We start from the raw sequence: 44295 nt of genomic DNA, 5'->3' as shown, positions 1-44295 counted from the left end.
CCGTTTGTCAACCCCCTGTCGACGTTGCTTGCCTTCCCTGAAGCCCTGCCGAGGCTAGCGACACTAAGCAAGCGTTCAGCGCTCTATAATACCCCGCATAAATCAGCCTGATCCAGGCATACCTGATGCCAATTTACCCATATGCCTTTTTTCGGCATCAGCAGGAAAATTACTTTAACTATAATGTTTTTATACATCAGCTTTATGTCTATGATATAAAAACAATCAGCATAAACTTCTCAAAGGAGATTCCATGCCTACTATCCACTCTGAACTCAGGGCCGAACTGGATCAGGTTTTAAAGCAATTATTGTCTGAACAGCAAGCGCTGAGCGATCGCTTGCTTGAGCAAAAAGACTTTCCACTATGGGCGCAACATTTTGATGCGCCAGTGGATCGCGAGCAGTTAGCAGCGTTTGTTAAACTAGTGGTTTATGCCAATGACGAAATGAAGCCTGGTGATACGCTGAATTATATTGGTATGTGTGGGACCGATTTAGCCACAATGGATCAGATTGAGCGAGTCAATCAACTGCGGCACACTTTGCAGCGGGTATTAATGCGCATGGACAAGATTCTGGTCAATCAGGATGAGATAAAAATTCCGCTGTCAAAATTTGCGCTGGAACGTATGGGTTATGCCCGTTTTAGCCGTCGCCAGGCGAGCCGGAAATTTTTCTATTTTCCGCATGGGCTTGAATCCATTTCCTTTACCTGGTTTCGTTCTCGCATGGTATCAAGGCTCAGCGTATCCGATGCGCAACATCTGCTGGAAAAGAAAATTAACGGTGGCGGCGACGCTGCCTATATAGCCGGGTTGAAAATGCAACTGAGGCTGCTTGCCACGATTCCTTTCGATGAACCATTGGCGCAGGTATCGCCGCCGTCCAATCATCCGCGCGCCAACATTGCCTGGTTCGACGAAGACGGTATTTTGCGCCGCAAAGTATGTATGGCGGTCGGGCCGATCTTTTTTTTGGCTAACAAACAATCAGCCCTGCCCCGCTTTCGGGCCTTATCGGAAAATCCCGAAAACAAGCCATTGCGTCTTAAACGTATTGATGTCGAAATAGAGGATGAGATCTTTCTACCATCGATCAAAGTGCATCGGTACTTGCCTGAACTTCGTAAGAAAAAGAAGAACGAACAACAAGACGATTGACCCCAAAGCGACAATTGCAATACAGATGAACTGTAGGTAGAGTTCTCACTCTTACATTTGACTGATTGAGTTGCCTCAGGAGCTATGCAATATGAACATTTATCCGAAACTCCGCATGTTCGGCCTGGGCCTGGCGATCGAACTGTTTTGCCTGCCGGCGCCAGCGGCCGACCTTGATCGCGCTGCCATCGAACAGCTGCTTGCTACAGCGAACAAAACGCATCCTGCCGACCTGCGCAGAAAAGATCTGACCGACCTGGACTTGTCGGGACTGGACTTCCAGAACGCCGACCTGTGGGGCGCCGATCTGCGCAGAAGCAACCTGAGTAACAGTAATTTATCGGGCTTGAATCTGGATTTGACGGTCATGTCCAAGATCAACCTTTCCGGTGCCGATCTGTCCAATGCCAGTATTTTCGGCGTGCATATGGGCGGCGCCAATCTGAGCCATGCAAACCTGACGGGTAGCCGATTTATTGCCAATCTCGACAGAGCAAATCTCAGCCATGCCAATCTGTCGAATGTTGACTGGGGCGTGGATATGAAAAATCAGCCGATGGGTTTGATGCGAGTCAGCCTGAACAATGCCAATTTATCAGGCGCCAATCTGACCAATGCCAACCTGAATAAGGCACTGATGCGCATGGCCAATCTTTCCGGAGCCAATCTGAAAGGAGCGATTTTGTATGATGCCGACCTCTCCAAGGCGAATTTTTCCGGAGCCGATTTAACAGGCGCAGATTTGTCTGGTGCACACTTGAAGGATGCCGACTTTACAAATAGCACATTGACGGGCACCAAATTTACCGGCGTTAAAGATAAAGCAACGTTTCGCGGCCTGGACTCCAGCAAAGGCATCGAATCCGCTGTATTCGATTAATGCCATCTCCAGAGCCTATTAAAATTAGCTGCCGAGCCATTACCAAGAACATGAAACGATCTGGTAGACAGTCAATGGGCTCGGCCAGCCGATCTGATAAACAGCGAACTAATGGATAACAATTTTTTCGGCTTTACGCTCTTCGCTCTTGCCAATTGTCAGTAAATCCCATACCAACACCCCCAACCCGGCCGTTGTTACCCAACCAAAAATCATACGCCACTTCATGGCCCACTGAAACGAGGGCTGGTTCTGCGCGGCAAAATAGCCGGACCAGGTCGAGCCTTCCACGGCCCGCTCGATAAACGACTGCTCGTAACCGGCGATCAGCAGCGCGACAGTCATGCCTACCACGCCGGCATTCAGCAAGCCCAAGGCCCATTTCCAGCGCCACGCATTAGGCGTGCCCGCTGCCATCCAGACACCGCCGCGCCAGTGCTGAATCGCCAGATAAAAGAAGGCGATGTTGATCGTGGCGTAAGCGCCGAAGAACGACAGATGACCATGCGATGCAGACCACTGCGTACCATGCGTATATAAGTTGATTTGCGGCAAAGTATGCATAAAGCCCCATACGCCGGCGCCGAAAAAATTACCGAAGGCATGGGCGATGACCCAGGCCAACGCCGGATGGTTGACGGTTTTGAACGCGTGCACGCCAGAATCGTAAATGGCATGCACCACCATCGCGACCAGTGGAATCGGCTCCAGCGCTGAGAAGAAACCGCCTACCGACAGCCAGTATTCGGGCATGCCGATCCAGAAGTAATGATGCCCTAATCCCAAAATGCCGGAACCAAACATCAATGCGACTTCGATATACAGCCAGGTCTGCACGATCTTGCGTCTGGCACCCAGCAGTTTTATCAGCGACCAGGCCATGATCACGCCAACCAGCACTTCCCAGGTCGCCTCAACCCATAAATGAATCACCCACCACCACCAGTACTGATCATGCGTGATGTTGGTCATGTAAAACATGCCGGCCAGGTAAAGCCCGACCAGGGCAATCAGGTCCAGCGTTAAAACCCCGGCGATACCGGACCATTTGCCCTTGCTGAACGTCGCCACCACGTTGTAGGAAAAGACCAGCATCACTGCTGTAATGCCGAGATCAGCCCAGCGCGGCGCTTCGATATACTCGCGGCCCTCATTGATGAGCCAGAGACTGGAATCCTTGCCCGGCCCGGTCTGAACAAACAAATAAACCAGCACCACCAGCGTAACCGCGCCGGTCAACACCCAGAAGGCGATATTCGCCCATTTCAAGCCAACAATATCGGTGCCGCTTTCGTCTTCGATCAGCCAATAGATAGAGCCAATAAAACCATACAGCATCCAGACAATCATGGCGTTGATATGCACCATGCGATTGACATTGAAATCCAGAATGCCATACAGAAAGCCCGGATAGATAAACTGTAAGGCCGAAAGCAATCCGAATAAAATTTGGGCGACAAATAAAATAATCGCCACACAGAAATATTTAACGGCCAGTTGTTGCCCGGCAGTCAGATTATTAATGTCCAGGTTTACCCAGGCTTTGAAATCTTTTAGTAAATTGCGCGCCTTATCCAGTACCGAAGCCGGCTTAGGAAGAATGTCGTCTAATTTGGTTGTGCTCATGATCACTCCTCCTCTGCTTCAATGGTTTTAAAGTTATACGGAAAGCCATTGGTATCAATGCTGGACATCCACTTTAAAAACGCGACAAGGCCTTTCGCTTCCTGCTCGGTGATGCCCAGATTGGGCATTTTGCGATTGCTGCCGAAAGTACGGGCATTGTTCTCGGGGTCCATCAGAAACTTAACCATCAAATCCTCGCGCAAGTCTTTCGAAAGCCAACCCTGATCCAGCCAGGCTTTAGTCAAGTCGGGCGCAAAATAAGCGCCATTGCCCAGAATGGTGTGGCAATTCATGCAGTTTCTGGTCTGCGCGTTTTTTTTGCCGAGATCGACCAGTTCCGCAGCTTCCTGTTCAGTCAGTTGCTTGCCGAATAAAAACTCATCTTCACCGATAACCGGCACTGATTTATTGAGTTCCTTATTGAACTGATAGTCAATTTTTTTATTGATGATGGCATAAGCCGGCACCCGCTTGCCGCCTGCCTCCGTCTGGCTCAACGAGTCCATCGTCAATATGATCAAAATCACAAACGATACGCCAGTAACCCAGATGGCCATTTTCTTCCAAAATGATTCCGAAGCCCACAGCGGTGTTTCGTTCATTACTCGTCCTCCCGTACTTTATTGACAATCATCATGATGCCCATGCGTTTTAACGCACAAATGCCAGATGCCGATCGGTGCAAAGAAATAGCCGATCACCATCGCTACGGAGATAATCAGCCAATACCCTTGGAATTGCGCGGCCTGGGTCAGTTCAAGCACTGACACAAACAGCACCGTATAGGACGCTAACGCAGCAATTTTGATGCCCGCATGCGCATTGATTCTGGACCACGCGAACAACAACGCATAAGAGGCCCCGGCCAGAATGATCAGTGCCGAGGAAAAGAATGTGATAAAGAAGTCTTTTAAAGCAACAGGTTCAATCATAGCCGATTAAAGCGAGATCAATGATTAACAAACCCCACCGGACTAGATACTGGTGGAGGTAACGTCGCATGCAGCGCCTACTGGTTGGTTAGGCAGGCGCCCTTTTATATCTTGCCTGAAGGCGATTAAAGTCGCCCCACAGGTGGGTTAAAACAGCTTTTCCTTTTTTAGAAAGCCTGCGCCGTAAAATCGGCTCTCATTGAAGACCCGTTTAATCAAGCGATGTGGAAGCGACGTGAAACGCATCCGCATAAATATCCTGCAAACTCGCACCATTAAGATAAGCCTGTCTTTTGGTCTGGTTAACCATTTCGGGATGGCCGCATAGATAAACGCGCCAGCCTTTCAAATTAGGCAATTGGCTTAAAGCGACATCATTGGCACGCCCTACCGCCACACCTGCTGGCGAATCGCCGCGCGACACGCAAGGCGTATAATGAAAATTTGAGTATTGCCGCTCCAGTTCCAGCATTTCTTCAATCCAGTAAAGTCCATCCATCTCGCGGCTGCCGTGAAATAAATAAATATCTCCGGTATGCCCCTGCTGCAGCGCCTCGGCTATAATACCGGCTAACGGGGCAAGTCCGCTGCCCGTGCCGATCAGCAGCATGTTTTGTTCGGGCTTGTTTGGCAGATAATAGCAAAGCCCTTGCGGGTCCGAGACTGCAATCTTATCGCCGACCAGCAGTTCCTGATGAACCCACTCACTGAAACGTCCGCCCGCCAGTCGGCGGATATGAAATGTCAACTTTTTGTCATGCGCACGGCTATTTGCGATTGAGTAGCTGCGCGTCAGGCCGTCGGCTCTTTTGAGATTGACAAATTGGCCTGCATGATAATCCAGCGGATCCTTGCATTCGACTGCCAATAACAGTGTTTCTTGGTTCAGCGGTTTTTTATCGATCACCATGCCTTCGGTAAAAAACGCCGGCTGTTGGCTTAGGGTAATGGCCATGTCTTGTTCCGGATAGCATAAACAGGCCAGAAAATGCTTCTGCTTGCGCAACACATCTTTCAGACCGCTCTGCGAAGCTGCAGGCGGTTCAACGTCCAGGCTGCGCGCCATGCAACTCTGGCAGGCGCCTTGCCGGCAACTGTTCGGAATATCGATATTATCGCGTAATAAGGCATCAAGAACGGTTTCACCTTCGTAACAAATACTGACTTGATCGCCTAACGATATTTTTTTCATGGTCACTACCCAAGCTGTCTTTAATTATTTACCCAGAACGTCATTGCGCGTGCTTTCCGCAATAGCGGCAACTTGCGCGATTAATTCCTGTGGAACATTCAGTTCCTGTAAAGTTCCACTTAGATGTTCCATAACAGCATCAAAATGGGAGTTATCCAGCCCCATCTTGACCAATCTGGCGTGGGCATTGCGCATATCGGTGCCGTTGTAATTGTTGGGTCCGCCAAAAGCCATTGTCAAAAAAGCTTTTTGCTTTGCGGCCTGTTGTTCCATATCAGTATTGTCAAAAAAACGGTTGATTCGATGATCGCTCAAAACCTTGCGATAAAAAATATCGACCGCCGCATTAACTGCCGCTTCGCCACCAAGTTGTTCATAAAGTGTAGGGGTTGGAGTAGCTGTAGCTGTTTCACTCATCTCTTGGTACCTTTAAAAATTATTATTAAAAACCTAGGAGCATTGGTGCTCGAAAATTAGTTTAGTATCGATACAGAACTTTTGCAATATTTATATGACAAAAGGCGCTTGTATACACTACAATTTTACAAGCCTTATCGATTTTTTCCCTAATTTTATTATGGTTTTTCATTTCATTTTATCGTCTTAAACATTAACGAAATGGCAACAAGAAATTTATATGACTGACGGAACGAGCTCTCGACAAGATCAGATATTGAAACTGCTGCTGAACTCAAGGCAAGGCATGAGCCTTGACGAAATCGCCGCTGCATTGAATATCTCAAGAAATGCCGTTAAACAGCATATCGTCGGTCTTGAAAACAGCGATCTCATCAAAAAAGACGCATTCAAGATCACCGGTGGGCGGCCGTCACGCAATTATGTGCTGACTGAAAAAGGCATCAACCGGTTTCCCAAACAATATGCCTGGTTCTGTAACTTAATACTGTCGGAACTCAAAGCAGAGATGGGTGAAGACGCTTTCAGACGCTACATGGCAAGGCTCGGCGCTAAATTCGCCCAAACGCTTATGCCGCAATTCAACGGCAAAGAGCCTGCCGAGCGAATCACCGCACTTATCGAGATAATGCAGACGTTAGGCTATCATGCGATAGAAGACCAGAACAATTCCTCCTCTACCATACAAGCGTTCAATTGCGTTTACCACGATCTGGCTCAGCAATATCCGGAATTGTGCGAATTTGATCGCGCATTGATATCTGCCCTGCTGGACCGCCCGATTGAACAAACAAAGTGCATGACATGTAACGATTGCTCCTGCCAGTTTCTTATCAAATAAATGACCGGTTTAAGCAGGCTGGAAGAGATGCCTGAATACTCCTTACCGCCCATGCAGATCCGCTTTATCTCTTGTTAGTCGACATTAAGCCCTTCTTCCTGCAGCGCTCTTTTTACCGCAGGCCTATCGGCGATTCTTTTTTTATATTGCACCAGCGAGGGCCAGCGTGAAATGTCGATCGACATCAATTTTGCCCATCGCAGCACGACAAATAAATATGCATCTGCGATTGTGAAATCATTGCCCATGAGATAGGGCTGCGCAGAGACATTGTCTGCGACCCATTTAAACCGGGATGACAGCGTTTCCCGAAACAGATTTTTTGCCTGATCAGGCATATTGGCATTGAAGAGCGGTGAAAAAGTCTTGTGCAGTTCAGTGGAAATAAAATTCAGCCATTGTTGCAGATTGTAACGCTCGAATGTACCGGCTGCGGGCGCCAGTTTTTTAGCGGGCACCCTATCGGCAAGATATTGAATAATGGCAGGCCCTTCAGTCAGTTTGTTGCCATCGTCCAGTACCAGAACCGGCACATAGCCATTAGGACTGACGCTGCGAAAATCTTCGCCGGTTTCTGTCAGTTTTTCCTGCAAATCAACTTTAATGAGCTCAAACGGCAGGTCAGCCTCGCATAAGACAATATGAGGCGAGAGCGAACAGGCGCCGGGACTGTAATAGAGTTTCATCGTCGATCTCCTGAGAAAATTAGCCAAAAAATCTATCTGAACGCGGCATCGGTTTGGCTTTCAATGCCGAGTTTCACAGAATCCAAAACTTTAAAATTGGATACTTTCTTCCTGAGACTTGTTCAAAAAAAACTGGTCAAATTTATGACTTACAATTCGGGAATTGTTTATGACTTACACTGCGCTATGCCTGAACTGCATCAGCCAAACCGTTTTGTTGCTGCTGGCCGCCAATGGCGCGCCGGTTTTAGCCCGCCATTGGCTGAAAGACCGTTTCAACCTGCCGGTGGATATGGGGTTAAAACTAGGCGATGGCCGCGCTTTGTTTGGCAGCAGCAAAACCTGGCGCGGCATTATTGCTTCGGTCATTCTCACTTCTCTTGTAGCGATGGTGTTGGGAATGTCTGCGCTTGTGGGCGCTGTGTTCAGCCTGACAGCCATGTCGGGCGATCTGTTGGCCAGCTTTATAAAGCGCCGGCAGGGCCATGCCGAAAGCAGCCGCGTCCGCTGCATCGATACGATCCCTGAATCAATCATGCCTGCGCTGGTGCTGCATGAGCAATTGGGCCTGAGTGTTACAGATATTTTAGCCGTTGCCTTTACTTTTTTTCTGCTCGACGTTTTTCTATCGCCTGTTCTGTATCGGTTTCATATTAAAAACCGTCCTTATTGAGTTATCGCGCAAGGCCGGTTTTACTTGGCTGTTTTTGCATGAAAGAAGCAGAAAGAGCTTAATGGCAAGGTGGTTTCGCGAAAGCAAAACCGCCTTTTATGGGTGTAATTAGATTTCGTCAATCCTCTATCGTAACCTAGCCGATGGAGAACTGCCGATTAATCTGGTTCAAGACATCAGGGTTAAGGCTTGTGATCAAGGAGTAATTTACAGGCAGGAAAAACAGCACTGTTATTGAATTGGGTCAATGTCCAGCACCGCCTTCGCCATTGGTCGTCATGACGTCTTCGGCATGCCCAGCCGAGCCGGCCATATAGGCAATGAGCGCTTCCACATCGGCATCGCTCAGCCTCAGATTCGGCATAGGAACCTCATTATACTTATCAAACAATTGCATCGCGACGGAGTCTTTTTCTGCCAGCATCTGATCTGGTTCTTTTAACCAGCGTGCAAGCCAGGCGTGTTCCCGCTTCTCGGTTACCCCTGACAATCCCGGCCCCAATCCGCCTTCAGCGCCCAGGCTATGACAGGAGTCGCAACGCGAACGATAGAGATCTTCGCCCCGGCTAAGTTCTGGCAAACGCGGCGCCTTGTCATAACGCATCGCCCCTGGGTTCGTTCTATACGCATGTTGTTGCAGCGAATAGCCGAGCAACCTAACCAGAGTCTTAGGCTCATCAAAAGGCGACCGCTTGATCCACTTTCCGGTGACTTCATTTCCGACAATGAGGCTAATGGAGTGGTTACTGGTTACCTGACCTGACTCATCTTTGTTATAAAGCCCCAACTTCTTGCGCAAAAGCGTGATATCTGCCTTGTTTCCGGTCAAGAATGTCCAGCCCGGCCCTACCCTGAACTTTTGCGAATATTCCTTAAGCACCGCCGGCGTATCGTGTTCAGGATCTATACTGATGGAATAGAAGAAAACGTCGCGGCCTGCGCGATCTCCCAGTTCCTTTTGGACCTGGCGCAGGCTGGCTGTCTCTGCCGGGCAGGAGTCCGAGCAATGCGTAAAAATGAAATTGATCGCTACCACCTTATCCTTGATGAGATCGTCATAGAAACGAACTGTTTTTCCATCCTGCGTCACCAGAGAAATATTGGGAAAGTAGTCCGCTCCCCAGCGGGAACCGGCAGAAACGGCCCAAGCCGGGCCGCATCCAAACATCAGGACGATGGAGACTAACAGAGAGATAATAATCATATTCCTATCTTTCATGCTATGCCTTATGGTTGTTATTACATTTAGTCAGTCCTCCATCGCAACCTCGCCGATGGAGGACTGCCGATTGGTTTGATTCAAGATGTCAAAAACCGGGCAATCATCTTCTGGGCAAATTGACCGTAATCGTAAAGTTTTGGGTAGCCGACAATCCGCCCTGGTCTGTTACCCGCACTGATACAGATTGAGGACCTCGCTGCAAGACCCTCCAGGTAATCTGACCTGTTGAAGGATTAATGCTCATGCCCGCAGGGCCAGAGACCAAGGAGAACGTCAGTGTATCGCCCGGCGCATCTGTCGCCGTAACCCTGTAACTATAAGTTTGACCGAGGTTCGCCGTAGTCATGGGTGTTGAGGTAATCACCGGCGCAGTGTTTGCAACGGGAGCAGGCTCGACTGTCGCGTTAAAGCTTGCGGTGGTCGACGCTTGACCATCAGAAACCTGCACGGTTACCGAATGAGATCCTTCCTGCCCATTTGCCGGCGTCCAGGCGATCACCCCTGACGCACTGTTAATGCTCATGCCGGCCGGTGCAGCCGTCAATGAGAAAGTAAGAGCGTCACCTTCGGCGTCGCTCGCCTGCACCGGCAAGCTGAATGCCTGTCCTACGGTTGCAGTCTGATTTGCAATCGCATTGATCGTCGGCGCAGTGTTTGAGCCGCTTCCGGTGTTATCTGATGCACTAATACCGGTTTTAAAAGTCGGCACGTCTGTAGTGTTAGTGGGATCATATTCAACCCCCTCCCATCCTGTAACAGGCGTAGGCAAGGCTAAGGTCTGGCCCGGATGCTGGATATCCCACCGCAACAGCATGGCCTTATCCTCATGCTGGGTGTTGTGGCAGTGCTCCATGTAAGTGCCTGCGAACTCCCGGAATCGAATGGCCACATCCACAGTATCGGAACTGTCCGGCGCATCACCTATGCGATAAACGTCCTTGCGCGCCCACTTTTCCCATACGGGTGGAGGATTACCGTCTCGTTTGAGAATCTGCCCCTCCTCGAAATGAATGTGGACCGGATGGCTCCAGCTACCGCCTCCGTTCTTGATGTGCCAAATCTCGGCAGTGTCCTTGTCCGGGGCCGCCGATAAACGATGAGGGTCCATGGTAACCCCCTTACCGCCGTCGGTCTTAATGGTCCAGGGTTTGTCGTCAGTACCGCTGCTGCGCCCGAAATCGAATTCCCTGTGAATCGCGTTCTGGAGTTCCGTCGTCGTAAACGTCGGCAGCGGGATCATCTTCTTTTTGCCTTCGACGTAATCGGCCGGATTCATGCTGAGGTCAGCCTGACCCACTGGCATGCTTTTCACGCGGAATTCAAGGAACTTGCCAACGCCCGGGTCGCCATTGATGCCATCGGCTTTATACCGCCCACTCAAAACATTGCCGAGCGGTATTGCTTGCCTCGGGCCTCTGCCGCCTTCATGCTCCAGCAGATTGACGAAGTAGAGCTTGTCGCCTTCCTTGAAGTTTTTGAAGTCAATAACGATGTCGTAACGCTCGGCAATACCTTGTACAGGCAGATCGGCTGACTGGGCATTGGGGAACGGCACCGCATGTTCCATGAGGTTGCCATCGTTGGCGATCATGTGAAACGGCACGCGTTGGCCTTGCGCGTTCACCAGGGCGATCTTGAAATACCGCGATACGCTGCCGTTCAGGATGCGGAAGCGATAACGGCGCGCGCGCACTTCGATATACGGCTTCCACTGCCAATTGACGGTGATCTGGTCGCCGACAAAGCCGTCCGTGTTGAAAATATTAAAATAAAGTTGGCCGTTTTTGTCCCAGGCCTTGTCAGCGACCATCAGATTGACGTCATAGTCGCGGTTTCCCCAATCGAGGGCCTTGCCGCTGGGCAAGCAAAGATTTACGTTTTTCGGATTGGCGTAGTGACAGCCATAGCCGGGCTTCGCGCCGCCCGTTACTTCCAGCACGCTGGCGGGCTCTCGGCCGCGATCAACAGCACTGTAATAGTTCATCATCGCGGCATTGCCTTTATAAACATTCGGCGCGGTGAAGTCGAGCATGTGGTCATGAAACCAATGGGTACTCATTGTTTCCCGCCAATCGCCGGGAATTTTAGTAATGCCGCCATTGCCATCCGGGGTGCCGGCTGCCGGATCGCTGGCAAAGGGATTAATACTGTCGTGCCCGGCAAGAATCATGGGCCAATGATAGTCGTAGAATTCGCCAGGATAGAAATAAGCGGCAGTATAACCATCGCTCTCAGCCGGGTTGTGGCCGTTATGCTCATGCGTACTGATAGTCTGGTTGCCAAAACCGAAGTTTGCCCCGGCATCCAGCGGCAGTGCGTTGTAATGGCGGAACAGAACAGGTTGGCCATAGCGCGCCATAAGAAGTTTTGGCGGAAAGGTTCCGTCGAAGGTCCAAAGCGCTTTCGGATTCTGGACAGGCATTTTCGGATGAATTCTGGCTTCGATTCCTTTCGTGGTTCCGTTAAGATGATAAAGTCCTCCGCTGCCGAACTCCCCTTTGCTGTACCCATGCAGCTGATATTGATCGCGCAGTCCCTGGTTCGTGCGCGCCCCGGTCTGCGCGCTCTGGAAGTAAACCTTTGGAAAGAACTCATCCCACCGCTGATGGGCAAAGAACTCTCCTGATGGCCGCCCTTCCAGAACGGTCTGATTGAACGTGCCAACGCAATCCTTGACCTTATCCTCCCAGGCATTAGGCAGCAAATCATTCGCTTCCATAGTGGGAAGAGGGTGAAGAGGTTCTTTCAGGAAGTCGTCGAGTTCCTTGCCGTCCGGCATACTTTGGCAGTCTGAAGTTGCAGGCAGAGAACTGGTGCTTGAAGATTGGCCGGCCGGCATCGGCTGCAGGCCGAACTCCTCAAACATCAGCAGTGGCGCACTGAATGCCGTGGCGCCAAACAATGGGCTGGGCGATGCAATCCCATCCGCCACGCCCGTCGGAATATCGAAATCTTTTGCATAAGCTGCCCCGACTGTCATACTGAGAAGACAAACCAATTGTGTAGCTCTATCGAAATACAGCTTCAAATTACCGGCATTATCTTTTTCATTAATAACGCAATAATGGTTAATAGCTTTCCTGGACATGACACATGAATAACGAGTCAAAATCTTCTCGCGTTTATTGAAGTTCACTGCATTGATAATCTTCTTACACACAATAACCTCCGTTTAGTTCTTATAGTTGTACTGGAAAGTTAGCTTAAATAAGCGCTTGCCCAGCCTCCTCATTGGTCATGCTGCTGGTGATGGATTAGCGTCCGCATTCGGACCGATATCATTTTTTAAATGTAATAAGCCACCTCGTTACAGGAGCCAGTGTTAAAACTTTCAGATCGATGAAAATCCGTAGGAATGTCATGATCGGTGCTCCTCTTCCGATCCTTGTCGATTAACCGCTTGAGTTAAGCGCCATGTTATTTTTCGCTGTTAATGTAGAGCCGATCCTATTTGTACCTCTGCGAAAACTCCTTGCGCGCTTCGTCGCCCAGCATCTTATAAGCATCTTTTATGCTGTCTTGAGCACTCAGCAGCAAAAGGTCCTTCCCTTTAATCAACTTTTCTTTTTTATCGTTTGTCGGGGCGCTGGCAATTGCGTCAATTTTCTCTTGAGCAGATGCCAGATCCTGTTTTGCCGAGGCAATCTTTTTGCCATAGGCTGAAAGCAATTCCTCATGAATCTTGGCATTTTTCCCCGAGGCTTTAAGGGCGTCTATGCGTTTTTGAATTCCCAAAGAAGCTGCATCGGCATCCGATACAAGCTGGTTTTCCTTTGCTGCAAGAAACTGCTTTTCTGCACGCGCAACCGTGTGCCTGCTCTTTATCCATTCAGCCTTTATTTTATCGGCGACGTTTTTGATATCCTGCTTTGTTGCGCTCTTATTAATCTCTGATTTGAATGCATCAAACGCGATAATTTCGGCATCAAGCTCAGAGATCAGGGTTTTTCTTTCTGAATCGCTCAGCGTAGTCATGTTGTCTACCCTGGTTCTGAAAGGGCCCAGTTGCTTCAGGCGATTGTTGACTTGAGTTAAAAGATAATTTTTCCCTCTGCCAACCATGGCCTCCACATTGTCGAGACCGCCTTTTTCTTCAGCGAAAGACTTTCCTACCGTGAAGCTGTCTCTTTTTGCGGATTGCTGACCTTCCGCAGCCTGGTTTCCTTCCTGTCCTGTCAGTGTTTTTGCAATTTGCATGCTTTTATCGAGGACATTGTCTACGGATGAGGAGGCAAAGATTGCTGAAACAAAAATAGTGATTACAAGTAATGCTGTTGCGAAATATTTCATAAAAATGCCTTAAATTTCTAAATCAAGATCGAATATCGTCGATGCTTCTTGAGCTGACGGCGTCCTGTTTCGCCCTTTTTTCAGGATGGTGGCTGTGGGAGCGGCTTTGGAACCGTCCCACAGGCATCCGTGCAGCGAACTACGATTTTAATAGTGCGTTTTCTGAGTTATCGCCCCCTGCCCGTTAAGGTGCCGGTTGGGTTATTGCTGGCGTTGCTCACTATTGATAACGTTCCTGTAAACAGCTGGGCGGCAGTCGGCCTGAAGGTGGCGATAAGCGTGCAGGAACTGCCCGGAAGAACGCGTGTGGCACAGGTGTTCAGACTGCTGATCCCGAACGGCGCAGTCGCGCTCGCCGAGGTGATGAAGAGCGGGGCGGTGCCCGTGTTTCTCACCAGAACAGGCGCGTTGACAGTAGTACCCACCGGTACAGCCAGGCCAGCAAAGAAGCTCGTGTCGGCGACAGTAGCAGTCGTGGGCGGGATTATGCCGGTGCCGCTTGCCGTAACGCTGGAGGGTGACCCTGCCGCATTGTGCACGATATTGATAGTGACTGTCTTGCTACCGGCCGTAGTAGGCCTGAACCGCACACTGATAGTGCAGGAATTGCCCGATGTCACAGTCGTACAGCCGTTAGTTAACAAGAATTGTGTCGTATTACCAGTCATTGAAACATTGGATACGATGAGATCTTGCCCTCCGGTGTTGGAGACAGTGATGGTTCGAGCTGCCGAGGTAGTCCCGGTGGCTTGGTTCGGGAAAGTCAGCGAGGTAGATGATAGTGCGGCGATAGGGCCTGCTGGAAGGCCTGTGCCACTCACCGTGATGCTGGATGATGATCCCGCTGCGTTATGGGCAATGGAGACAGTAGCTGTCTTATTGCCGGCTGCAGTGGGCGCGAACTGCACATCGACTGTACAGGAATTGTTGGGCGCGACAGTCGCACAATTGTTGTTAGTCAACAAGAACTGTGACGCATCGGCGCCCGCCAATGCGACTCCCGATACGATGAGGCTAGAAAGCCCAGTGTTGGTGACAGTGATGGTCTGAGCCGCCGATGTAGTACCGGCAACCTGATCAGGGAAACCCAACACCGGTGAAGCAGGCGACACTTCGGCTACCGGAGCGGTTAGTTCCGCTATGGAGACTGGAGCGGCGCGGACATCACAGGTATTTCTAAGAGCGCCGAGAACATCACAGAAGCTGAGCTGCTCGATATTCCACAGAATATCGGTACCGTCATTGACGCCACCGCCACCACCGCCAGCGGCAGTATTATCACGTACACTCACGCTGCCATCGGCATTAGCGGTGATAGTGTAATTAACTGCCGGCCCTGAGAATAACGCCGTGTCGCAGTTGAGCGGTGTTGCAGCGCCGCAGTCAGGTGCGGGAACGGCCGGAGTCAGGATCTCACGAACGGCCACAATTTGGCCTGGATCGACAAGACCGGCGAATACCGCTTGTTGCAAGGTCATATTGGTAGTGCCAGAGCCAAAGCTTCCTGTAACGGCCTTGTTCTCCATGAGATTAGTGCTGCCAATCTCAACGCCCGTGCCGTCCGGGTTAGCACGAATACTGAGCCGGACGTTCAGGTAACGGTCGCCATCGAGAATGTCATTGGCGCCGCGCCCTTCGAGCTGGTCACTGCCGTCTCCGCCAAGGAGGATATTGCCCTCACCCCAGACGAAGTCACCGGTTAACAGACAAAAGTTGGTTACGGAATTGGCAATGACCGAAGCCAATGGCGTAGCCGTGCCCGCAGTCAGAGGCGGAACTAAGGCATCAAGACCGGCAATGCGGTCCAGACCGGCCTGGTCTAGCGCATCGCAGCCAATGAAGCCGCCACCACCAACCTGGCTAGGGATAATGTCATCGCCGCGCAGGGTATCGTTAAACTTCCAGCCGGACAACGCTTCAACTTCATTGTACCGGTCGCGAGTTTCGTTTACGGGTGGAGTGTTGAGAATCAGCAGAGCCAAATCAGCATTTTGAGGCTGTGGATCGCCCACACCAATCACCCAGTCATAGCCAGCGGCTCCGGCATTCTTCTCGACGCCGGGACCCGCCACGCCAATGTCGTCGCCGCCTTCCATGTCATAGTCGTCATCGCCGCCCTGACCGATCAGGATGTCATGGCCGGGCAGGTTGTGGTCATCGAAAAACAGAGTGGAACTGTCGCCGATCAGGAGGTCAGGCTGGTCGCCGCCCTCTTCCCAGTCGTCGCCGCTGTCACCGAAGACGGCATCTGTACTCTGTCCAGCAATAGAGAAGTCATCACCTGGGCCAGCAAAAGTTTCATTGATATTGCCACCGCCGTTGGTGAAGTCCTTGCCATCGCCGCTCATAATGATGTCGTCGCCGATACCGCCGTCGATGGCATCATTGCCAGGACCGCCTTTGAGGACGTCAGCACCGCCGAAGTCAGTGATGATGTCATTGCCTTCGCCGCCAAGAGCAACGTCGTCTCCGCCGCCGCCTTCGATTCTGTCATTGCCAAGGCCGCCCCAGAAAGTGTCGTTGTCGTTGCCGCCGTAGAAGTCATCGGCAAAATCAGTGCCGTTGTAAACACTTTGGCCGTTGATACCCGCCGGATCGACACTGTTGATTGAGCGATATCGTATCGTGCCGTCAGGCTCTCGCAGCAACAGAAGATTTTCGTTACATTCCGAAGCCGGATCATCATTGACCGAACCTGGGCCGGTAATAGCACTGCCTGCAGCCGCAGGGAAAGTAAGGTTGCCGCGCTCAAACTTGCAGTCGGCTGTCGCGAACGGATCAGCCTTCAGGGTGTGGGCTGGCGTATTGCGCATTATCAACTCGGCGAATGAATTGCCCTCGAGCTGGGTCCGAAGGTTCATACCCGGCGTGCGAGCCAGATAATAGAACCGGTCGCCGTTCTGGAGATCGGTGAGCTGTTTCTCGAACACATAGTTGAAAGTAGGACCCAGCAGGCCGCCAAACAGGTTAGTGTTTTCGGCAAGACCGCCCACCCAGAGGTCGATATCATCAACCCCGGTTTTGGATACGCCATTCGCATCATTCACCCAGGAACCCGTACTGAACATGAAGTCAGCGCTGTCATCGGGAGGGAAGATGTTGTCGGCGCTTTCATCTACACGTGTATTAGGATCGTCAACCAGGACGCCATCCGGTCCGGGCAGAACTGTACCGTTGACGATCTGGTCAGCGGCATTACGTTTACCGTCTAAAGTCGTTGCAGCAACAATGGTTGGATGTTTACCATACGCGGCAACAAAGTTGAGTAACGACGCATGGTGCTTAAGCACCTGGTCGAAATCAATCCAGTTTGCATAAGGCGCCAACTGACCATCGTTTGTTGTCGCGAAAATTTGCTTGCGAACGTTGTTCAGAGAAGGAATACCTTCACTGCGGGCGCGCGCCATGTTGATGCTGGGCAAATCGAGAGGCAGGCCCAGCAGGTGGCTGCGCATCGTTTCAGAAACGAATTCGTCTATCTCGTTACCGGTCTGATCCGATAAGCCCATGAGAATGGCGCCGGCCGCTTCCCTGGAGTTGATTCTGACGCCGTTGCCGCCGTCATTGTAGACTGCCGGGTTAAGGAATCCGTCGAACAGTGGTATGTCATTGTGCAACGGCGCACCAAGCGCCACAGATTCAGACGAATTTAAGCGCGGAATCGTATCGGTCAGCATTGAGTGGCCGAAACGGTAGACTGCATGGGCAAATTCAGCCGTGATGGCCGGGTTGAGGTCCGTCTGGTTGAAGGCAAAAGGCTCGAAAGGGTTGATGGCAGGCTGGACCTTGCGCGCAAACTCCTCGAACACCAGATGCTGATATTCCATCTCAGTGACGAAACGGGCGGCCTGGAACAGGCGCTCTTCATAGGTAAAGGTCTTATCTGGTCCCGGAGTGAGATTGACGTTCTTGAAATCCGCCAACAGCTCGGCGTTCTCGGGCCGGGTCAGCACGCCATCAGTCGGATTGCTGTAGTAATCGACCAGGCGATTGTGCTCGGAGTGGAAGACCTGATGGACCGCAGTCAGCGCAATATTCTCGTTGCAGCGCCCATCGCCGCAGATGAAGTGCAGATCCAGCAGTTCATCATCATACTCGCCGGTCGCGACCGGATCGAGGCTGCCGCCCGCCGTATCATCGGCATCAGGCGTCTTGGGAGCAGTGACAGTTCCCGGATCTGCGCTATGTGCGATGTCGTTCAGAAATGCCGTTTTGATACGTTCCACGTTAGACGGAGCGGCAACCGGAGCGCTCAGGTTGCCCTCGACGAGGCCGGTAGCCGTCACGTACTGAGGAAGACCGTTCGGGCCGGGCAGGAAGTTGCCGTACTGATCGGCCGCTATCATTGGGATGTCGCTGACGTCCGCATCGACAAGCTGAAGACCAAGCTTAGTTGCCGCCTGCTCCTTGATCATCGCCCAAGTGGGCAAACCGCCATCGGCTTGCTCGAAGAACCTGCCGGTCGCAACTGGCTTGCCCTCAGCATTGAGAACATACTCGCGGGTGAAGACCTGGTGCGACGAATGTGAAGTGTAGGTCTGGCTTTGATCTACGAACGGGGTGTCAGTGTTCGGGGCATTACGAAAGCCGTCAGGACCTTGTATGATAGTGCCGCGGGTCATGACCATGAATCGCTGTTGAGCCGGAAGATCATCGGCATTGCCGAAAATGTGGTCCGGCCCGGCGACCAGCGGGTCGTCCTCCTTCAATGGAACGAAAACCTGTCCATTGCCTCCGTTAGTGATCTTATCGAGACCATGGTCGAAAAATTGGCCAAAGATTGTAAACAACGAGTTGAATGGCGGCGAAAGACCGACATCAGTGGTAACGTTCGGGATGAACAGGGTTTGATGCGCAGGCACACATCCTGCGGGGAGCCCGTCGGTACCACCCGGCGTTGTCGGTTCCGTCGTGCATGGGAAAACCCCTTCATTGCCCTGGGTTCTAATGGGAAAACCAGCCACATTGACGGCAGCCGGATTGGTTGAAGTTTGGTCAACGATCAGGTTGCTGATCACGCGGGGCGAGGAGTCGAAAACAGAACCGCTGGTCTGGTTGTAGTTTGTGTTGATCCCGGCTCCCGGGAAACCTAGCGGGATCTTATCCGCAGGCTTATTGAAATTCGGTGTGGTCAGGCGCGGGAACGGCTGGTCTGCGGCGCCGAATTTCTCTTGGCCGGCTTGTAGGTTGTTGCAAGTCCCGTCTACCGTTCGCAGTCCGAGGGAAAGGAGCGGGCTGCCGATCTGGTTAGGGCCGTTGCCGAGAAGCGCTCCGCAGGGGCCTGTTGCTGGTGTGGTATTCGTTGAGTGATATTCAGAGATCTTAATCTGTTGAAGGATATAGGCTAGATCGGAAGCAGTGACAGTGAAGCCCGAACCGACCTGTGCGGGATTTACTGCGGCAAACGATGGAGCTACGCCGATATTCGGCATGGCCATGAGCAGCGATATCAATGCGGCTAAAGGTCTCTTGCCTTTTGGAGCAAACCTGGGTCGAGTTCTAATTAACATTTTTCATTCCCCATATTGATGGATGGACTTGCCATCTGGAGGAACCCTTTGGCGTCAGGCCAGGCCTTCGAAGGGGGGCCGCATATGTTCTCGCTGGCCAGAAGCCGCCTGGCAACAGCATCACAATTACGCTAAATACAGATGTCATAACTACATACTCCTTACTCAAGATTATTTTCAGGTTCAAACATCCTTCTGCTTTAGCTGAAGGATGTTCTATTCTTGACTACGGCAGTAGGTTATATTTAGTGTCAATCCTATACACTACAGTCAACACTGTATTTCAATGTAAGGAAATCCTGTATTTATGAGCTAGGGTATGAGCAAGGATGTAATCCGAACGAGATATCTTTTGGATGCACTGGTTTTGCGGAAATAAATAGGGAGACTTCCGCCCGGCAAAAAAACAAATATAGGGATTGGGAAATGTATTTACGCAAGCTGAACTATGCAAGACCTGAACAGCAGGTGTTCCATAAAGTTCGTGAAAAGCAGGCGCAACATGGAGAGTTGCTTGATGAGATTATCAGCTGATGTTGCGCATAGACCGTTTTTATCCTGCCTGCCGCGCTTTTCATTCAACTCGCAGCACATCGTTGCCTGAATAGTGATGCACGCATGTAGGTGCAAATTTACTTGTGCCCCTTGCGGGTATTCGCACTACAGAAACCGGTACACGGGCGTTTGTCCCGGGTCGAATACACTCTAAAAGGCACAAGTGAATTCGATCCTACAGTTGCTCCAATTTTGTTAAACCCATCGCAATTCGGCTGATGCGTAACATCAATTATCAGACCGGGCAATCGGTATTGGAAAAGTCAATAATCCAAGCTCCAGGAAAAAAATTCGCCACGATGTAATCAGTTAGATTTACCCATTGACTGACTTCGTCCAAAACAGCTGAATCGGAGGTAATTGCAATTTGACCGGAACGGATGATGAATTGATCAGGATTGTCCATTAAAGCAGCCTGCCAGTTCTGGCCCTGAGCTTCAGCGATTTCGCGCACCATGACCGCCAAGCGGCCGCTATTGGAAACAGGTCTGTCGAAAACCCATAGGATGTTTTCCGGCCCGAAAATCTCAAGCGCCTGACCGATAAGCACTATGACATTGCCGGTTTCATGGACCTGCCGGTAAGTGCCGTGGATGCTGGCTATATCGCGGATGCAGCCATCCCGGCAGCGCAGCGCTACGCCGCCGGCCATGATTGTTTCGATTGTAATGACCAGATTGAGCCCATCGATAACCAGTTGCCGCTCTTTGATGGCCTCAATCGGCAGGCATTTCGCTGCTCTCATCGCCCTGCTTTCATCCGAGCAGGCTGCTCTGGAAATAGCCAGGCGTTGGCGTTTAGGCAACTGGTAATGGTCGCCTACCAGCTTGATGGCGGAATGCCGAGCATAGCCGCGATTGAGTAGCCAGTCAAGGTCATAGGCGGCCTTGCGCAAGTGCAGCAAATTCTCATCGTTGAATAACTCTTTATCGCCGAGGTGCGCGCTTCGATGCCTTTGTCCATGCGTATTCATATTTTGCTGCCTGGCCCATTAAGATTATATTCCCGGCCTTGACTCCATGTGCTCCTGCCTGCCGGCGATCAGCATGCGCGCCAGTCTGCGCAAACCTTCCGAGGAAATCTCCAGGCCGAAAGGCGCGCCGAGATTCTCAAGCTCATACATGACGTCGGTCGCGGCTATGAATGTCAGATATTGCATGCCTTGTATACCGGGCACTTCCTTGGCGACGGTTTTCAGGACAGGCGCCAGACGCTCCCAAGTGTCGGTAAAGAATACGCGGACAGGATCGGCGCCGTTCGCGCTCTGCCCTTTCAAGCCGGCCTGGAAGGCGGCTCGCGAATCCAGCAGAATTTGCATCAAGGTTTCGCGCACCTCCTGCGACTGGGTGTCATCGGACGCCTTTTTAATGGCTGATGACAAAAACTCATCCCATTGCTGCCAGGTGGCCGCCCATTGCTGTTGCTCCGCTTCGCTGAAGGCCGGAGCCGGACCTTGCTTGGACGCGGCCATTTGAGCCGGCGCATCGAAGGCGAGATTAACGTTAATGCCGTTATCTTGCGCCTGAACGTTGTTGAATCTCAGCGTATTCACTATCTCCTGAAATTGCGCGGCGTTCTCTCTTGGCAAAAACTTGGCCAAGGTTTGCTGAATATCGACACGGGATTCATTCAGATCCACTTTCACGGCAGCAAGTCTGGGTTCGACGACGCGGGTGATCAGATCCTGCAATTTATCGATAGTCAATTGACGGCCTTGACTATCGTAAGCGTTGGCGCGAGTCACAGGAAAGGTCACGACAGACTGCTCGGCATTCAGGGTCGGCTGCTGAAAAGTCTCCAATACCCCCGCCCAGTCCAGCATGGGTACGCATTGACCGCCAAACCCGGTCCCGAACCGGGCCTGGACTTCATTTAATAGCCGGACCTGACCGTTTTGTCCGCTGACCTGTGGATTGGAAAACTTTAAATAACTGCATCCCTGCTTGTCGTTCCAGAGCTGGGCGCTGTGGCCAGCACCTTTGTAGAGCTGTGTAACCAGCGCTTTCTCAATCATGCTGTAATCAATCTGCAGCGGAACGGTGATTTGATTCGCCCAGCCGCTGTTTGAAAAAAGCGCGGAGAGGCTGAGCATCGTTATTGGAAAATATTTTTTCATGCGTTTTCTCCGAAAAATCAATGGACGGCCATCGAGCCGCCCTACTACGCTTGTAGCTTTATTTCGTTTTCTTGGTCTCTTCTTCCTGCTTGGCCGTAACATCGGCTGTTACAGGCTCAGAAATATCCTCCTCAATGGCAGGATGCTTGGGGCGGGTAAATTGGCGGCCTATGAACAAATCATTACCGACCACCAGCACGTCACGCAGCCAATCGGCGGAAGCCTGGCAGCCAGCCGAATAAGGCGGCTCCTTGCAGAGATCCACTTTCCCGTCGTGTGCAAGGTTGAAATGCAGGCCAGGCAATGGCCGCACCCGCATATCCGGCATGGAGTCGGTATAATCCATGATGGTCGGCTCGTTGAAATTCAGCAGGTTCAGTACGAACTTGGGCACCTGATAAAGCGGCATGCTGCCGAATTTAACCGGCCCGCGTTTGCCGTCGATGATCAGCATCGGCGTGCTGACATAAAACCTGAACATATCGGGCGTAAAGTCGCTGCGGTTGGATGCCAGCACGCCTGAATCGACATAGCCGGCAAAATTCTCGCCCAGAAAAGGCAAGTGATCGCCAAACAATACAATAATGCCGTCCGGATCGCGTTTGCGCATTTCGTCAATAAAACCCATCATTTCCCTGGACTTGTAATAGACTGTATTACCATAACTCGATACTTCCTCTACAGGAGAAGGCGATGACACTTTATCGGGCCTGTTTTCGCTTAAAGGATAATTCCAGTGCCCGAAATAGGTCACGATATAATCCAGAATCGGTTGCTTCGCATCCAGAGACGGCTGGATTTTCTCCATAACCTGGCGGTACAGCGAAACGTCGGACAGAAATTCGCGGTTCATGTCATCCAGCACGAAATCCTGTATCGAATAGTAAGTCTGGAAACCGATGCGCCGATAAGCATTTACACGATTCCAGAAGACGGGCACATTAGGATGGGATGCTATTGTCTTGTAACCGTTTTCGGCAAGAATATGCGGCAGACAAGGCACATCGTTCAGCAACTGGCGCTCGAATTTGACGTTATCCTTAACAACCGGAAACCCGCACAGGACTTCAAATTCCGAATTGGCGGTAAAGCCGCCGAATACCGGCGATAGCGCATGTGAATAGCCCGCGCTTTTCCAAAGCTTGCGAAATTCCGGCGACAGCGGATTCTGCTTGTATTTCGCTTTCTTCAGTTCATTCGGGTCCCAGAAAGACTCCAGCAGGACGAGATGTACATTGCGCGGCGTAAACGACTGAGCATCGGCGACTTTTTTCGGCGCAGCCATCCGCAGTTTTTCAGCCGCTTCCTGAGCCCTGTCCAGATCAGGCACCACATCGGCCTCGACAATACGGCGCGCGCTCTCCTGAATGGTATAAACCGTCGCGCCGTGCCAGACATAATTGGAACGCTGATCCCATACTGAATTGCCAAAGAATTTATCGAGAGGATCGACAATCAACTTGGGCTCATAGGTCATGGTGATGCCGAACAGAAATACAACGAAACTGGCGACATAAGAGGTCCAATGCCGCATGGTAAAGTTGTACAACAGCAACCCAGCGATGGCGGCCAATGGCACCGCCGCGGCAAAGAACCGCCAGCCTTCGAGGATCAGCAACAGGGAGCGTAACGCATGTATATCGTCCGGCATGATCGGGCCGCCGAAAAAAGATATCTTTATAGCATTGCCGACATAGAGTATGCCCATCACCAGGGCCTGGATCACCAGGAAGATCCATAGGCGTCTTGAAAAAGCGAAGAGGATGTAACCGATAATGACTTGCAGCAGATAATCGTAAGGTATGGCTTTAAAGTGGAACTCTACGTCGAATTTAAAGACGCTGATCAGATAATACAGCGCATAAAACACCGTCGTGGAAATAACGGGTAAAAATTTTAATAACATAATGATTAAAAAAGTGGGATTTCTGGAAACAGTCAAATAGATTGCTGATTGGTCTCAGCTTATTATAACCATCCTTACTGCACGCTGAATCATCTTCATCTAATTTTCATTATTGCCGGCTTCTCTTTATCCGTCATAGAATGCCCGTTTCTTATACTTTTAATTTTGGGGGTTTCAATGTCAGATACAATTTGGTTCAGAACCGGTGAAGCAACGGTATTTTCCAGCGAAGGTCAAGGCACGGACGCGATGCCTGAGATCCTGATTGGCGATGTTAAAGGGCCGGCAGGCCAGGCGTTTGCCAATCTGATGGGACAGACCGAAGGCCATACGCGCATGTTCGCCATTCGCGCCTGCAATCAGCAGGTGCGCCCTGCCACTATCATGGTGCCTAAAGTCACTATCAAATCCAGCGCTTATGTAAATCTGTTCGGCGGCCCTGTGCAGTCCGCCGTGGCTGACGCAGTGCTGGACAGCGTGATTGAAGGCGTTATTCCGGCTGATAAAGCCAATGATTTGTGCATTATCGCGATGCTCTGGATCGCCCCTGAATGCGCGGCGGACCCGGATGTGGATCGCAAGGATTTATACCGCACCAACTATGAAGCCATGAAGTTGGCTATTTCGCGCGCCATGAGCAATTCGCCCAGCATTGAGGAATTAATTGCCAACCGCAATAAAATTGTTCACGAGATGTACGATCCTGAAACTGGCGAGTCTCAGTGGTAATTTTGGATTGATGGACTTGGCCCCCATTCTGCTGTGCGGGATGGGAGTCATCTTTATCCGCCAAGCAGAATCGATTCCATACCCTCGAATTCGACAGTGGGATGATGCTTGAGAATTTTTTGCTTAATATCCGCTAGGCAGGATCGGTTCTATACCCTCAAATTCGGCAGTCGGATGATGCTTGAGAACTTTTTGCTTAATATCCTCTATCCGTTCGCGGGGGATATCGATTAGAACGAGCAATTCACCCTTTTCAATGGCATCTTCAAACTGTTTCAGCTTGGTATTTCCGACATTCATCCCCATCAGGCCGCCTCCCAGCGAACCAATGGTTGCGCCAGCCATGATGGCGCCCAGTATGGCGCCTCCGGCGATCACAAATCCGGAGAAAGCCAAACCCGCCAGACCGGCTAATAATCCACCGGTGCCGCCCAAGAGAGCGCCTCGTTCCAAAGCCGGAATAAAATCCGTTTTCTGCAATAGGGAGGCTTCAGGCATATCCTCTAGCGGCGTATCCCGTTTGGCGAGTACATGGATATGCCGTTCTTCTATACCTTCAGCACGCAGTTCGTCGACAATTTTATGGGTCGTTTCAATATCAGGAACTAAAAAGTATATTGTTCTCATGATGTTTCCAACTCAAGTCAGATTAAACAATCCGGATTTCTGCTTTAACGACAATAGAACTGGAACTAAAATCCGTTATTTTATTATGATGAAAAGACGATTTTTATCAATTAGTGCGACTACTTAAGCTATCTGTATGCATTCACTGGAAAATTCTCCCGCCGAAAATGCAAAATACGGCAATGTGTCACTCAAGCTGCTTGTAGGTTCATGTTATACTTAGCAGTTAATGTCTCAGCTTGATCGCCAATTTACCCGCTTAAAACAGTTGGACCATGAGTAGAATTGAACTTGATGCCTGCGCCGAATGCGATTTGTTATTGAATCCGGCCCAGCCAGCCATGGGCGACAAAGCGCAATGCCCCCGTTGCGGTTACTTGCTCCAGCGCCCGCGCAAACAAAGCATCGAGCGCACCTTCGCACTGTCGATCGCCGGACTGATACTGATTTTTCCGGCCAATCTATTGCCGCTGGTCGGCATAAAAGTGCTGGGCAACACGCGAGACGGTACGTTATGGTCCGGCGTGGCAACGCTATACCAGGAAGACATGTGGGCTGTCGCCATACTGGTGTTCTTATCCAGCATACTGTTCCCTTTGGTTAATATTGTGCTGTCTCTGCTGGTGAGCGGCCATCTTTATTTCCAGAAACCGAACCAGCTTCTGCCGCGCTGGATGCGATGGCTGCAACACATTGAAGAATGGGCCATGCTGGAGGTTTACACGCTGGGCATTATTGTTGCCTGCGTCAAGCTGGCATCGATGGCTGAGCTCAGATTCGGCTTCGGCCTGTATGCATTTGTCACTTTATTGATCGTTAACGCCATGCTGGCCAGCAGCCTGGATCAATACCTGTTCTGGCGCCGTATAGAACAGCTGCGCCCTAAGCATTCTCCATGAAAAAAGAAGTAAGCGCACTGGCGCAAGGCCTTATCCGCTGCCATGACTGCGGCTGTTTGACAAATATCTCGGCGGCTGGCCGGCCTTCGCATTGCCGGCTTTGCGGCAGCTCTCTGCATGCGCGCCTGCCGAACAGCATGCAGCGCACCTGGGCGCTGTTGATCAGCGCATTTCTGCTTTACATTCCGGCCAATCTTTACCCGATCATGACCGTTACCCAATTGACTGCCGGCGAACCGCACACGATTATCGGCGGCATTATCGAACTGATCAAAGGCGGCATGATGCCCATCGCCATGCTGGTCCTGGTCGCCAGCATTCTGGTGCCGCTGCTGAAACTGCTCGGCATCGCCTTACTGCTGCTGTGCACGCATTACCGCTGGCAGGTCGACGCCCATAAATGGACGGTCATGTATCGTATTATCGCCTTTGTCGGCCGCTGGTCCATGCTCGATATTTTCATGATTTCCATCCTCGTTTCTTTGGTCGATATGGGCGGCATTGCCCGTGTTATTGCAGGGCCTGCGGCCACGGCATTTGCGGCCGTCGTGGTGCTTACGATGCTTGCGGCCAAAAGTTTCGATCCACGCCTCATCTGGGACAACCAACATTAAGTATGAACAGCTTTAACGATTCTTACGACGCCACAGACGTAGCGCTCAACAAAAAATCCGAATTACCGCTGGTATGGTTCCTGCCGGTTATCGCGTTGTTGGTCAGCGGCTGGCTGATCTATAAATCGCACATGGAAAAAGGGCCGGTTATCACGATCACTTTCCCTACGGCGGAAGGACTGGAAGTCGATAAAACCAAAATACGCTATCTTGATGTCGAGGTCGGCAAAGTAACGGCCATTTCGATCAATGATGACAACAAAACCATTCGCGTGACGGCGCAGATGAACAGCACGGCCGCCGGCTATCTGAAGGAAAACACCAGCTTCTGGGTGGTAAGGCCTCAGGTCGGCCTGGGCGGCATCTCGGGATTGGGCACTTTGCTGTCAGGGCCTTATATAGGCATGAAGCCCGGCAATGGCCGCAGACAGGAGCATTTTACCGGGCTCACCACGCCGCCCTTGCTGAAAACCCATGTCGACGGCAAACAATTCATACTGGAAACCAGCAATCTGGGCTCGATGCGCCCCGGCACGCCGATTAATTTTCACGGCATTATCGTCGGCGAAGTGCTCAGCCATGAGCTGTCCGCCGAGGCCAATGCCATACGCTTAACCGTATTCATCAATTCCCCTTACGATCAGTTTGTCAGAAAAAACACGCGTTTCTGGATAGACAGCGGTGTCGACTTATCGGCCGGCGCCGACGGCTTTAAAGTCAGAACCGGACCTTTGATCTCCCTGTTGAGCGGCGGCATCGCTTTCCGGGCATCGGCTCAGGATAAGACCACTGACATCCAGCCTGAAAACACGCTGTTTCAGCTGTATGATACCTATGAGCAATCAACCCAGACTGTCTACAAAAACACGCTGAAATATGTCATGTATTTCAAGGGCTCGCTGCGCGGTCTGACGGAAGGCGCGCCGGTGCAGTTGCGCGGCATCCCGATCGGCAAGGTCACCGGCATCAATCTGGAAGTCGACAAAAAAACCATGGAAATACGCGTGCCGGTCATCGTGGAGCTGGAACCCGAACGCATCAAGGAAGTGAACAGTCAGCCAGGGGTCAGCGACGAGGACATGATGGCAAGACTGATCAAAAAAGGCTTGCGCGCGCAATTGCAAACGGGCAGCCTGCTGACTGGCCAACTTCTTGTCGACCTGGATTTTTATCCGGACAGCAAAATTGCCCTGAGCGACAACACGACACCTCATCCCCAGTTTCCAACAACGGCCAGTTCCATGGATCAGTTTACACAATCGGCCAATATCATCATGAATAAAGTGGCCAAATTACCGCTGGACAAATTGACCCAGGACATCGACACGACGCTGATATCGCTGCAGGGCACATCGAAAGCGGCAACCGACATGCTCAAGTCGGCTAAAGGCACGCTAGGCAACGCTGACCATACCATTACCTCAGCCCAGCAGGTGTTAAACACCTTTGAACCCGGCTCCACGGCGCGGTACGAACTGGAACAACTGCTTCGCGAGCTTTCTCAGGCGGCCAGTTCGGTCAGGCAGCTGTCCGATTTTCTGGAACAGCATCCGGATTCATTAATTCGCGGCAAGAAAGAGGAATAAATGCCCATGAAAATTTCACACTGGCTATTGATCGGCAGTCTGTTGTTGCTGTCGGCCTGTGCCTCGACGCCACCGACCCGTTTTTATGTACTGGAACCCTTCAGCAAGCCGCCTGCATCAGCGACAGACATGGAAAAACAACGCCTGATCGGCGTAGGCCCCGTCTCTATTCCGGCGCTGATCGAACGTCAAAAGATAGTGACCCGAAAGGCGGACAACAATATAGAAATCGCCGAATTTCACCAATGGGCTTCGCCGTTAAAAGAAAATATCACTCAGGTATTGACGCGCGACCTTGCGCTGCTGATGCCTGACGATGTTGTCCGGTCCTATCCTTGGGGCGCATTCGGCTCAGTGGATTACCGCATTATCGTGGATGTCGTCCGGTTCGACACGCATCCCGGCCGTTCCGCCAATCTGGAAGCCGGCTGGGCCATCATGAATGAGAAAAATCACCAAATACTGACTCACGGCCATTCCAGAATTGAACAGCCGCTTTCCGATACATCATATACGGGCACCGTCAATGCGTTGAGCGCTCTGCTCGGTGAATTCAGCCGGGAATTATCGCTGACGCTGGCCAAGATAAAATAGATCACCTTCACCCCCAGGCATGCTCCTTAAGACGGCCTGATGTATCGGAGCGATATTTCCAATAGGTTTTGCAGGAATCGGATGCGTCGTTTTCTTATATAAGGCCTGTATGCGTCTGACATAATTCCGGGTTTCTTCATAAGGCGGCACGCCCTGATAGCGCTCTACCGCCTCTTCGCCCGCGTTATAAGCGGCCAGCACCAGTTCGACATTGCCTGAGAAATGATGGATCAGCCAGCTCAAATAAGCCGTGCCGCCGGTAATATTCTGAACCGGATTCCATACATCCCTAACGCCAAAGCGTTCAGCAGTAGCCGGAATCAGTTGCATCAGTCCCTGCGCGTTTTTACTGGACAGAGCCTTTTGATTGAACGCCGATTCAGTCTGGATGACGGCCAGTACCAGATTGGGATCGATGCCATAGACAGGCGCAATTTTATTAACCCAGGACTCGACAAATTTTCGGCCGGGACTGTCAATAAAAGCCGAAGATGTGAATTTTGGCTCTGGGTTACAGACTGAATCATGAAAGGCTTCAGCATCCTGATAGTCTTTTACCATGCGCCGGGAATAGGCATCGCCCATATCTGCGGCCCTGCGGTAATACTTGAAGGCTTTCCTGCAATCCTGTTGAACGCCGCGACCTTGTTCGTAAGAGACCGCCAGTTTACGAATACTTGCCGACATCCGATCAGCTTCGGCCGCATGCCCCCATACAGAAGGAAAGGTTAAAAGTCCGACGATCAATACCTTGTTCCTGCTCATACCACTCTCCACACTCTGTTGCACGAGATTGATCTGGGGCATATGGCATGCCAGACCGGTGTGTCTTGCTTTTTATAGTGATGTTATTTCTATAATTATTGTTAAGTTAATGATTAATATATTTTTTTAATAATTCATACAGCAAAATTTATTTGCCCCATTTCTGCCTAAGCTTTGGCCTGTTCAAAGCCAGCCATTGGATGGCGAGGATGGGAATGGCGGATTCAATCAGGCGGTCTTCCAGCATCTGATAGACTTCATCAAAATGCACGGCGCGCACCATGATGTCCTCGTGCTCATGATCCAGACCATGAATGCCGCCGACATGAGTGCTGTCGACCTTGCCGCAGAACAGGGTAATCCATTCGGAAGAGCCGCCGGGAGTGGTATAAAATCCATTAATCAACATTAATTCCTGAATTTCACAGCCCGCTTCTTCCATTGACTCGCGATAAGCGACTTCCTCAGCCGTTTCGCCTTCTTCTATGGCGCCGGCGACAATCTCCAGCATCCAGGCTTTCTCGGGCTGCAAAATTCCCCCCACTCTAAATTGCTCGATCAGCACGACTTTATCGGCATCGGGATCATATAACAAAACGGCTACGCAATTGCCGCGCATAAACAGCTCGCGATCAATCTCGTCGCTCCAGCCGCCGGCGAACAGGGAATGTCTCAAACGGTACGTTTCCAGCCGGAAAAAGCCCTGGTAGCCGACTTTCCTGTCGATAATCTCAAACTGTTTTTTCATTATTTTTTGTATTCCACTCTGTAAATAACGCCCAGTTTATCGTCGCTGATCAGTATACTGCCGTCCGGCATTTCCAGCACATCCACCGGACGCCCCAGCACCTTGCCCTGTTTAATCAACCAGCCACTGACAAAGGGCTGTTCTGTAACAGGCTTGCCCTGGCTGAATTTTATCAGGGCAACGCGATAGCCTACTGGCGCGCTGCGGTTCCAGGAACCATGCTCGGCGACAAACAATTGATTTTTATACTCGGCCGGAAACTGTTTGCCCTGATAAAAACGCATGCCTATCGCAGCCATATGCGCTTTGATTTTCCAGACTGGTTTGGTGAATTCCTGACATTTTCTATCGCCGGCAAACTCGGGATCCGGTATATCATCGCCATGACAATAGGGAAAGCCGAAATGCTCGCCTTTGACAGACCATTTGTTGAGCTCATCGGGCGGTATGTCATCGCCCATGTAGTCGCGGCCATTATCTGTAAAGTACAGCGTTTTCTTGACCGGCTCCCAATCGAAGCCGACAGTATTCCTGATGCCGCGAGCGATAATTTCAGCTCCGCTGCCATCAGGATTCAGCCGTCCCAAAGAGGCATACATTTCTTCTCGAGGGTTACAGATATTGCAGGGGGCGCCGACCGCCGTGTAGAGCTTGTTGTCCGGCCCAAAGCGCAGGTATTTCCAGCCATGATGCTGATCCGAGGGCAGTTTATCGTAGATGGTGACCGGTCTGGGCGGATTGTCCAGATGCTGACTGATATTGTCGAAGCGGATAATGCGATTGACTTCAGCTACATAAAGCGCGCCATTTTTATAGGCTACGCCGTTGGGCATGTTCAACTCCCTGTCGATGACGTAACGTTTATCGGCGACGCCGTCGCGATTGCTATCCTGCACAGCATAAACATAACCTTGCTGCATTGTGCCGACAAAAACGGTTCCGTTGTCGCCTAACGCCAGAGAGCGGGCATTGGGAACATCATCGGCAAAAATAGAGATACGAAAACCGGGCGGCACTTGCAGTTGTTTGACGACATCCTGATAACGTCCTGATTGTGGAAATACCAGGCCGGCATTAAACAGAAGCAAGCCGAACAACATTATTCTCTTAAAAAACATGATGATGCCCTCCATTATTAAATTAATATTTATATTTTCATTCCCCAACTCTATTGAATTAATTTATTCCGTCCCTATATCATTGGCAACCTCTCAATCTTCAAGGACTTTTTATCATGAAGCGTATTCTTCTTTTTCTGGCTACCAATATCGCGGTAATGCTGGTCATCAGCATTATCTTTAACCTTTTAGGCCTGGGCGGCGCTCTGCATGCGCGCGGCGTAAATCTGGATCTTAACTCCTTGCTGATCATTTCGGCAGTTTTCGGCATGACAGGTTCAATAATTTCTCTGCTCATGTCCAAGTGGACCGCCAAAAGCGCCATGGGCGTTCATGTGATTGAATATCCGCAAAACCAGACTGAACAATGGCTGGTCAACACCGTTGCCAAACAGGCCAAGCAAGCAGGCATCGGCATGCCCGAAGTCGGCATCTTTCAGGCTCATGAACCGAATGCATTCGCTACGGGCGCGAACAGAAACAGCGCGCTGGTCGCTGTCAGCACCGGCCTGCTGCAAAACATGAACGCCGACGAGGTCGAAGCGGTTGTCGGCCACGAAATCAGCCATGTCGCTAACGGCGATATGGTCACGATGGCGTTGATGCAGGGTGTGGTCAACACGTTTGTTTACTTTTTCGCCACCGTGATCGGTCATGTCGTCGATCGCACGATCTTCCGGAACGAGGAAGGCGAAGGCTACGGCCCGGCTTATTATATCGTGCAGATGGTCGCGCAAATTGCGCTGGGCTTTCTGGCCACCATGCTGGTCATGTGGTTCTCGCGCTACAGAGAATTCCGGGCCGATGCGGGCGGCGCCAACCTGGCCGGCCGTCAAAAAATGATCAGCGCGTTACGGGCTTTGCAACGCGGAGAACAGGAAGACCTGCCTGGCCAACTGGCTGCTTTCGGCATTAACGGCGGAGGCGTGCAAAAATTGTTCATGAGCCATCCTCCGTTGGAAGAGCGTATTGCAGCGCTGCAAAATCAACGCTGATTTTATTCACCCAAGCCGGACAGTACGCTGTCCGGCTTTCTTATAAGTCTTGCCAAATATTTCTATCATAATCAATGAATGCTTAACTTCCGGCTATGGCATAGTTTTGGAAATCCGGTCGGCTTTCTTTAGCAAAGCAGGGATTCTGTATTCACCATGCATGGATTTAATGTGATCCTTCGCCTCAGATAACGGTATTCCAACGCTGGTGATATAAAGAGGCTTTTTACTCGCTCCTCTGTAGAGTTCACATTCCTGAGCAATATCATTAAACGGTCTTTTAGCGACGCCCACCACGCTGATTTTTCCTTGTAATGCGTCATACAGATGCTTACCCAAACCCGGCCTTGATCTACCGTCCAGATAGACAAATCCATCGATGACGATTAAATTAGGAACGAGCTCATGCTCTTCAATAAGTTTCAGTATGCACGGCAGCTCTCTGCGGTAAAACTGCCCCGATATATAGTCTTCGATATCGTCGAGCCTGCTTCTGAACACGCTTTTTTCAATTGCATCCTGCCAGTTTTCAAAGGCAACGCCCGCGATAAACGCGCTCCTGTCCCGATAGTCAACATCTACCGCTAATAGCATCGGTAAAATTAATCACTGCCGGCCTCCAGCGCTGACAACTCGGTCATTGTATTGACATTAGTGAATATGCCGGGCGTATCGCTGAAATCCGCTTTCACCCTATTCAGCTGCTCCAGCCACAGGCCGATCTTACGCTCGCCGCTGGACAAATAAGCTTCCAGGCTGGATTTCAGCGTGATCCTGATTGCCATAAAAACCGGATGCAGGCGCTCGCCGTCAAAGGCGACGGCAACATCGGCATCCTGTTCGGCGCGCGCAGCCAGCAGTTTTCGCAGGTGTTCGGCCTTCACCAAAGGCGAATCGCAGGGCATGACGAGCAGCACGTCCGCATCGGCATGAATCATGGCTGTCAACACGCCGGCCAAAGGCCCGTCGAAAGTATCGGTCTGATCAGCCACGACCGGCAAGCCAAATTGCCGGTAGCGCTCGCGGTTGCGATTGGCATTGATGATGAGCTGATCGACGACAGGCGTCATGGCGGCGATGGCATAACTGATCATCGGCCTGCCTTTGAAATTGATCAGGCCCTTGTCCTGATTGTTCATGCGCCTGGCCAGGCCGCCAGCGAGAATCACGCCTGTGACTTTTGTTTGACTGTTCATGATGCTAAGCTTATTAATCCTTGAATCAGGTGACCTACAGATGTTTCAACGATCCGTTATTTTCAGTTGCCTGCTGATCTTGGCAGGATGCGCGTCGCAGCCGGCCGGCGAATTCATACCGTATTATCAGGTGGAAACAACCAAACCCTATGATGATGTCCTGGCTGAACTGGAAAGCGCCATCGCCGAAAACAATTTCAGGATAACCGGGCACAGCCGCATCGGTAAAGTCATTCGCGACCGAGGCACCAAGGATTTTCCCGACTATGACACGATACAGTTCTGCAATTTGACGCATGCGAAAACCCTGCTGTTGATGTCGCCGCATTCAGTCAGACACATGCCCTGCAATGTGGTCATGTATAATTACCAGGGCAAAACCATCGTATCAACGCATTTATTGCCGACTGACACTGAAAATCCGGAATTGAACGAATTCTCCGTTAAAATGAACGCGCTGTTAAAACAAATTGTCGATTTTGCCGTTGAACAATAGGCCGATAGCACACTATGACCAATACAGCCTTTAAGCAAGCCAGCTACCAGGACATCCTTGATTTGCCGGAGAATATCGTCGGTGAAATTATCAATGGCCACCTGGAAACGCATCCAAGGCCCACGCCCAAGCATGCTTTGGCTTCTTCATCGCTGGGTGATGAATTAGTCTCGCCGTTTCAAAAAGGCAAAGGCGGGCCTGGCGGCTGGTGGATCATGGATGAACCGGAATGCCATCTGGGACCGCATGTTCTTGTGCCGGATCTTGCCGGCAGCGCCGGCAAATCATGCCGGCGCTGCCGGAAACGGCATGGTTTGAGACAGCTCCTGACTGGGTTTGTGAAATACTGTCGCCGTCAACCGCACGCGTCGACCGGATTGTTAAAATGCCGATTTACGCGGAACTGGGGGTCGGCTACCTCTGGCTGATCGATCCGGTTCTGCAAACGTTGGAGGCATATGAATTACGTGACCGGCATTGGCTGCTGACCGGTTCTTATGCCGACGACGATCCAATAGCCATCGCTCCTTTTACAGAGCATACTTTTTCACTTTCTGACTTATGGGAATAAGAAACTATCAATGAAAAACATCAACTCAATTTTAAGCGCCGCCTTATTGACCGTTCTTGCAAGCTGCACCGCTACATCGGAAAAACCAGCAGAGCAGGCAGCGGCCGAGCCCGCGCCTTTCGTTAGCGATTATCCTACCCGTGATCGCGTCGAATACGTCCTGAACTGCGTTGCCAAACACGGCGGGCTGACTTACATCACTCAATACGCCTGCGGCTGTAAAATCGACAAAATTGCCGAGAAGCTGAAATTCGAGGAATACGAGGCCGCGCAAACCGTTTCCTATTTGCGCAAGATGCCCGGCGAAGGCGGCGGTGTTTTCCGCGATCCCAAGAGAGCCAAAGATCTGCGTGAGCGGCTTAAAGAAGCCGAGGAATATGCGGAAAAAAGCTGTTTTGTAAAATAATCCGGGCAAATTACCTGATCAACGCTTGAAACCACGAAGGGCACGAAGTTTTTTACAGTTCCTTCGTGACCTTCGCGGTTAATCAGCGATCTATCGACAGCTCAAGATCAGGGATTGAGCGTATAAGTTTCACTATAGCTGTTGCCGGCCGTACAGGCATCGCGGCTGGTCGGGCTCTCGCATGAGGTATCGGAAACCTCGGCCTTCAACACGCCGGCTTTGTCCGGAACAAAGTAAAACCTGAAATTAGGGTCGGCGCTGATTGCGATATCGGTTTTGGCGGTCAGGATCGGCTTGTCGTTAAATGAAACGCGCACTTCCTTGACGAAGTGGGATTTCTTCACGAACCGTGTAACCTGATCCATTTGCATGCCGGTAATGTTCGGATGACTGATCAGCAGTTGAGCGAGGTTCGGCTCGCCGATTTTAACGCCTTCATCGAGCCTGAATTTCATCTTGCCCAGGCGCTGCATGGCGGCATCGAGATCGGCGCCTATTGGGGCGGAGCAGCCTCCGCTGGCTTTAACGAACTTCTTGGTCATGACCAGCTTGCCGTCATTCATTTCAGCGATAGCGCTGATATTGCTGTAAGTATTGACCCGAACCCGCATCGCCAGATCGGCCTTGCCGCTTTCCGGGGCAAATTCGAACTCGCCGACATACGGAAACGGGTTTTTATCGACCAGCACCAGGACTTTTTTAATGTAGCTGTCTTTAGTTTGAGGTATCTTGCTGACAATCTTGATAGGCACCAGCGCCGGATCTTCTGCCCGGTAAGGCGCCTCGATTTCGATGATGTCATTGGATTCCTCGATCGATTTGCCGGCAAAATACTGATTCTTTATCTTGCTGGTCCATTCAGTCTCGTCGCCTTCCGCCAAAGCCAGCGCCGGCATCAGCAGCAAAGCAAGAAGCCAGGATCTTGTTTTCTGTTTTTTCATACTATAAAACTCCAATCGCTAAATAAAACACCGGCAAGATTCTTGCCGATATCGTAAAAATCAATTTTCCCATTCCAGCTCGGCAAAAGCGGTCGTGACGTTTTTGCGGTGGAATTGATCGAACAACTGCCATTGCCCTTTCGCTGAATAGCCGACTGTTTCCACGGCCTCTTCCAGATACTTGCCCTGCTTGATCATGGCCCTGATTTCCGTCAGCAGCATTTCCAGATAGTCTTTTTCAGGCTGCATGCTTTTCGGCCAATCCTTGACTATCGGCCCATGCCCCGGAATCACCGTCTTGTAAGGATGACTTTCCAGTATTTCAAGCTCGGCCAACCATCCTTTCAGGCTGCCGTCTATCACGGGCAAATGCTCTATAAACAGCAAATCCGATATCCATAAGGTGTCGGTCTGTTCGTCATAGACGGTCAGATCATTATCGGTATGCGCCGCAGAATGGGCTGTCAGCTTTAATGTGCGTCCGCCCAGATCGATATCCAGGTGATCTTTGACGGCTATATCAGGCGGAATAATATCGTCGGCAGTCAGCTTGACATCGAGTTGGTCGGCTGCCTTATCGATATAGTAAGCGCCGCGTGTCGCCATGGCCCGGGCCAGTTTTTCATGACCTACGAACTTGACCCCGGCTTCTTTAAAGGCCTTGTTGCCATAGATATGGTCCGGGTGGACATGTGTGTTGATAACGTAGCAAACCGGCTTGGAAGTCGCGTGTTTGATCGCCAGTTTCAAGGATTCGCCCTGCTGCGGATTGCCGCCCGTATCAATAACCGCTACACAGTGTTCGCCGACAATAAAACCGATGTTGGCGATAGCGCCATGATTTTTAGTATCGGGCAATTCATGCACACCCCTATGCGTATAAATGCCGGGAGCAACTTCCGTTACCGACAGGACCTGTGCAGCTGTTGCATAGGCACTACCTGCCGACAGAATTAAAGCAAACAAAAATCTCATATTATCCTCTGGTAAAAACCTGAAACTTATTCATTTAAGGCACAATTCCAAAAATGCCTTAGTCACCCTGGACTGAATGATCTGCTTGGGCGCAACAATATTCAAATGCCAGAACAGGCCGTCCGGCGGATTGATGCGCCGCGCCACTAGGCCTTTGGCCTCATGGCGCAGCGCCTGCGAAGAGGCGAAACCGATGCCCAACCCTGCCCTGACCGACTCTTTGATGCCGGAAACGCCGGTCACTTCGATACTGACGGGCGCTGCGATGCCGGCTGCGGCCAAAGCCCGCTCGACCACATGCCGGGCTCCCGAACCGGGTTCGCGCCAAATCACCGGATGCTGGGTAAAAACCTCCAAAGGCACGCTTTCCGGATACTCCTGCGCTACGCTGTGATCTTCCGGCAAAACCAGCACGATTTCATCATCCTGCCACGGTACAACCTCGTAATTGCCTGGCAATTCATCCTCGTCCACCGGCCCTTCAATAAAGCCCAGATCAAGGTCGCCCAGGTTGCGGATGATTTCTGCCGTATCCCAGGTCTTCATAAATACCTGTACCCCCGGATACAGCTTCTGCAGTTGCACAACATGCTGAGGCAGATAAAAGCTGGCGATCGTAGTGGTGGAGCCCAAACGCAGAAAACCGGTATTGATCTGTTGCAGACAACGCACATAGTCGATAGCCTGATTGAAATCGGCATCCATTTTCTGGGCATATTCCAGCAAGCCTTTACCGGCCGGAGTCAATTCGATCTGATGGCCTTTGCGCTCGTAAAGCGCCTCACCGACCTCGCTCTGCAGCAACTTTAGCTGTCCCGAGACGGCCGGCTGCCCCAAATGCAGATGCTGCGCGGCCAGCGTGATGCTCTTGAAACGGGCAACGACGGCGAAAGTAAGTAAATGGTTGGGATTCAATGCAATTTCCTGAAATTTTATCCAAGTATTTTATAGTTTTTATTGAGCTGTAGCTTTAATAAAAGCTTCAAATATTAGCTCTTTATAATATCACCGTTTGTGATGTTTATTTTAAAAAAAGATGATTTGATATAGATATTACATCTGCAATTCAAGTTCTGCTCCGCTAAAGTCTAGCCAGGCGGCACCATCGAAATGCAGAAGAAGGAAAAGGAGAAAACGTGGTTAATAATTGCGCCAATATTAATGTCCATTACGAAAAATGGACCCGTTCTTGATGCAGTCTAGAGCATCATCAAGACTCTCGAAAACGCCCCAACACATGAACTGCTCACCAGCGCCGGTATTTAAGTAATGAACCGAAAATCCATGTTCAGTGCGAATGATAAAAGGTGATTTGGGAGTCAACACATTAGGTAAAAAGAGCGGATTAATCAGGTATCCATCAACAAAATCTTCAGCCCAATACTCAGTATCATCGTCAAGTTTAAACTTAGTCATGATTACCCCCAGGCCTTAACCTTAGTCATAATCATGATGACCATTTGGTCCCAGAATTGTTAATCTGTAGCTGACTGACTTAAATTTTTATTTTCCCGCACCGTCCCGGAAGTTACCGTTGGTTAAAGCAGTGTAAAACCGTGCTAAGCCTTGGGCCTAATTGTGCTTGAAAGGCATATTTTTAGCGTAGCCCAGGGCATCTTCAAAATTATCAAATATACCCAAACAGATGATGCATCCCCTAATTAAATAATGCACTGAAAATTTATGACTGATATGACGCATGATGAAAGGCGATTTTGGTATCGGTCTTTCCTCCAACAAGAGCGGATCAATTAGATACCCATCGATAAAATCTTCTGCCAAATACTCAGTACCGTCATCAAGCGTAAATTTAGAATAGCCATCGACAAAATCCTTCGCCAAACACTCAGTACCATCGTCAAGTTTAAATGTCCTCATGATGTTCTCCCAGTGTTAATACTTAGGTCTTAATACTTAGGCATCATAGACTACTTAATGTTTCGATTGTTAATCTGAAACTGGCAAAAAATTTTCTGACTTAAGTTTTGGCATTAATACTTGAGTGGGTAGCCAGCCAATACTAGCAAAGGGATACGTTTTTTATTTAACAGCCTTCCATCAGTTTGAAATATTCTCTCTCGGAAAAAATATCCCGATTATTCTCAACGCTATCCAGATACACCCTGCCCTCCAGATGATCATACTCATGCTGAAAAATCCGGGCAACAAAGCCATCCAGCTTTAATTCCACGAAATTCCCCTGCTGATCAGTATAACGGATCAGGATCTCCCGATACCTCGGCACCAAGGCGCGGATGCCCGGAATGCTTAAACAGCCTTCCCAGTCCTTTTCTTTATGATCCGACAAGGGTTCAAATGCCGGATTGATCATGACTGTTGGCTCCATCTGCGGCGCATGGGGATAGCGAGGCGTAGGCCGCGATGCCACGATAATGATCCGTCTTGACTCGCCGATCTGGGGCGCGGCAATGCCGACGCCCTGCGTACCCGCCAATGTGCTCTGCATATCGGCGATTATCCGCCGGATATCATCGTCATGCACATCACCAACCGCTTCCGCCTTTTTTCTTAGTGCCTCGGCCCCCAATTGGACAATCTCGCGCATGGTGAACCTCTTAAGACAGCAGTTCGTTCAGGAGCATGGTCTGAGCCTGTATTGGTTCATCATCAGCCGTTTGCGTAAGCCGCTGATAGCTGCCGTCGGGCTGTAGTATCCATGCCTGCGTGTTATCCTGCAGATACAGATCCAGATCATGCAAAATCCGATCATGCAATTTTTTGTTTTCAATGGGAAAACAGATCTCGACGCGCCGGAACATGTTGCGATTCATTAAATCGGCGCTGGAGGTATAAATTTCCCGGCTGCCGTCATTCTCAAACGCGTACACACGGCCATGCTCCAAAAAGCGTCCGATAATGGATCGAACTTCTATGTTTTCAGAAACTCCGGAAATTCCGGGTGTCAAACAGCAGACGCCCCGAACGATCAGCTTAACGACAACTCCGGCCTGCGAAGCCCGATAAAGGGCCTGAATACTTTGCTCTTCAACGATGGCGTTGACTTTGATGATAATTTTTGCCGGCTTGCCGTTTTTGGCGTGGCGTATTTCGCGTTCAATTTTGTCGATCAGCCCGCTATGCAAGGTGAACGGCGACTGCAACAATTTATTCAACTTGGTCACTTTGCCTAAGCTGGTCAGTTGGGCAAACACGCGCCGGACATCCTCGCCTAATTCCTTATCGCAGGAAAACAGGCCATAATCGGTATAAAGCTGCGCCGTCTTGGGATGATAGTTGCCGGTGCCCAGATGGACATAATTGCACAATTGACTGCCTTCCCTTCTCAGCACCAGGCACATCTTGGCATGAGTTTTATAGCCAACCACGCCGTACACCACATGCACGGCCGCTTCCTGCAGCTTGGATGCCAGATTGATGTTGGCTTTTTCGTCGAAGCGCGCCCTCAATTCGATGACGACAGTCACTTCCTTGCCGGCTCTGGCCGCTTTGACCAAAGCGCTGACGATGGGCGAGTCGGCACCGGTGCGATACAGCGTCTGCTTGATCGCCAATACGTCCGGGTCGGCGGCCGCCTGGCGAAGAAACTCGACAACCGGCGAGAACGATTCGAACGGATGATGCAGCAGGATGTCATTGCGCTTGATCTCCGCAAAAATATCCTTGTTGCGCGCCAGTTGCGGCGGCACGCTGGGCTTGAACGGCACGAACTTGAGATCGGGCCTCTCCACCAAGTCAATAATCTCCTGCACCCTGTTCAGATTGACTGGGCCGTGCACCAGATACAGGCGGTCGCGCGTCAAGCCGAAGCGGCCCAGTAAAAAATTCACGGTTTCTTCCGGGCAATTGGCATCGATTTCCAGACGCACCTCGTCGCCATAGTTACGCATGGCCAGCTCGCCTTCAACAGCCAGCAATAAATCGTCTATCGCATCGTCATCAACAAAGAAATCGCTGTTGCGCGTCACGCGGAACTGATAACAGCCCTTGACCGTCATGCCATTGAACAAGTCGCCCACGAAGGCATGAATAATCGATGACAAAAACACGAAATCAGCCGGCCCGCTGCCGGTCTCCTCGGCAGGCAATTGCACCAGGCGCGACAATGCGCGGGGCGCCTGTAAAATCGCCCTGCCGCTATTGCGGCCGAACGCATCCTTGCCGGTCAGAGAGATAATGAAATTTAAGCTCTTGTTGAGTATGCGCGGGAAAGGATGCGCCGAATCGAGGCCGACAGGCGTCAGAATCGGCAGCAGTTCGTCATTGAAGTAATTTTCCAGCCATTTACGCTGCGCTTCAGTCCATTTGCTGCGGCGGATGAAATGGATATTCTGCTCGCTGAGCAGCGGGATAAGAATATCATTCAGGACTTCATATTGCTCGTCAACCAGCTGATGGGCATTGACCGAAATCTGCTCCAATTGTTCATGCGGGGTCAAGCCGTCCGGCCCTATCGCCTTGGGGTCCATAGTCGCCATCTGCAACACGCTGGCTACCCTGACCTCAAAAAATTCATCCAGGTTGGAACTGGAGATGCATAGATAATTGAGCCTCTCTAGCAGAGGCACCTTTTCATCCTTTGCCTGCGCCAGGACCCGTTTGTTAAACTCCAGCAAACTTAATTCACGATTGATATACAGCTCAGGTTTTTGAAGATCTATTATTTCGTCTGTTTCAATTATGTCCATTTTTTACTACACCTTAAGCTGTCAGGTTGCAATACCTGTGATAAAAACATGTCGATCGCTGATTTGTTCAATGTTTAGATCCAAACCAGCCTGTGCTATTTGCCCGGCGATTTCTTCCATGCGAAACGCCGCCAGCAACGATTGATAAAAATCCCGTTTGAGAATGTCCGGCTCATCAGCTGCATAGGCCTGAACCATCGCCAGTGCCTCGTCAATGCCGTCCGGACGTAACAAATCCATGACCACTATCCGCGTTCCCGGCACGGCATATTTTTTAATGACATCCCAGAGCACCATAGGGTCCGGCAAGTGATGCAGCAGGCTATTGCTGAAGATAATGCCATAGCTGGCTTGCGGCAAGCTTACATAAGGCAATAAACCATGAATAAACTTGATGCGCGATTTCAGTTCATCAGTTATCGATAACTTACCATAATTTATCATCGCCGCCGAACCATCGACAGCATATACTTCGGACAATGGATAGGCTTGGACAAAACGGCGGCTAATATCGCCGGGGCCGCAGCCTAAATCCAAAGCCGTGCCGCTGAAGTCGGGTTCGTTAACGAAAACCTGCAGGCGCTCAATGAACTGGCTGTGCGGTATTTCAAAGTCGGCTTCGGCATAGGCCCTGACCTGCGCTTCATCTTCCATCAATTCCGGTTCCAACACTCTTTTCATTGGCAAAATCCTCTTTTTCCCTGCAAACCGCCGGTATGGACAGCAATAATTCGCTGGCCGGGCTTGAAATAGCCTTTGGCAATCAAATTGTAAAGCCCGTAAAGCATTTTGCCGGTATAGACCGGCTCCAGCGAAATAGGTGCCTTAAGCTCGAAAGCGGCGATAAAGTTCATCAATTCGGCATCGACTTGCGCGAAACCGCCAAAATGGTAATCCAGATTGATTTGCCAGTTAGTATAGGGCCGGCTCAGCAGCGATTCGACATCTCCCGTTAAAAAATTCGCGTTCTTCAATGCCGCAAAACCGATAACCGCTACATTCTCCGGGACGGCTTCAACAATGCCGGCCAGCGTCGTGCCGGTGCCGCAAGGCACGCAGAGCACGTCATAAGGTATGTCGATTTCCTGAACCAGTTCCGCCACGCCTTTCAACGCCAAGGCCTGAGCGCCCCCTTCCGGCAGCCAGTATTGCTGCGGCTCGATGCCGGGCAGATCCTGCCAGCCTTTATGGTGGCGAAGCGCTCTGTAATCGGAACGAGACACGAATTTCAGCTCCATGCCCCAATTCTGCACGTCGGCCAGCGTCGGGTTTAATGCATCCGGCTGTTCGCCACGGACAAGCCCTGTCGTTTTCAATCCCAATTCACGCCCTGCATAAGCCAGTGCATGCAAATGGTTGGAATAAGCGCCGCCCATGCTGATGATCGTATGCACGCCTGACGACAAAGCCTGATCCAGAATATATTTGAGCTTTCGCCATTTATTGCCGGAGATGACCGGATGCAGCAAATCGTCGCGTTTGATCCACAACTCGATTTCATGGCGTTCAAGCAATGGATCATGAATTCTTGATAGAATGGACTTGTCGAAGGTTTGTTCCAGTTGAATCAGTTGCGGGTGCATTATGTGTGGACGTTTTGTATTGATAGCCTCAGAGCAGCAGATTATTGAGCATTTCAGCCTGCGGCGTCTGGCCAATTATCAGCCTGACTATAATATTCCTCCAGGACAAAAAATTCTCAATATTGTTCAATTGGAAGACGGCAGCAACAAGGCCGCCTATCTGCATTGGGGATTGATTCCCTCTTGGGCCAAAGACCGCAGCATCGGCAATCGAATGATCAATGCACGGGCAGAAACATTGGCCGAAAAGCCAGCGTTTAGATCGGCTTACAGGAAACGCCGCTGCTTGATTCCAGCGACCGGTTTTTATGAATGGCAGCGTACCGAATCAGGCAAGAGGCCTTACCACATCCATTATCCGGATAATCGCTTGTTCGCTTTTGCAGGCATCTGGGAACATTGGGAAAATGAGTCCGAAACGATCTATTCCTGTGCAATCATCACCACAGGCGCCGGTACAAAAATCGCATCAATCCACGACCGCATGCCCGTCATCGTCGGGGCCGAACACTATACTGACTGGCTGGATAAAAAAACCGAAGCGGCCGATGTCTTGTCTTTTGATCAATCAGACGCTTATCGCGACATGCTGCTGACGCCAGTCAGCAATCGGGTGAACAACCCAGTGCATAATGATGCGGATTGTTTGTCTTGAAGGAATTGTTCGGGGGAAATGTTTGCCGTTTGGAAGATTGATCTTCCAAACGATAAGAAACCTTTTTAAGTCTGGTGGGTGCTGAGGGGTTCGAACCCCCGACCCTCGCCTTGTAAGGGCGA

General features: G+C 50.8%; 43 protein-coding genes. 15 read left to right on the top strand and 28 right to left on the bottom strand.

Annotated features, from left to right (window positions below):
- Window positions 1-310: 310 nt before the first annotated feature.
- Both IT781_RS13980 and IT781_RS13975 read left to right on the top strand, forming a co-directional pair.
- Window positions 311-1162, top strand: coding sequence for a hypothetical protein (locus tag IT781_RS13980; RefSeq protein WP_194970785.1), 852 nt, complete (start codon window positions 311-313; stop codon window positions 1160-1162).
- A 91-nt stretch (window positions 1163-1253) separates the two neighbouring features.
- Window positions 1254-2042: a pentapeptide repeat-containing protein gene (locus IT781_RS13975; protein ID WP_194970784.1), complete on the top strand. Its 789-nt coding sequence runs from the start codon at window positions 1254-1256 to the stop codon at window positions 2040-2042.
- 108 nt (window positions 2043-2150) lie between these two features.
- On the opposite strand, the gene IT781_RS13970 is transcribed toward IT781_RS13975, so the two are convergent.
- The 5 genes from IT781_RS13970 to IT781_RS13950 all read right to left on the bottom strand — a co-directional run bounded on the left by IT781_RS13970 (window position 2151) and on the right by IT781_RS13950 (window position 6209).
- Window positions 2151-3668 (bottom strand): cbb3-type cytochrome c oxidase subunit I, encoded by a 1518-nt coding sequence (locus IT781_RS13970; RefSeq protein ID WP_194970783.1) that lies wholly within the window; start codon window positions 3666-3668, stop codon window positions 2151-2153.
- Window positions 3669-3670: 2 nt separating this feature from the next.
- Window positions 3671-4270: a cytochrome c gene (locus tag IT781_RS13965; protein ID WP_194970782.1), complete on the bottom strand. Its 600-nt coding sequence runs from the start codon at window positions 4268-4270 to the stop codon at window positions 3671-3673.
- Between the two features lie 18 nt (window positions 4271-4288).
- A complete protein-coding gene (locus tag IT781_RS13960; protein WP_194970781.1) occupies window positions 4289-4600 on the bottom strand; it encodes a hypothetical protein in 312 nt (103 codons plus the stop codon).
- 211 nt (window positions 4601-4811) lie between these two features.
- Window positions 4812-5792, bottom strand: a complete 981-nt coding sequence (locus tag IT781_RS13955) for a 2Fe-2S iron-sulfur cluster-binding protein (protein ID WP_194970780.1) — start codon at window positions 5790-5792, stop codon at window positions 4812-4814.
- 24 nt (window positions 5793-5816) lie between these two features.
- On the bottom strand, window positions 5817-6209 hold the full coding sequence (locus tag IT781_RS13950; protein ID WP_194970779.1) for a group 1 truncated hemoglobin: 393 nt from the start codon (window positions 6207-6209) through the stop codon (window positions 5817-5819).
- A 220-nt stretch (window positions 6210-6429) separates the two neighbouring features.
- On the opposite strand from IT781_RS13950, the gene IT781_RS13945 reads away from it, so the two are divergent.
- Entirely contained in the window at window positions 6430-7050 is a 621-nt protein-coding gene (locus tag IT781_RS13945; RefSeq protein ID WP_194970778.1) for a metalloregulator ArsR/SmtB family transcription factor, read from the top strand.
- Between the two features lie 74 nt (window positions 7051-7124).
- Here the strand turns inward: IT781_RS13945 and gstA are convergent, their stop codons facing one another.
- Window positions 7125-7736: a glutathione transferase GstA gene (gstA, locus tag IT781_RS13940; RefSeq protein ID WP_194970777.1), complete on the bottom strand. Its 612-nt coding sequence runs from the start codon at window positions 7734-7736 to the stop codon at window positions 7125-7127.
- A 169-nt stretch (window positions 7737-7905) separates the two neighbouring features.
- Here gstA and IT781_RS13935 point away from each other — a divergent pair, with 169 nt between their 5' ends.
- Window positions 7906-8409, top strand: a complete 504-nt coding sequence (locus IT781_RS13935) for a CDP-archaeol synthase (RefSeq protein ID WP_194970776.1) — start codon at window positions 7906-7908, stop codon at window positions 8407-8409.
- A gap of 244 nt (window positions 8410-8653) precedes the next feature.
- On the opposite strand, the gene IT781_RS13930 is transcribed toward IT781_RS13935, so the two are convergent.
- From IT781_RS13930 to IT781_RS13900, 7 genes are all read right to left on the bottom strand, one after another.
- Window positions 8654-9628, bottom strand: coding sequence for an SCO family protein (locus IT781_RS13930; protein WP_194970775.1), 975 nt, complete (start codon window positions 9626-9628; stop codon window positions 8654-8656).
- Window positions 9629-9731: 103 nt separating this feature from the next.
- Entirely contained in the window at window positions 9732-12791 is a 3060-nt protein-coding gene (locus IT781_RS22885) for a putative Ig domain-containing protein (protein ID WP_194970774.1), read from the bottom strand.
- Window positions 12792-13078: 287 nt separating this feature from the next.
- A complete protein-coding gene (locus IT781_RS13920) occupies window positions 13079-13921 on the bottom strand; it encodes a hypothetical protein (protein ID WP_194970773.1) in 843 nt (280 codons plus the stop codon).
- A gap of 167 nt (window positions 13922-14088) precedes the next feature.
- Complete coding sequence (locus tag IT781_RS13915; RefSeq protein ID WP_194970772.1) at window positions 14089-19431, bottom strand: peroxidase family protein; 5343 nt, start codon at window positions 19429-19431, stop codon at window positions 14089-14091.
- A 790-nt stretch (window positions 19432-20221) separates the two neighbouring features.
- The gene (locus IT781_RS13910; RefSeq protein WP_194970771.1) at window positions 20222-20959 is read right to left on the bottom strand and encodes a DUF434 domain-containing protein; all 738 of its coding nucleotides are present in this window, start codon (window positions 20957-20959) and stop codon (window positions 20222-20224) included.
- Window positions 20960-20983: 24 nt separating this feature from the next.
- On the bottom strand, window positions 20984-22102 hold the full coding sequence (locus tag IT781_RS13905; RefSeq protein ID WP_194970770.1) for a hypothetical protein: 1119 nt from the start codon (window positions 22100-22102) through the stop codon (window positions 20984-20986).
- Window positions 22103-22160: 58 nt separating this feature from the next.
- Window positions 22161-24008 carry an LTA synthase family protein gene (locus tag IT781_RS13900; protein WP_194970769.1) on the bottom strand — a complete coding sequence of 616 codons (1848 nt, stop codon included), beginning with the start codon at window positions 24006-24008 and terminating at the stop codon, window positions 22161-22163.
- 177 nt (window positions 24009-24185) lie between these two features.
- Here IT781_RS13900 and fae point away from each other — a divergent pair, with 177 nt between their 5' ends.
- Window positions 24186-24737, top strand: coding sequence for a formaldehyde-activating enzyme (fae, locus tag IT781_RS13895; protein ID WP_194970768.1), 552 nt, complete (start codon window positions 24186-24188; stop codon window positions 24735-24737).
- A 123-nt stretch (window positions 24738-24860) separates the two neighbouring features.
- On the opposite strand, the gene IT781_RS13890 is transcribed toward fae, so the two are convergent.
- Entirely contained in the window at window positions 24861-25364 is a 504-nt protein-coding gene (locus IT781_RS13890) for a DUF1269 domain-containing protein (protein WP_194970767.1), read from the bottom strand.
- Between the two features lie 275 nt (window positions 25365-25639).
- Here IT781_RS13890 and IT781_RS13885 point away from each other — a divergent pair, with 275 nt between their 5' ends.
- The 4 genes from IT781_RS13885 to IT781_RS13870 are packed head-to-tail and all read left to right on the top strand — an operon-like array spanning window position 25640 to window position 29057.
- On the top strand, window positions 25640-26263 hold the full coding sequence (locus IT781_RS13885; protein ID WP_194970766.1) for a paraquat-inducible protein A: 624 nt from the start codon (window positions 25640-25642) through the stop codon (window positions 26261-26263).
- Window positions 26260-26877, top strand: coding sequence for a paraquat-inducible protein A (locus IT781_RS13880; protein WP_194970765.1), 618 nt, complete (start codon window positions 26260-26262; stop codon window positions 26875-26877). The genes IT781_RS13885 and IT781_RS13880 overlap by 4 nt, the downstream gene beginning before the upstream one ends.
- 2 nt (window positions 26878-26879) lie before the next feature.
- Window positions 26880-28463: an intermembrane transport protein PqiB gene (locus IT781_RS13875; protein WP_194970764.1), complete on the top strand. Its 1584-nt coding sequence runs from the start codon at window positions 26880-26882 to the stop codon at window positions 28461-28463.
- Window positions 28464-28469: 6 nt separating this feature from the next.
- Window positions 28470-29057, top strand: coding sequence for a membrane integrity-associated transporter subunit PqiC (locus IT781_RS13870; protein WP_194970763.1), 588 nt, complete (start codon window positions 28470-28472; stop codon window positions 29055-29057).
- Here the strand turns inward: IT781_RS13870 and IT781_RS13865 are convergent.
- From IT781_RS13865 to IT781_RS13855, 3 genes are all read right to left on the bottom strand, one after another.
- The gene (locus tag IT781_RS13865; protein WP_194970762.1) at window positions 29028-29822 is read right to left on the bottom strand and encodes a lytic transglycosylase domain-containing protein; all 795 of its coding nucleotides are present in this window, start codon (window positions 29820-29822) and stop codon (window positions 29028-29030) included. The genes IT781_RS13870 and IT781_RS13865 overlap by 30 nt on opposite strands.
- 148 nt (window positions 29823-29970) lie before the next feature.
- A complete protein-coding gene (locus tag IT781_RS13860) occupies window positions 29971-30570 on the bottom strand; it encodes an NUDIX domain-containing protein (RefSeq protein ID WP_194970761.1) in 600 nt (199 codons plus the stop codon).
- Window positions 30570-31688, bottom strand: a complete 1119-nt coding sequence (locus tag IT781_RS13855) for a sorbosone dehydrogenase family protein (RefSeq protein WP_370527003.1) — start codon at window positions 31686-31688, stop codon at window positions 30570-30572. The genes IT781_RS13860 and IT781_RS13855 overlap by 1 nt, the downstream gene beginning before the upstream one ends.
- Window positions 31689-31804: 116 nt before the next feature.
- Between IT781_RS13855 and htpX the strand changes: the two genes are divergently transcribed.
- On the top strand, window positions 31805-32683 hold the full coding sequence (gene htpX / locus IT781_RS13850; RefSeq protein WP_194970759.1) for a protease HtpX: 879 nt from the start codon (window positions 31805-31807) through the stop codon (window positions 32681-32683).
- 93 nt (window positions 32684-32776) lie between these two features.
- On the opposite strand, the gene IT781_RS13845 is transcribed toward htpX, so the two are convergent.
- Together IT781_RS13845 and mobA are read right to left on the bottom strand one after the other, a co-directional pair.
- On the bottom strand, window positions 32777-33277 hold the full coding sequence (locus IT781_RS13845) for an endonuclease V (RefSeq protein ID WP_194970758.1): 501 nt from the start codon (window positions 33275-33277) through the stop codon (window positions 32777-32779).
- An 8-nt stretch (window positions 33278-33285) separates the two neighbouring features.
- A complete protein-coding gene (gene mobA / locus IT781_RS13840) occupies window positions 33286-33879 on the bottom strand; it encodes a molybdenum cofactor guanylyltransferase MobA (protein ID WP_194970757.1) in 594 nt (197 codons plus the stop codon).
- A gap of 40 nt (window positions 33880-33919) precedes the next feature.
- On the opposite strand from mobA, the gene IT781_RS13835 reads away from it, so the two are divergent.
- Genes IT781_RS13835 through IT781_RS13825 form a run of 4 tightly spaced genes read left to right on the top strand, consistent with a single transcriptional unit; the run spans window position 33920 to window position 35352 of the window.
- Entirely contained in the window at window positions 33920-34375 is a 456-nt protein-coding gene (locus tag IT781_RS13835; protein WP_194970756.1) for a DUF302 domain-containing protein, read from the top strand.
- A gap of 14 nt (window positions 34376-34389) precedes the next feature.
- Window positions 34390-34803, top strand: coding sequence for a hypothetical protein (locus tag IT781_RS13830; RefSeq protein WP_370527009.1), 414 nt, complete (start codon window positions 34390-34392; stop codon window positions 34801-34803).
- Window positions 34719-34946, top strand: a complete 228-nt coding sequence (locus IT781_RS22880) for a Uma2 family endonuclease (protein WP_370527007.1) — start codon at window positions 34719-34721, stop codon at window positions 34944-34946. The genes IT781_RS13830 and IT781_RS22880 overlap by 85 nt, the downstream gene beginning before the upstream one ends.
- 10 nt (window positions 34947-34956) lie before the next feature.
- On the top strand, window positions 34957-35352 hold the full coding sequence (locus IT781_RS13825; protein WP_194970755.1) for a hypothetical protein: 396 nt from the start codon (window positions 34957-34959) through the stop codon (window positions 35350-35352).
- Window positions 35353-35459: 107 nt separating this feature from the next.
- Here IT781_RS13825 and IT781_RS13820 read toward each other — a convergent pair whose 3' ends face one another.
- The 9 genes from IT781_RS13820 to IT781_RS13780 all read right to left on the bottom strand — a co-directional run bounded on the left by IT781_RS13820 (window position 35460) and on the right by IT781_RS13780 (window position 43518).
- Window positions 35460-36293 carry a quinoprotein dehydrogenase-associated SoxYZ-like carrier gene (locus tag IT781_RS13820; protein ID WP_194970754.1) on the bottom strand — a complete coding sequence of 278 codons (834 nt, stop codon included), beginning with the start codon at window positions 36291-36293 and terminating at the stop codon, window positions 35460-35462.
- A 60-nt stretch (window positions 36294-36353) separates the two neighbouring features.
- Window positions 36354-37268: a quinoprotein relay system zinc metallohydrolase 2 gene (locus IT781_RS13815; RefSeq protein WP_194970753.1), complete on the bottom strand. Its 915-nt coding sequence runs from the start codon at window positions 37266-37268 to the stop codon at window positions 36354-36356.
- A gap of 30 nt (window positions 37269-37298) precedes the next feature.
- Window positions 37299-38183 (bottom strand): LysR family transcriptional regulator, encoded by an 885-nt coding sequence (locus IT781_RS13810; protein ID WP_194970752.1) that lies wholly within the window; start codon window positions 38181-38183, stop codon window positions 37299-37301.
- A 243-nt stretch (window positions 38184-38426) separates the two neighbouring features.
- Complete coding sequence (locus tag IT781_RS13805) at window positions 38427-38684, bottom strand: hypothetical protein (RefSeq protein ID WP_194970751.1); 258 nt, start codon at window positions 38682-38684, stop codon at window positions 38427-38429.
- 156 nt (window positions 38685-38840) lie between these two features.
- Window positions 38841-39146 (bottom strand): hypothetical protein, encoded by a 306-nt coding sequence (locus IT781_RS13800; RefSeq protein WP_194970750.1) that lies wholly within the window; start codon window positions 39144-39146, stop codon window positions 38841-38843.
- 166 nt (window positions 39147-39312) lie between these two features.
- On the bottom strand, window positions 39313-39834 hold the full coding sequence (gene def / locus IT781_RS13795) for a peptide deformylase (RefSeq protein WP_194970749.1): 522 nt from the start codon (window positions 39832-39834) through the stop codon (window positions 39313-39315).
- A gap of 10 nt (window positions 39835-39844) precedes the next feature.
- Window positions 39845-41935 carry a polyphosphate kinase 1 gene (ppk1, locus tag IT781_RS13790; protein ID WP_194970748.1) on the bottom strand — a complete coding sequence of 697 codons (2091 nt, stop codon included), beginning with the start codon at window positions 41933-41935 and terminating at the stop codon, window positions 39845-39847.
- 21 nt (window positions 41936-41956) lie between these two features.
- On the bottom strand, window positions 41957-42616 hold the full coding sequence (locus IT781_RS13785) for a trans-aconitate 2-methyltransferase (protein WP_194970747.1): 660 nt from the start codon (window positions 42614-42616) through the stop codon (window positions 41957-41959).
- On the bottom strand, window positions 42613-43518 hold the full coding sequence (locus IT781_RS13780) for a 1-aminocyclopropane-1-carboxylate deaminase/D-cysteine desulfhydrase (RefSeq protein WP_194970746.1): 906 nt from the start codon (window positions 43516-43518) through the stop codon (window positions 42613-42615). Before IT781_RS13780 ends, IT781_RS13785 begins: the two co-directional genes overlap by 4 nt.
- A 1-nt stretch (window position 43519) precedes the next feature.
- Between IT781_RS13780 and IT781_RS13775 the strand changes: the two genes are divergently transcribed.
- A complete protein-coding gene (locus IT781_RS13775) occupies window positions 43520-44173 on the top strand; it encodes an SOS response-associated peptidase (protein ID WP_194970745.1) in 654 nt (217 codons plus the stop codon).
- Window positions 44174-44295: the final 122 nt, after the last annotated feature.

The sequence above is a fragment of the Methylobacter sp. BlB1 genome, from assembly GCF_015476545.1.
Classification (GTDB): domain Bacteria; phylum Pseudomonadota; class Gammaproteobacteria; order Methylococcales; family Methylomonadaceae; genus Methylobacter.
Note: the sequence above shows the minus strand (reverse complement) of the source record. Positions and strands in the feature narration are given on the sequence as shown.

What these genes read in the sequence shown, in the direction of transcription:
- IT781_RS13975 (WP_194970784.1), top strand. Translation starts at nt 1,254, where the DNA reads ATGAACATTTATCCGAAACTCCGCATGTTCGGCCTGGGCCTGGCGATC.
- IT781_RS13970 (WP_194970783.1), bottom strand. Translation starts at nt 3,668, where the DNA reads ATGAGCACAACCAAATTAGACGACATTCTTCCTAAGCCGGCTTCGGTA.
- IT781_RS13965 (WP_194970782.1), bottom strand. Translation starts at nt 4,270, where the DNA reads ATGAACGAAACACCGCTGTGGGCTTCGGAATCATTTTGGAAGAAAATG.
- IT781_RS13960 (WP_194970781.1), bottom strand. Translation starts at nt 4,600, where the DNA reads ATGATTGAACCTGTTGCTTTAAAAGACTTCTTTATCACATTCTTTTCC.
- IT781_RS13955 (WP_194970780.1), bottom strand. Translation starts at nt 5,792, where the DNA reads ATGAAAAAAATATCGTTAGGCGATCAAGTCAGTATTTGTTACGAAGGT.
- IT781_RS13950 (WP_194970779.1), bottom strand. Translation starts at nt 6,209, where the DNA reads ATGAGTGAAACAGCTACAGCTACTCCAACCCCTACACTTTATGAACAA.
- IT781_RS13945 (WP_194970778.1), top strand. Translation starts at nt 6,430, where the DNA reads ATGACTGACGGAACGAGCTCTCGACAAGATCAGATATTGAAACTGCTG.
- gstA (WP_194970777.1), bottom strand. Translation starts at nt 7,736, where the DNA reads ATGAAACTCTATTACAGTCCCGGCGCCTGTTCGCTCTCGCCTCATATT.
- IT781_RS13935 (WP_194970776.1), top strand. Translation starts at nt 7,906, where the DNA reads ATGACTTACACTGCGCTATGCCTGAACTGCATCAGCCAAACCGTTTTG.
- IT781_RS13930 (WP_194970775.1), bottom strand. Translation starts at nt 9,628, where the DNA reads ATGAAAGATAGGAATATGATTATTATCTCTCTGTTAGTCTCCATCGTC.
- IT781_RS13920 (WP_194970773.1), bottom strand. Translation starts at nt 13,921, where the DNA reads ATGAAATATTTCGCAACAGCATTACTTGTAATCACTATTTTTGTTTCA.
- IT781_RS13915 (WP_194970772.1), bottom strand. Translation starts at nt 19,431, where the DNA reads ATGTTAATTAGAACTCGACCCAGGTTTGCTCCAAAAGGCAAGAGACCT.
- IT781_RS13910 (WP_194970771.1), bottom strand. Translation starts at nt 20,959, where the DNA reads ATGAATACGCATGGACAAAGGCATCGAAGCGCGCACCTCGGCGATAAA.
- IT781_RS13905 (WP_194970770.1), bottom strand. Translation starts at nt 22,102, where the DNA reads ATGAAAAAATATTTTCCAATAACGATGCTCAGCCTCTCCGCGCTTTTT.
- IT781_RS13900 (WP_194970769.1), bottom strand. Translation starts at nt 24,008, where the DNA reads ATGTTATTAAAATTTTTACCCGTTATTTCCACGACGGTGTTTTATGCG.
- fae (WP_194970768.1), top strand. Translation starts at nt 24,186, where the DNA reads ATGTCAGATACAATTTGGTTCAGAACCGGTGAAGCAACGGTATTTTCC.
- IT781_RS13890 (WP_194970767.1), bottom strand. Translation starts at nt 25,364, where the DNA reads ATGAGAACAATATACTTTTTAGTTCCTGATATTGAAACGACCCATAAA.
- IT781_RS13885 (WP_194970766.1), top strand. Translation starts at nt 25,640, where the DNA reads ATGAGTAGAATTGAACTTGATGCCTGCGCCGAATGCGATTTGTTATTG.
- IT781_RS13880 (WP_194970765.1), top strand. Translation starts at nt 26,260, where the DNA reads ATGAAAAAAGAAGTAAGCGCACTGGCGCAAGGCCTTATCCGCTGCCAT.
- IT781_RS13875 (WP_194970764.1), top strand. Translation starts at nt 26,880, where the DNA reads ATGAACAGCTTTAACGATTCTTACGACGCCACAGACGTAGCGCTCAAC.
- IT781_RS13870 (WP_194970763.1), top strand. Translation starts at nt 28,470, where the DNA reads ATGAAAATTTCACACTGGCTATTGATCGGCAGTCTGTTGTTGCTGTCG.
- IT781_RS13865 (WP_194970762.1), bottom strand. Translation starts at nt 29,822, where the DNA reads ATGAGCAGGAACAAGGTATTGATCGTCGGACTTTTAACCTTTCCTTCT.
- IT781_RS13860 (WP_194970761.1), bottom strand. Translation starts at nt 30,570, where the DNA reads ATGAAAAAACAGTTTGAGATTATCGACAGGAAAGTCGGCTACCAGGGC.
- IT781_RS13855 (WP_370527003.1), bottom strand. Translation starts at nt 31,688, where the DNA reads ATGTTTTTTAAGAGAATAATGTTGTTCGGCTTGCTTCTGTTTAATGCC.
- htpX (WP_194970759.1), top strand. Translation starts at nt 31,805, where the DNA reads ATGAAGCGTATTCTTCTTTTTCTGGCTACCAATATCGCGGTAATGCTG.
- IT781_RS13845 (WP_194970758.1), bottom strand. Translation starts at nt 33,277, where the DNA reads ATGCTATTAGCGGTAGATGTTGACTATCGGGACAGGAGCGCGTTTATC.
- mobA (WP_194970757.1), bottom strand. Translation starts at nt 33,879, where the DNA reads ATGAACAGTCAAACAAAAGTCACAGGCGTGATTCTCGCTGGCGGCCTG.
- IT781_RS13835 (WP_194970756.1), top strand. Translation starts at nt 33,920, where the DNA reads ATGTTTCAACGATCCGTTATTTTCAGTTGCCTGCTGATCTTGGCAGGA.
- IT781_RS13830 (WP_370527009.1), top strand. Translation starts at nt 34,390, where the DNA reads ATGACCAATACAGCCTTTAAGCAAGCCAGCTACCAGGACATCCTTGAT.
- IT781_RS13825 (WP_194970755.1), top strand. Translation starts at nt 34,957, where the DNA reads ATGAAAAACATCAACTCAATTTTAAGCGCCGCCTTATTGACCGTTCTT.
- IT781_RS13820 (WP_194970754.1), bottom strand. Translation starts at nt 36,293, where the DNA reads ATGAAAAAACAGAAAACAAGATCCTGGCTTCTTGCTTTGCTGCTGATG.
- IT781_RS13815 (WP_194970753.1), bottom strand. Translation starts at nt 37,268, where the DNA reads ATGAGATTTTTGTTTGCTTTAATTCTGTCGGCAGGTAGTGCCTATGCA.
- IT781_RS13805 (WP_194970751.1), bottom strand. Translation starts at nt 38,684, where the DNA reads ATGACTAAGTTTAAACTTGACGATGATACTGAGTATTGGGCTGAAGAT.
- IT781_RS13800 (WP_194970750.1), bottom strand. Translation starts at nt 39,146, where the DNA reads ATGAGGACATTTAAACTTGACGATGGTACTGAGTGTTTGGCGAAGGAT.
- def (WP_194970749.1), bottom strand. Translation starts at nt 39,834, where the DNA reads ATGCGCGAGATTGTCCAATTGGGGGCCGAGGCACTAAGAAAAAAGGCG.
- ppk1 (WP_194970748.1), bottom strand. Translation starts at nt 41,935, where the DNA reads ATGGACATAATTGAAACAGACGAAATAATAGATCTTCAAAAACCTGAG.
- IT781_RS13785 (WP_194970747.1), bottom strand. Translation starts at nt 42,616, where the DNA reads ATGAAAAGAGTGTTGGAACCGGAATTGATGGAAGATGAAGCGCAGGTC.
- IT781_RS13780 (WP_194970746.1), bottom strand. Translation starts at nt 43,518, where the DNA reads ATGCACCCGCAACTGATTCAACTGGAACAAACCTTCGACAAGTCCATT.
- IT781_RS13775 (WP_194970745.1), top strand. Translation starts at nt 43,520, where the DNA reads ATGTGTGGACGTTTTGTATTGATAGCCTCAGAGCAGCAGATTATTGAG.